This window comes from Martinezella dioscoreae (assembly GCF_009176305.1).
Lineage (GTDB): Bacteria > Pseudomonadota > Alphaproteobacteria > Rhizobiales > Rhizobiaceae > Rhizobium > Rhizobium dioscoreae.
Genome location: NZ_BLAJ01000011.1, coordinates 57,672 through 112,789 on the forward strand (window position 1 = coordinate 57,672; position 55,118 = coordinate 112,789).

The 55,118-nt window shown below is 60.6% G+C and carries 58 protein-coding genes and 1 tRNA gene (2 of these 59 cut by a window edge); 29 read left to right on the forward strand and 30 right to left on the reverse strand.

The window, feature by feature from the left end; translation table 11 throughout:
- The 4 genes from GDN47_RS27260 to GDN47_RS27275 all read left to right on the forward strand — a co-directional run.
- A protein-coding gene (locus GDN47_RS27260) for a class I SAM-dependent methyltransferase (protein WP_145636305.1) crosses the window boundary here: on the forward strand, nt 1-527 show its 3' portion. The gene continues 253 nt to the left of window position 1, outside the view; only the last 527 of its 780 coding nucleotides appear in the window; its start codon lies beyond the left edge, outside the window; its stop codon occupies nt 525-527.
- Between the two features lie 102 nt (nt 528-629).
- Nucleotides 630-1,739 carry a histidinol-phosphate transaminase gene (gene hisC, locus GDN47_RS27265; RefSeq protein ID WP_145636303.1) on the forward strand — a complete coding sequence of 370 codons (1,110 nt, stop codon included), beginning with the start codon at nt 630-632 and terminating at the stop codon, nt 1,737-1,739.
- On the forward strand, nt 1,736-2,665 hold the full coding sequence (locus tag GDN47_RS27270; RefSeq protein WP_145636301.1) for a prephenate/arogenate dehydrogenase family protein: 930 nt from the start codon (nt 1,736-1,738) through the stop codon (nt 2,663-2,665). Before hisC ends, GDN47_RS27270 begins: the two co-directional genes overlap by 4 nt.
- Nucleotides 2,666-2,692: 27 nt before the next feature.
- Complete coding sequence (locus GDN47_RS27275) at nt 2,693-3,121, forward strand: GNAT family N-acetyltransferase (protein ID WP_145636299.1); 429 nt, start codon at nt 2,693-2,695, stop codon at nt 3,119-3,121.
- A 3-nt stretch (nt 3,122-3,124) separates the two neighbouring features.
- On the opposite strand, the gene GDN47_RS27280 is transcribed toward GDN47_RS27275, so the two are convergent.
- A complete protein-coding gene (locus tag GDN47_RS27280) occupies nt 3,125-4,138 on the reverse strand; it encodes a DUF2125 domain-containing protein (protein WP_145636297.1) in 1,014 nt (337 codons plus the stop codon).
- Nucleotides 4,139-4,188: 50 nt separating this feature from the next.
- On the opposite strand from GDN47_RS27280, the gene GDN47_RS27285 reads away from it, so the two are divergent.
- The gene (locus tag GDN47_RS27285) at nt 4,189-4,722 is read left to right on the forward strand and encodes a gamma-glutamylcyclotransferase (protein ID WP_152094662.1); all 534 of its coding nucleotides are present in this window, start codon (nt 4,189-4,191) and stop codon (nt 4,720-4,722) included.
- A 27-nt stretch (nt 4,723-4,749) separates the two neighbouring features.
- Here the strand turns inward: GDN47_RS27285 and GDN47_RS27290 are convergent, their stop codons facing one another.
- From GDN47_RS27290 to ftsE, 4 genes are all read right to left on the reverse strand, one after another.
- A complete protein-coding gene (locus GDN47_RS27290) occupies nt 4,750-5,553 on the reverse strand; it encodes a lysophospholipid acyltransferase family protein (protein WP_145636295.1) in 804 nt (267 codons plus the stop codon).
- A 105-nt stretch (nt 5,554-5,658) separates the two neighbouring features.
- Nucleotides 5,659-6,381, reverse strand: coding sequence for a YdcF family protein (locus GDN47_RS27295; RefSeq protein ID WP_173002584.1), 723 nt, complete (start codon nt 6,379-6,381; stop codon nt 5,659-5,661).
- Nucleotides 6,382-6,450: 69 nt separating this feature from the next.
- Nucleotides 6,451-7,398, reverse strand: coding sequence for a cell division protein FtsX (locus tag GDN47_RS27300; RefSeq protein WP_113421393.1), 948 nt, complete (start codon nt 7,396-7,398; stop codon nt 6,451-6,453).
- An 88-nt stretch (nt 7,399-7,486) separates the two neighbouring features.
- Nucleotides 7,487-8,146 (reverse strand): cell division ATP-binding protein FtsE, encoded by a 660-nt coding sequence (gene ftsE, locus GDN47_RS27305; protein WP_015341323.1) that lies wholly within the window; start codon nt 8,144-8,146, stop codon nt 7,487-7,489.
- 210 nt (nt 8,147-8,356) lie between these two features.
- Here ftsE and GDN47_RS27310 point away from each other — a divergent pair, with 210 nt between their 5' ends.
- From GDN47_RS27310 to GDN47_RS27320, 3 genes are all read left to right on the forward strand, one after another.
- Nucleotides 8,357-9,022, forward strand: coding sequence for a hypothetical protein (locus GDN47_RS27310; RefSeq protein WP_145636292.1), 666 nt, complete (start codon nt 8,357-8,359; stop codon nt 9,020-9,022).
- A 146-nt stretch (nt 9,023-9,168) separates the two neighbouring features.
- Nucleotides 9,169-9,717 (forward strand): hypoxanthine phosphoribosyltransferase, encoded by a 549-nt coding sequence (gene hpt, locus GDN47_RS27315; RefSeq protein WP_095435999.1) that lies wholly within the window; start codon nt 9,169-9,171, stop codon nt 9,715-9,717.
- 159 nt (nt 9,718-9,876) lie between these two features.
- On the forward strand, nt 9,877-10,236 hold the full coding sequence (locus GDN47_RS27320; protein WP_113332370.1) for a response regulator: 360 nt from the start codon (nt 9,877-9,879) through the stop codon (nt 10,234-10,236).
- Nucleotides 10,237-10,310: 74 nt separating this feature from the next.
- On the opposite strand, the gene GDN47_RS27325 is transcribed toward GDN47_RS27320, so the two are convergent.
- From GDN47_RS27325 to argH, 4 genes are all read right to left on the reverse strand, one after another.
- The gene (locus GDN47_RS27325) at nt 10,311-13,058 is read right to left on the reverse strand and encodes a TIGR02302 family protein (RefSeq protein WP_152094663.1); all 2,748 of its coding nucleotides are present in this window, start codon (nt 13,056-13,058) and stop codon (nt 10,311-10,313) included.
- 348 nt (nt 13,059-13,406) lie between these two features.
- A complete protein-coding gene (gene lysA / locus GDN47_RS27330) occupies nt 13,407-14,678 on the reverse strand; it encodes a diaminopimelate decarboxylase (RefSeq protein ID WP_145636288.1) in 1,272 nt (423 codons plus the stop codon).
- Between the two features lie 13 nt (nt 14,679-14,691).
- Nucleotides 14,692-14,886 carry an LPS translocon maturation chaperone LptM gene (gene lptM / locus GDN47_RS27335; RefSeq protein WP_015341316.1) on the reverse strand — a complete coding sequence of 65 codons (195 nt, stop codon included), beginning with the start codon at nt 14,884-14,886 and terminating at the stop codon, nt 14,692-14,694.
- Between the two features lie 99 nt (nt 14,887-14,985).
- Nucleotides 14,986-16,386, reverse strand: a complete 1,401-nt coding sequence (argH, locus tag GDN47_RS27340; RefSeq protein ID WP_145636286.1) for an argininosuccinate lyase — start codon at nt 16,384-16,386, stop codon at nt 14,986-14,988.
- 23 nt (nt 16,387-16,409) lie between these two features.
- On the opposite strand from argH, the gene tlpA reads away from it, so the two are divergent.
- Nucleotides 16,410-17,075: a thiol:disulfide interchange protein TlpA gene (gene tlpA, locus GDN47_RS27345; protein ID WP_145636284.1), complete on the forward strand. Its 666-nt coding sequence runs from the start codon at nt 16,410-16,412 to the stop codon at nt 17,073-17,075.
- A gap of 156 nt (nt 17,076-17,231) precedes the next feature.
- On the opposite strand, the gene GDN47_RS27350 is transcribed toward tlpA, so the two are convergent.
- The 6 genes from GDN47_RS27350 to GDN47_RS27375 form a co-directional block, all read right to left on the reverse strand.
- Nucleotides 17,232-18,110 carry a 3-hydroxybutyryl-CoA dehydrogenase gene (locus tag GDN47_RS27350; protein ID WP_113231607.1) on the reverse strand — a complete coding sequence of 293 codons (879 nt, stop codon included), beginning with the start codon at nt 18,108-18,110 and terminating at the stop codon, nt 17,232-17,234.
- A 144-nt stretch (nt 18,111-18,254) separates the two neighbouring features.
- Nucleotides 18,255-19,184, reverse strand: coding sequence for an electron transfer flavoprotein subunit alpha/FixB family protein (locus tag GDN47_RS27355; protein WP_145636282.1), 930 nt, complete (start codon nt 19,182-19,184; stop codon nt 18,255-18,257).
- A gap of 21 nt (nt 19,185-19,205) precedes the next feature.
- On the reverse strand, nt 19,206-19,955 hold the full coding sequence (locus GDN47_RS27360; RefSeq protein ID WP_113332362.1) for an electron transfer flavoprotein subunit beta/FixA family protein: 750 nt from the start codon (nt 19,953-19,955) through the stop codon (nt 19,206-19,208).
- A gap of 197 nt (nt 19,956-20,152) precedes the next feature.
- A complete protein-coding gene (locus tag GDN47_RS27365) occupies nt 20,153-20,731 on the reverse strand; it encodes a cob(I)yrinic acid a,c-diamide adenosyltransferase (RefSeq protein WP_113354211.1) in 579 nt (192 codons plus the stop codon).
- 111 nt (nt 20,732-20,842) lie between these two features.
- On the reverse strand, nt 20,843-21,046 hold the full coding sequence (locus tag GDN47_RS27370; RefSeq protein WP_015341309.1) for a twin transmembrane helix small protein: 204 nt from the start codon (nt 21,044-21,046) through the stop codon (nt 20,843-20,845).
- A gap of 121 nt (nt 21,047-21,167) precedes the next feature.
- Nucleotides 21,168-22,001, reverse strand: coding sequence for an SDR family oxidoreductase (locus tag GDN47_RS27375; protein ID WP_145636280.1), 834 nt, complete (start codon nt 21,999-22,001; stop codon nt 21,168-21,170).
- Nucleotides 22,002-22,102: 101 nt separating this feature from the next.
- Here GDN47_RS27375 and GDN47_RS27380 point away from each other — a divergent pair, with 101 nt between their 5' ends.
- Nucleotides 22,103-23,041: a YihY/virulence factor BrkB family protein gene (locus tag GDN47_RS27380; protein ID WP_145636277.1), complete on the forward strand. Its 939-nt coding sequence runs from the start codon at nt 22,103-22,105 to the stop codon at nt 23,039-23,041.
- Here the strand turns inward: GDN47_RS27380 and gluQRS are convergent.
- Nucleotides 23,006-23,887 (reverse strand): tRNA glutamyl-Q(34) synthetase GluQRS, encoded by an 882-nt coding sequence (gluQRS, locus tag GDN47_RS27385; RefSeq protein WP_145636274.1) that lies wholly within the window; start codon nt 23,885-23,887, stop codon nt 23,006-23,008. The genes GDN47_RS27380 and gluQRS overlap by 36 nt on opposite strands.
- Between gluQRS and GDN47_RS27390 the strand changes: the two genes are divergently transcribed.
- Together GDN47_RS27390 and GDN47_RS27395 are read left to right on the forward strand one after the other, a co-directional pair.
- Nucleotides 23,886-24,575, forward strand: coding sequence for a DNA-3-methyladenine glycosylase family protein (locus tag GDN47_RS27390; protein WP_173002585.1), 690 nt, complete (start codon nt 23,886-23,888; stop codon nt 24,573-24,575). The two genes, gluQRS and GDN47_RS27390, sit on opposite strands and share 2 nt — an antisense overlap.
- A gap of 110 nt (nt 24,576-24,685) precedes the next feature.
- Nucleotides 24,686-25,243, forward strand: a complete 558-nt coding sequence (locus GDN47_RS27395; RefSeq protein WP_015341304.1) for an HNH endonuclease — start codon at nt 24,686-24,688, stop codon at nt 25,241-25,243.
- 273 nt (nt 25,244-25,516) lie between these two features.
- On the opposite strand, the gene GDN47_RS27400 is transcribed toward GDN47_RS27395, so the two are convergent.
- The 6 genes from GDN47_RS27400 to GDN47_RS27425 form a co-directional block, all read right to left on the reverse strand.
- Nucleotides 25,517-26,029: a disulfide bond formation protein B gene (locus GDN47_RS27400; RefSeq protein ID WP_145636272.1), complete on the reverse strand. Its 513-nt coding sequence runs from the start codon at nt 26,027-26,029 to the stop codon at nt 25,517-25,519.
- 15 nt (nt 26,030-26,044) lie between these two features.
- The gene (locus GDN47_RS27405) at nt 26,045-26,638 is read right to left on the reverse strand and encodes a YqaA family protein (RefSeq protein ID WP_145636271.1); all 594 of its coding nucleotides are present in this window, start codon (nt 26,636-26,638) and stop codon (nt 26,045-26,047) included.
- Nucleotides 26,639-26,866: 228 nt separating this feature from the next.
- Nucleotides 26,867-27,658, reverse strand: a complete 792-nt coding sequence (locus GDN47_RS27410; RefSeq protein WP_145636269.1) for a DUF3037 domain-containing protein — start codon at nt 27,656-27,658, stop codon at nt 26,867-26,869.
- A gap of 3 nt (nt 27,659-27,661) precedes the next feature.
- The gene (locus GDN47_RS27415; protein ID WP_152096731.1) at nt 27,662-28,471 is read right to left on the reverse strand and encodes a HipA family kinase; all 810 of its coding nucleotides are present in this window, start codon (nt 28,469-28,471) and stop codon (nt 27,662-27,664) included.
- 300 nt (nt 28,472-28,771) lie between these two features.
- Nucleotides 28,772-28,856, reverse strand: a tRNA-Leu gene (locus GDN47_RS27420).
- A gap of 143 nt (nt 28,857-28,999) precedes the next feature.
- Nucleotides 29,000-30,298, reverse strand: a complete 1,299-nt coding sequence (locus GDN47_RS27425; protein ID WP_152094664.1) for an MFS transporter — start codon at nt 30,296-30,298, stop codon at nt 29,000-29,002.
- Nucleotides 30,299-30,530: 232 nt separating this feature from the next.
- Between GDN47_RS27425 and GDN47_RS27430 the strand changes: the two genes are divergently transcribed.
- Complete coding sequence (locus GDN47_RS27430) at nt 30,531-31,118, forward strand: TetR/AcrR family transcriptional regulator (protein ID WP_145636262.1); 588 nt, start codon at nt 30,531-30,533, stop codon at nt 31,116-31,118.
- A 6-nt stretch (nt 31,119-31,124) separates the two neighbouring features.
- Here GDN47_RS27430 and GDN47_RS27435 read toward each other — a convergent pair whose 3' ends face one another.
- Together GDN47_RS27435 and GDN47_RS27440 are read right to left on the reverse strand one after the other, a co-directional pair.
- On the reverse strand, nt 31,125-31,919 hold the full coding sequence (locus GDN47_RS27435; RefSeq protein ID WP_145636260.1) for a class I SAM-dependent methyltransferase: 795 nt from the start codon (nt 31,917-31,919) through the stop codon (nt 31,125-31,127).
- A 447-nt stretch (nt 31,920-32,366) separates the two neighbouring features.
- Entirely contained in the window at nt 32,367-33,347 is a 981-nt protein-coding gene (locus GDN47_RS27440; RefSeq protein WP_145636258.1) for an aldo/keto reductase, read from the reverse strand.
- Between the two features lie 255 nt (nt 33,348-33,602).
- Between GDN47_RS27440 and GDN47_RS27445 the strand changes: the two genes are divergently transcribed.
- Nucleotides 33,603-35,243 (forward strand): AMP-binding protein, encoded by a 1,641-nt coding sequence (locus GDN47_RS27445; protein ID WP_145636256.1) that lies wholly within the window; start codon nt 33,603-33,605, stop codon nt 35,241-35,243.
- Here the strand turns inward: GDN47_RS27445 and GDN47_RS27450 are convergent.
- Both GDN47_RS27450 and GDN47_RS27455 read right to left on the reverse strand, forming a co-directional pair.
- Entirely contained in the window at nt 35,230-36,501 is a 1,272-nt protein-coding gene (locus tag GDN47_RS27450) for a GNAT family N-acetyltransferase (protein WP_152094665.1), read from the reverse strand. The genes GDN47_RS27445 and GDN47_RS27450 overlap by 14 nt on opposite strands.
- A 2-nt stretch (nt 36,502-36,503) precedes the next feature.
- A complete protein-coding gene (locus GDN47_RS27455; protein ID WP_145636254.1) occupies nt 36,504-37,919 on the reverse strand; it encodes an oligosaccharide flippase family protein in 1,416 nt (471 codons plus the stop codon).
- 251 nt (nt 37,920-38,170) lie between these two features.
- Here GDN47_RS27455 and GDN47_RS27460 point away from each other — a divergent pair, with 251 nt between their 5' ends.
- Nucleotides 38,171-38,800: a glutathione S-transferase family protein gene (locus GDN47_RS27460; protein ID WP_113332347.1), complete on the forward strand. Its 630-nt coding sequence runs from the start codon at nt 38,171-38,173 to the stop codon at nt 38,798-38,800.
- Nucleotides 38,801-38,927: 127 nt separating this feature from the next.
- Here the strand turns inward: GDN47_RS27460 and secA are convergent, their stop codons facing one another.
- Nucleotides 38,928-41,648 (reverse strand): preprotein translocase subunit SecA, encoded by a 2,721-nt coding sequence (gene secA, locus GDN47_RS27465; protein ID WP_113332346.1) that lies wholly within the window; start codon nt 41,646-41,648, stop codon nt 38,928-38,930.
- Between the two features lie 246 nt (nt 41,649-41,894).
- Between secA and GDN47_RS27470 the strand changes: the two genes are divergently transcribed.
- The 4 genes from GDN47_RS27470 (at nt 41,895) to mutT (ending at nt 45,434) form a co-directional block, all read left to right on the forward strand.
- Entirely contained in the window at nt 41,895-42,818 is a 924-nt protein-coding gene (locus GDN47_RS27470; RefSeq protein ID WP_069612949.1) for a peptidylprolyl isomerase, read from the forward strand.
- Nucleotides 42,819-42,992: 174 nt separating this feature from the next.
- On the forward strand, nt 42,993-44,234 hold the full coding sequence (argJ, locus tag GDN47_RS27475; protein ID WP_113354431.1) for a bifunctional glutamate N-acetyltransferase/amino-acid acetyltransferase ArgJ: 1,242 nt from the start codon (nt 42,993-42,995) through the stop codon (nt 44,232-44,234).
- Nucleotides 44,235-44,244: 10 nt separating this feature from the next.
- A complete protein-coding gene (locus GDN47_RS27480) occupies nt 44,245-45,024 on the forward strand; it encodes a GNAT family N-acetyltransferase (RefSeq protein WP_113354199.1) in 780 nt (259 codons plus the stop codon).
- Entirely contained in the window at nt 45,021-45,434 is a 414-nt protein-coding gene (gene mutT, locus GDN47_RS27485) for an 8-oxo-dGTP diphosphatase MutT (protein ID WP_113354198.1), read from the forward strand. The genes GDN47_RS27480 and mutT overlap by 4 nt, the downstream gene beginning before the upstream one ends.
- Nucleotides 45,435-45,492: 58 nt before the next feature.
- Here the strand turns inward: mutT and GDN47_RS27490 are convergent, their stop codons facing one another.
- A complete protein-coding gene (locus tag GDN47_RS27490) occupies nt 45,493-45,819 on the reverse strand; it encodes a hypothetical protein (protein WP_152094666.1) in 327 nt (108 codons plus the stop codon).
- A 384-nt stretch (nt 45,820-46,203) separates the two neighbouring features.
- Between GDN47_RS27490 and GDN47_RS27495 the strand changes: the two genes are divergently transcribed.
- Nucleotides 46,204-46,521: a hypothetical protein gene (locus tag GDN47_RS27495; RefSeq protein WP_069612953.1), complete on the forward strand. Its 318-nt coding sequence runs from the start codon at nt 46,204-46,206 to the stop codon at nt 46,519-46,521.
- Between the two features lie 175 nt (nt 46,522-46,696).
- Complete coding sequence (locus GDN47_RS27500) at nt 46,697-46,879, forward strand: Flp family type IVb pilin (RefSeq protein ID WP_069612954.1); 183 nt, start codon at nt 46,697-46,699, stop codon at nt 46,877-46,879.
- A 9-nt stretch (nt 46,880-46,888) separates the two neighbouring features.
- Here the strand turns inward: GDN47_RS27500 and GDN47_RS27505 are convergent, their stop codons facing one another.
- Nucleotides 46,889-47,773, reverse strand: a complete 885-nt coding sequence (locus GDN47_RS27505) for a methyltransferase domain-containing protein (protein ID WP_113354197.1) — start codon at nt 47,771-47,773, stop codon at nt 46,889-46,891.
- A 119-nt stretch (nt 47,774-47,892) separates the two neighbouring features.
- On the opposite strand from GDN47_RS27505, the gene GDN47_RS27510 reads away from it, so the two are divergent.
- Genes GDN47_RS27510 through GDN47_RS27530 form a run of 5 tightly spaced genes read left to right on the forward strand, consistent with a single transcriptional unit; the run spans nt 47,893 to nt 50,851 of the window.
- Nucleotides 47,893-48,669, forward strand: a complete 777-nt coding sequence (locus GDN47_RS27510) for a ComF family protein (protein WP_145636249.1) — start codon at nt 47,893-47,895, stop codon at nt 48,667-48,669.
- A gap of 30 nt (nt 48,670-48,699) precedes the next feature.
- Nucleotides 48,700-48,957, forward strand: coding sequence for a glutaredoxin 3 (gene grxC / locus GDN47_RS27515; RefSeq protein WP_069612956.1), 258 nt, complete (start codon nt 48,700-48,702; stop codon nt 48,955-48,957).
- A 24-nt stretch (nt 48,958-48,981) separates the two neighbouring features.
- Nucleotides 48,982-49,839 (forward strand): carbon-nitrogen hydrolase family protein, encoded by an 858-nt coding sequence (locus tag GDN47_RS27520; RefSeq protein WP_145636247.1) that lies wholly within the window; start codon nt 48,982-48,984, stop codon nt 49,837-49,839.
- On the forward strand, nt 49,836-50,264 hold the full coding sequence (locus GDN47_RS27525) for a DUF1178 family protein (RefSeq protein ID WP_113332339.1): 429 nt from the start codon (nt 49,836-49,838) through the stop codon (nt 50,262-50,264). Before GDN47_RS27520 ends, GDN47_RS27525 begins: the two co-directional genes overlap by 4 nt.
- Entirely contained in the window at nt 50,264-50,851 is a 588-nt protein-coding gene (locus GDN47_RS27530; RefSeq protein WP_113332338.1) for a DUF3291 domain-containing protein, read from the forward strand. The genes GDN47_RS27525 and GDN47_RS27530 overlap by 1 nt, the downstream gene beginning before the upstream one ends.
- 21 nt (nt 50,852-50,872) lie before the next feature.
- On the opposite strand, the gene ubiG is transcribed toward GDN47_RS27530, so the two are convergent.
- Entirely contained in the window at nt 50,873-51,625 is a 753-nt protein-coding gene (gene ubiG, locus GDN47_RS27535; RefSeq protein WP_145636243.1) for a bifunctional 2-polyprenyl-6-hydroxyphenol methylase/3-demethylubiquinol 3-O-methyltransferase UbiG, read from the reverse strand.
- 263 nt (nt 51,626-51,888) lie between these two features.
- Here ubiG and GDN47_RS27540 point away from each other — a divergent pair, with 263 nt between their 5' ends.
- The 3 genes from GDN47_RS27540 to ptsP all read left to right on the forward strand — a co-directional run.
- Nucleotides 51,889-52,515: a hypothetical protein gene (locus tag GDN47_RS27540; protein WP_113332336.1), complete on the forward strand. Its 627-nt coding sequence runs from the start codon at nt 51,889-51,891 to the stop codon at nt 52,513-52,515.
- 171 nt (nt 52,516-52,686) lie between these two features.
- Nucleotides 52,687-53,961: an aspartate kinase gene (locus GDN47_RS27545; protein WP_069612962.1), complete on the forward strand. Its 1,275-nt coding sequence runs from the start codon at nt 52,687-52,689 to the stop codon at nt 53,959-53,961.
- Between the two features lie 100 nt (nt 53,962-54,061).
- A protein-coding gene (gene ptsP, locus GDN47_RS27550; RefSeq protein ID WP_113354191.1) for a phosphoenolpyruvate--protein phosphotransferase crosses the window boundary here: on the forward strand, nt 54,062-55,118 show its 5' end (the start). It continues 1,211 nt past the right edge of the window; only the first 1,057 of its 2,268 coding nucleotides appear in the window; the start codon lies at nt 54,062-54,064; its stop codon lies beyond the right edge, outside the window.

Consider the following 55,118-nt stretch of genomic DNA (forward strand, 5'->3'; position numbering starts at 1 on the left):
GGCCTATGGGGTCGGCCTCGACGACAGCATTGATCTTCGATGAGGAATTGCCGCTGCCCGACAGTTCGATCGACCGCGTGCTGATGGTGCATTCTCTGGAGTTCGCTGAAAGCCCGCGCGAGACGCTGAAAGAGCTTTGGCGCGTTCTGGCGCCCGGCGGCCGGCTTGTTATTGTCGTGCCGAACCGAACCGGCGTGTGGGCGCGCATGGAGCATACGCCGTTCGGCTCCGGCCGGCCCTATTCGCGCGGCCAGCTGACGTCGCTGCTGCGCGAAACAAACTTCACGCCCGGCGCGACCGCCGAAGCGCTGTTCTTTCCGCCCTCGAAGCTGCGCACGGTGCTGCGGCTGCGCCGCGCATTCGAGCGGGTTGGCCGCACCCTGTGGCCGGCGTTTTCCGGCGTCATCATCGTCGAGGCGCAGAAACGGCTTTATCAGGGCCTGCCCGTTGCCGTTCGTGCCTCGCGCCGCGTCTTCGTGCCGGTGCTGGCACCGCGTGGCATACCGACGACGCGCGATGGCGCGTGACGCTTTCGTCGTAGCGCCGACACTCGACAAATTTGTCAATCCGCATTAATGCGACGGGGTGTCATAAACCGGAATTTTCCGGCGCTTCCCAAGGTCGATCCCATGAGCATGGAAATGAGCAAGCCCGTCCCGCGTCCCGGCATCCTCGATATCGCGGCCTATGTGCCGGGCAAGGAGCATGCGCCGGGCGTTGCGCGCGTGTTCAAGCTCTCCTCGAACGAGACGCCGCTTGGCGCCAGCCCCAAGGCCATCGAAGCCTTCCGGGGCGCTGCCGGCAATCTCGAGCGCTATCCGGACGGACAGGCCAAGGAATTGCGCCAGGCGATCGCCGATGTGCATGGGCTGAATGTGGCCAATATCCTCTGCGGCGCCGGCTCGGACGAGTTGCTTGGCCTGCTCTGCCACACCTATCTCGGCACCGGTGACGAAGGCATCATCACCGAACACGGCTTCCTGGTTTACAAGATCCAGATCATGGCCGCCGGCGCGACGCCGGTCACCGTTAAGGAGAAGGATTGCACCGTCGATGTCGACGCGATCCTCGCGGCAGTCACGGAGAAGACCAAGATGGTCTTCATCGCCAATCCCGGCAATCCGACTGGAACCTATGTGCCGGTCAGCGAGATCCGTCGCCTGCAGGCGAGCCTCCCGAAGCATGTCATTCTCGTGCTCGACGCGGCCTATGCCGAATATGTTCGCCGCAACGATTACGAAGCCGGCCTTGAGCTCGTTTCGGCGAACCAGAATGTCGTCATGACCCGTACCTTCTCCAAGGTCTATGGCCTGGCAGCCCTTCGTATCGGCTGGATGTACGGGCCTGTCGATATCATCGATGCGATCAACCGCGTGCGTGCTCCGTTCAATCTGAACAGCGCCGCCATTGCCGCCGGAGCGGCTGCCATTCGCGATCTGGCCTTTACGGAAAAGGCTGTGGCACACAACACGCTCTGGATCGAGAAGATGACGGCTGCGCTCGAAGCCCTGGGCCTCAGGGTGACGCCGTCGGTTGCGAATTTCGTCCTGATCCATTTCCCCGATAGCGACGGCAAGCGTGCGGCCGAGGCCGATGATTTCCTGACGAGCCGCGGCTATATCCTGCGCGCTGTGCGCGCCTACGGCTTCCCGAATTCGCTGCGCCTGAGCATCGGTACCGAAGAGGCCAATCTCGGCGTCATCGACGCTCTGACCGAGTTTATGGGACGCAAGGCATGAGCAACATCCAGTTCGATCGCATTGCGTTGATCGGCATCGGCCTGATCGGCTCCTCCATCGCCCACGACATCAAGCGCCTCGGTATCGCAAAGGAAGTGGTGATCTCGACACGCAGCGCCGAGACGCTGAAGCGTGCTGAGGAGCTGAAGCTCGGCGACCGCTATACGCCGTCGTCGGCCGAAGCAGTGAAAGGCGCCGATCTCGTTATCGTTTCCGTGCCTGTGGGCGCCTCCGAGAGCGTCGCCAAAGAAATCGCGGCGCATCTGAAGCCGGGCGCCATCGTCACGGATGTCGGTTCGACCAAGGCGTCGGTTATTGCGCAGATGCAGCCGCATATGCCGTCCAACGTGTATTTCATTCCGGGCCATCCGCTCGCAGGTACGGAGAAATCCGGTCCGGATGCCGGTTTTCCTGGGCTGTTCAAGGGGCGCTGGTGCATCTTCACGCCAGTTCCGGGCACGGACGAGACCGCGATCAAGACGCTGCGCACCTTCTGGGAAACCTTGGGCTCCCGTGTCGACGAGATGGATCCGGAGCATCACGACAAGGTGCTGGCGATCGTCTCGCATCTGCCGCATCTGATCGCCTATAACATTGTCGGGACCGCCGACGATCTGGAGACGGTGACCGAATCGGAAGTCATCAAATATTCCGCCTCCGGCTTCCGTGACTTCACGCGCCTCGCCGCGTCCGATCCGACCATGTGGCGCGACGTCTGCCTGCACAATCGCGATGCCATTCTGGAGATGCTGTCGCGCTTCTCCGAGGATCTGGCATCGCTGCAGCGTGCCATCCGCTGGGGCGACGGCGACAAGATCTTCGAACTTTTCACCCGCACCCGCGCCATCCGCCGTTCAATCGTCGAAGCCGGCCAGGACGTCGACGTGCCGGACTTCGGCCGTCATGCGCTGGATGTGAAGGAATAGGCATCCCTATACGACGGAGGGGCGCTTATGATCGTCAGGCGCGCGCGTTCCGAAGATTTGTCCTGGCTCCTTGAGCATGATGACGCCAGTGAAGACTGGATTGGGCGCTGCATTGCGTTCGGTGAATATTTTGTGGCCGAGCGGGATGGCAAACTCCTCGGCTTCCTGCGCTTCAGCCGCTTTTGGGGCAAGATACCCTATATGGATATGATCCGCGTGCTGCCGCTACACCGGCGCGAGGGTCTCGGAACTGCTCTGTTCCACGCCTGGGAAAGCGCCATGATCGACGAGGGCGCCAAGCATCTGATGACATCGAGCGAATGGGCGCAAGCCGAGCCACAGGCCTGGCACCGCCGCAACGGCTTCAAGCCAGCTGGCAGCATCGACCTCCGTATCGTCCAGCCGACCCCGGAGATATTCTTTGTGAAGGATATCTCCGACGCCCGCAGAGGATAGGCTTCAGATCGGCGGGATCTTTCCGAGCGGGATGAAGCCGCTGAGTGAGAGGCGACCTCGATCGGCGGTGAGATCGACGGAGACCTTATCCGCGCCATTGGCCAGCGCCTTCAGCATCTTCGTCGCCGTCTTGATGATGTTCTTGGCGGCGGGAAGCGTCGTGGTCAGGCTATCGCCCCAGGGCCCGATCTGATTGATCTCCAGCTTGAACTGCCCGGACAGAAAACCCTCATCGTCAAAGTTGAAAGGTCCGGAAAGCGTCATGATGCGGCCATCGCCGATATCGATGACGGCCTGATGCAGCATGCCTGCCGAGCCGCGAAGCCCCTCCCGGTCGCTGCCATCGAGCAGGCCGGCCTTGCCGGACAGCGTCACCTTGGCGCTGGTCGATGCGGTGGGCAATGTCTGCGGGAAGTCTTTGATGACGGCATTGGCATTTTCGACGCCGATCGCGAAATCCAGATCGCTGCCATTCTGATTGGCGTGCATCTCCGTGTGGGCAGCGGTGACATTAAGGCTCTGGCCGGTGACGGAGGAGACGATGCCGGCCTTCAGCCCTTCGATGACAGTCTGAGTCTGAGCGACGCCGCGGCCCTTGGCGATAAGGTTCGATTGCAGATCGGCCCATTCGGCCGATACGGTCAGGCCTTCCGTCGTGCGCAACTCCGCGGGGGATTTCAGGCTCCAGCTCACATGGTTGGGTTGGAAGACCGGTGCGGAGGCGCTGAGCCTGTCGAAATTGGTGGAGACGCCGCGCGTCGGGTTGTCGACCGTCACCGTGTCGCAGGTCAGGCCTATGGAGAAGGGGAAGCCGTTGAAGGCCATGTTCTCGCATTTGCCGGCAATGCCGGCGCTGTTCTGCTGGCCGAGCGCCTTCAGGACATTGGTCCTGACGAAACTGGTCGCATAGTACCAACCGCCAGTGTAAAGACCGGCTAGAACCACCACAAGCCCAAAAAGGATGAGCCACAGACGCTTGCCTCGACCGGTCGTTACGCTCTGGCTTGACGCTGCCATGTTGTTCTCCAATGGTTGGACTGAAGCTTCACAGTGATTTGGCGTTGGATATGGACGAATTTTGGGTGTTTGGCTACGGATCCCTCATGTGGAATCCGGGCTTTGGTTATGACGAGCGGGCCGAGGCCCTGATTTTTGGCTATCGTCGCTCACTCTGCGTCCGTTCCTGGGTCCATCGCGGCACGGAAGAAAACCCCGGCCTCGTCCTCGGGCTCGATCGTGGCGGCTCCTGCCGGGGCATGGCCTTCCGGGTTCCGGCCTCCGATTGGGATGAGGTGCTAACCTATCTGCGCGAGCGCGAACTCGTCACCAACGTCTATCTGGAAAAGAACTTGCCGATTCGGCTCGCCGACAGGCGGCGCGTGATCGCCGTCGCCTATGTCGTCGATCGCAATCACCGGCAATATGCCGGCTCGCTGGATGCAATCGAGGCCGCGCACGTGGTGGAAGCTGCCAATGGGCGTTCCGGCCCGAATGACGCCTATCTCTTCAATACGCTGACGCATCTGCGCGACATGGGCATCCGCGATCATTGGCTCGAACAGGTTGCCGGCGAAGTGGAGCGGATGCGAAAGGCATCCTGAACCTGTCGCCTGGCGTTGAGAGTTCGCTCAGACTGCGGCGGTAACGGGTTTTGCCTTGGCGATTTCCGCGAGACGTTGCGCCGCCGTCGGCGGAACCGGCAGGTTCGGGTTGTTGGCGATCGTTTCGACCAGCAGCTCGTCGCTTGCTCTTTCCGTCTCCTCGATCAGGCGCGCGAAAAAGGCATCCGGGTCCATGCCGGGCTCGATCGGCGGCAGGATGCGCACCTTGATATGGCCGGGATATTTGCGGAAGGTGCGGCGCGGCCAGAAAAAGCCCGGATGCATGGCAACGGCGACGACGGGGATGCCTAGGTCGCGATACATGCGGGCGATGCCGTATTTGTAGACCGGCTCGGCGCCCGGCGGCCGTCGCGTGCCCTCGGGGTAGATGATGAGCTGGCGACCCGTGGCGAGCTCTTCGCGCGTGCGCTTCAGGACATCGAACATGACCTTGCCGCGGGCGCCGCGATCCACCGGGATCATGCGCTGTTTCCCGGCATACCAGCCGAACAATGGGATCCACATCAGCTCGCGCTTCAGGATATAGACCGGATCGTCGAGATAGGGCAGCAGCGCAAATGTATCCCAGAAGGATTGATGCTTGGGCGCGAAGATGAAGCTGCCTTTGGGGATATTTTCCAAGCCCTCGATCTCGAAGGTGGTGCCGACGATCTTCTCCATCAGCCAGGTGCTGGATTTCGCCCATGCCTTGGGGATCGCATAGGCCGCCTTGCGCGGCATGAGGAAGTAAATCGGCGCCAGCACGATCATGCGAATGATCAGATTGGCATAGAAGGCCGTGTTGAACAGGATCGAACGCAGGATAATCATCGAGGCTTTTCCAATGCACCGGCTTGCACCGGCATCCAAAGGTTTGCCTACACGATTACGACGTCAATAAAAAGTCGGTGCGTGCGCGGTTTTGCGCGACAGGCCTTAGTCGTCGTCCTCGATCGGCTGACGCGAACGCAGGCCGGTCGGACGTCCAAGTCCCGTGATGTTGCGGGCGCCGGCAAGGAGCACCTTGGCATATTCCGCGATCATCGTGCGCAGCGCATTCGGGTCCGTGAACCAGTTCTTGGTCTTCAGATCGGAGTTGACGACCGGATAGGGAATGAAATCGGTCGAGGGATCGACGTATTTCAATTCTGCGAGGCTGCGGGGCATATGGTAGTTGTTCGTGACAACGAGAACGCTCTTGTAGCCCCTGGCGTGAATCCACTTTGCCGCTTCGCGGGCATTGCCGATCGTATCGAGCGCGTCATAGCCGATGTCGACGCAGCAGCTGAACAGGCTGGCGGAACTCTGCGTCAGTTTCCGGATCTGCGTTGGCGTGGTGGTCGGATGTGCGCCCGAGATCAGCAGGCGGTTGCCGGCACCGGTGCGCAGCAGCTCCACCGCCTGATCGATCCGCTGATAGCCGCCCGTCAGCACGACGATGGCATCGGCCTTGGGGTCGAGCGGCGGTTTCAAGGTGGTGATCGAATCGGCGAAATGCAGGAAGCCGCCGAAAACGATGGCTACCAGGAAGATGAAAGCGAAGCCGCCCCAGCGCAAGAGACGGCGGAACAGGCTGCGGCGCACGGGTCTATCACCGCGGGGTCGGGCCCGCAGCGACTGCAAACTCACGGACTTGCGAGTCGTCAGATCCATGCTCATGATTCGCTATTATACGCCAATTGCGGCAATGAACGGGCTGGCAAACGGTAAAAAAACATCGCTGAGGCGTCAATTCGGTACGCTATCCGTCCGCCCGGGATCGGAACGGACCAGATCGATCTCGTAAATCGTGCGCATGACGGTGAATCGCGCCGTCAGCGTCGTCAGCAGCGCGATGATGATCATGGTGGCGAGAATGCCGACATAGCCGAGCGCGCCGACGGAGAAAGTCCCGAACAATGCCGTTGCCTGATCGGTTTGCGGTGTCGCGATCGTATGGCTCTGCAGAAGGCCGGCTGTCGCGAAGAAGAGGGCGGCGAGCGCGCTGCCGGCTCCCGAGCCTTTGAGGCTGATCTTCAGGAAATGCTTCTGGAATTCATTGGCGACGAAGGTGCTTTCTGCGCCGACGAAATGCAGGACTTCGACGATATGGCGATTGCCCGACAATGCGCCGCGCGTGGCGAAGACCACCGTCAGCACCATGGCGGTGAAGACGAGCAGCAGCACGCCGGTGCCGATGAGAACGGTGGTGTGCGCCATCGACACGAGCCGATCGACCCAGGTGCGATGGTCGTCCAGGGTCGCCTGCGGGATCTGTGCCTTGAGCAGGCTGCGCATCGCTTCGAAATCGGGCGGATGCGTCTCGTCGATCGTGATGATGACGAGGCGCGGGACGGGCAGTTCCTTGATATCGAGGCCGGCACCGAGCCACGGCTCGAGCAGGCGCGCGGTCGCCGCCTCGTCGACGATCTGGCCTGATTTGGTGCCGACGAAGCTCAATGCGATGTCGCGGGCGCTCGCGAGCGACTTTTCCATGTCGAGATTGTCGTCCGGCTTGATCTGGATGGTGATCTCGCGGGAAATCTGGCTCTCCCAGCTTGCCGCCGTCGAACGCACCATGCTGACCGCACCGAGCGTCAGGCAGGCAAGAAAGGCCATGATGGCGATGACGACAATCAGCGCATTGCCCTGAATGTTGGAGGACGGCACGATCGGTCCCGTCGGGCGCACGCGCATTTCCGGGCGTTTGCGTTCTGCGGGTGCTGCAGGCGCCTGCCGTGCTTGCGGAGCTCCGGTGGTCGGGGCTGTCCTGCGGGGGCGGGGATCAGTCATAGATATCGAGATGCCCCCCCGATAGGATCATGCGCCTCGCCTCGATCTGGTCCATCAAAGCGAGATCGTGCGTGGCAATGACGACGGCGGTGCCGAGACGGTTGAGTTCCAGAAAGAGATTGAGCAGGCGGCGTGCCATCGGCGGGTCGACATTGCCCGTCGGTTCGTCGGCAAGCAGGATTTCCGGGCGGTCGATGAGGGCGCGGGCGATCGCGGCGCGCTGCTTTTCCCCACCGGAGAGAACCGGCGGCAGCACATTGATGCGCTCGCCGAGGCCTACCCATTTCAGCAGTTCCAGGACGTCGGTGCGGTAGGAGCTTTCGTCCTTGCCGCGCACGCGGAGCGGCAGGGCGACATTTTCATAGGTCGTCAAATGCTCGAGCAGCCGGAAATCCTGAAAGACGATGCCGACACGGCGGCGCAGCAGCGGCAGCTCATTGCGCGGGATCGAGGAAATCTCCCGGTCGAACATGCGGATCAGCCCGCGCGTCGGCTGCAGCGACATGAAGAGCAGCCGCAGCAGTGTCGTCTTGCCGGCGCCGGAAGGGCCGGTCAGGAACTGGAACGATTTCCTCGGTATGTCGAAGCTCAGGTCGCGGAGGATCTCCGGACCCATGCCGTAGCGCAAACCGACGTTCTCAAAATGAATCAACGGGCAGTCCAGTCTTCCGCAGGGTTCAATCAGGCGACTTGTTAACCAATGGCATTAACAGCCGGTAAATTTTTCTGGAAAGGCGCCCTATTCATGGCGATCTTTGCGAAGCATTAACCAAGAAAATTTACGACTGGGCAGGATTCGTTTCAATGCCCAGATTGGCAACGGGCGTCGAAACCATGTGGATCACCGCAACGGGAGGCCATCATGGGCGCTTTTCGCCACCGTCAACAACAGACGGGGCTTATTTATGACCTCATTCCGCCCGAACGCGGAGCGGGGTCGAGCCCGGTGCATTACGTCATGCCGAAACCCGATATTGTCGACGCCGAATTCGTGACCGTTTCCGCCGCACGCGGGCGGCCAGCATCGGGCGTCAATATGCGCTATGGCGGGCGTAACCAACCTAGACCTCAGCCAGTGGCGCGCAAGACTACACTTTCGCGCATCCTCACCGTTCTGCGGGTGACTGAGGAAGTCTTGCAGCAGGCATCGCGGCGCAGCTTCGTGGCGCTCATCATCTGCCTTGCAATCTTGATCTTCGGCCTTTCGGGCGGTTTTTTCGGTCTCTCCGGCGCATCGGCCGAGGCGACATCCGATCCGCTGCAGTTCTCGCATGTGACACTGACGCCGAGGGATGAGAACGGGCTACCCGTCTTGAGATTGAACGGCATCATCGAGAATGTCAGCGGTGCCACGCTTTCGGTTCCGCAGGTGCGCGCCGATCTTTTTGCCGGTGGTCAGCTGGTCAGAAGCATCGTCGTTGACACGCCGGTCGATCGCCTCGGACCGCATGAAAGCCGCGGATTCTCCACAAGATTACAGCATCCTGGTGGAAAAACGCCGGATGTCCTGCTTTCCTTCATGCCATAGGGGGTGTGTCCAAGCCGCTGAGTGTGCTACGGGCTACTGCTTTAGAGTGCTACAGCGACCTTGACGCGTCGTGTCGTATACGACGTGCGGCGCTGTAGAGCTTGATCGGCGGCCAGGGGCCGCGCAGCCATGGAGCATGCCAATCAATGCCTGTCGTACGCGGGAAGAATATCGAGCCGCTTTTCACTGCCGAGCAGATCGCGGAGCGCAATCATGCCCTGGCCAAGGAAATTGCCAGCGGGCCGACAAAGGACCTCCTTGTCATCGCCATCCTCAAGGGCTCCTTCATCTTCGCAGCCGATTTGCTGCGGGCGCTGCATGAGACCGGGCTTGCCCCGGAGGTCGAGTTCATCACGCTTTCGAGCTATGGCGCCGGCACGACATCGCAGGGCGTGCGCATCGTCAAGGACATCGACAGCGACGTTCGGGATCGCGACGTGCTGCTGATCGACGACATTCTGGAATCGGGCCGCACGCTGCGTTTCGCCAAGGAGCTGCTCTACGAGCGTGGCGCCCGCAACGTCACGCTGGCCGTCCTGCTCGACAAGAGCGTCAAGCGCCAGGAAGAGCTGGAAGCCGATTATGTCGGCTTCGAATGCCCCGATTATTTCGTTGTCGGCTACGGCATGGATGTCGCCTACGCCTTCCGCGAACTGCCCTTCGTCGGTGTCGTCACGGGCGACGCCGAGGCCTGATCTTAAGTTAATGCCGGCGGCTTGTCCGCCTGTCCCATTCTGCTCCGGCGATGACGAACCGTTAACCACGGAGCTTGATCGCCTGTCGGCCGTTTACCTATCGCAAACGGAATTCTGGTGATTTCGGTCGCGGAACATGACGGACCAGGAGCACGGACCATGGCAAAAATTCTGATCACGGAAGACGAAGATTCACTTCGCACCTTCGTCGCCCGCGCGCTGCGCTTGGACGGTCACGAGACCGAAGAGGCGGCCGACGGAGCGGAAGGCTTAGAAAAGCTGAAAGAGGGCGGCTACGATCTCCTGTTGTCGGATATCCGCATGCCCGTGATGGATGGCATCGAGCTTGCCCATCAGGCCCATTCAACCTGCCCGGGCATGAAGATCCTGCTGATGACCGGCTATGCCGAGCAGCGCGAGCGCGCCGACGACCTCATGGAAAAGATCGTCGACGTCGTTGCCAAGCCCTTCGCGCTGCCAGACATCCGCAAGGCTGTTGCCCGGGCCTTGGCTGCCTGACATTGGCCGTTGACCAGCGCGGGTAGGCCTCGTGCTGGCTCCATTTTCGTCATCGCAATAGGCTTAAAGCGGCCTTACTGACCCAGATTCAGCAAACGTTCCAGATAGCGCCGTTCTTCGCTGAGCGATGGATTGTTGCTCAGCCGCTCGCGAATGGCGTCGAGGATTTGGCGGGCGCGCTCTGCGTTGATGATGTCTGGCACCATGTTGTCGTTGGGGTTGTCAGAGAAACCGCCGTCATTGCGTGACCGGCCGAGCGGGTCGCGGCCGTTTTGACCGCCTTGGCCCATCTGTCCCGGCATCTGGCCTTGACCTTGCCCCTGACCTTGACCCTGCTGCATCTGGGCCATGAGCTGGTTCATCATCTCGCGAGTGCCCTTGCGCAGGGCATCCAGCGCGCGCCCCTGACCCTGAACGGCGCCTTCGCCATTGCCCTCGGCAAGCTGACCGGACGCGCCCTTCATTTCCTGCTGCGCCTTGCCGTAATTCTGGTTCGGCTTCATGCCGAGCGAGCCGAGGTCTTTCTGCAGTTCGCCGAGCTGCTTGCCGAGATCCTCCTGCTGCTGTCGCAGCTGCTTCAGCGCGTCGCGCAGCTGATCGGCCGTCATGCCATCAGTGGGGTCCTTGCCCTTCTGATCCTGCTGGTTCTGGCCTTGCTGCTGATCCTGCTGGCCCTGATTGCGCTGGCCCATATCCGGACGCATCGGGTCGTTGAGGCGGGGCATGGGCTGATCCATCAAGCCATCGCCGTCCTCGTTGGAATCGCCGCGCTGCATGCGGTCGCGCATGGCCTGATCGAGCTTGAAGGTCTGATCCATCAGCTTTTGCTGGTCGCGCATGATGCGGCCGAGCTTGTCCATCTGCTCGCGCATCTTGTCGTTGGCCTGGTTCTGCTGCTGCCCCGGCTGGGGCTTGCCGGCCTGCAGGCTGTTCATGAGCTGCTGCAGTTCGGAAAGCATCTGCTGTGCGGCCTGGCGATTGCCGGAGCGGGCGAGATTCTCGATCTGATCCATCATGCGCTGCAGGTCCTGCTGGCGCAGGATATTGGCGGAGCGCTGGTTCGGCTGGGCCGGCATGTTGCGCATGCGCTCGGCCAGCTCCTTCATATAGGCGTCCATCGCCTTGCGCAGCTCGTCGGTCAGCTTCTTGATCTCGGCGTCGGGGGCGTTGCGCTGCAGGGCGTCGGAAAGCTTCTGCTGGGCGTCGCGCAAGGCCTTTTCCGCATCGGTCAGCTGTGCGTCCTCCATGCCGAGCGCGATCTGCCAGAGATAATCGGCGGTATCCTTCAGGGATGCCTCGTTGCTCGCGAGCTTCATCCGAGTCAGGGCGGACTTGATGGCGAGATAATTGCCGAGATCGGGGATTGTCTCTTCGGGCCGTATGGTCAGCGATTTGTTGAGCTCGATCGCTTCCGGCATCTTCCGCGTGTCGAGCGCGAAGACCTGGCGTTCTTCGGCCACGGCTGCGGCAAGCGGCTGGCTGAAATTGCGTGACGGTAATACCATCTCGTAGGGAGAGCTGCGGCCGGTCTGGCCGGCACCGTCCTTGGCGACGAGGGTGATGCGGACGCGCTTGCCGGCAAGCGGATCCTGCGTCAGATCGTGGCTCGCCAGACCCTTGCCATTGCGGCGGTCGCGACGCGGAAGTTCCAGCTTGTATTCGGGCAAGCCGTATAGGGGTTTGGCAGCCGGATCGGATTCCACCGGCACGATCTCGGCATGGGCTTCCTCGACGCCGTAGTCATCCTTGACCTTGAAGCCGAGTTCCAATGCGCCGCTCGCCGTCGCGTGCGGAATGCCGTCGAAGGTGATCTCCGGCGGCTTGTCGACGACCACATTGAAGGACCAGGACTTGCCGTTGACGGTCAGCTCGCCGCCCTTTTCAAGCTTGAGAACATGGGTGCGGGCAACCATTCCGTCCGCGGCCGGAATATTGCCGGTGCCGTTCGCTGCCGGTGGTACGGCAGGAGGCGTTGCAGGCTTTGCGCCAGCGGGGCCTTGCTTGTCAGCGTCAGCGGCTTGCTCGGGAATTTCGACGCCCTTTTCGGCGCCAGCTGCCTGGAACAGCACTTTCTCATCCGTCGCAGCACCCGAAACACGCACAGTGAGTTCGGAGAATTGCGGCACGTTCAGGCTATTGCCGGCATTGTCGACATTGCCCGTCAGATAGACGGGCGCTTCGCCGGTGTAATAGGGCGGGGTAACCCAGGCATCGACACGGACATCCGGGTTGCCCGATGTCGAGCTTGATGCCGTGAAGGCATCACCGAGCGAGCCGCCACTATTGGACATGGAAAAGCTGAAGGCTGTTACCAGCAGCAAGGCCGGGACTGCGCGCAATGCGAAGCGGTCGTAGCGGGTGATATCCGGCCTCGGCAGGCCCGCATCCAAGGCGGCGATGCGTTCGGCCATACGCGTCTGGTGCTCGCGCCAGAGCGCGCGCGCAAAGGGGCTATCGAGCGCCGGCTCTTCTTCCTGCACCGTGACAGGCTGGTGGGCGAGACCGTTGCGCTCCTCCAGCAGCCGGTCCGCCTCGACGGTGTTCGGCCAGCGCAGGCGGCGCAGCGGATAGAGGGAGATGGCGAAGCCGACCGCGAAAACGGCAAGCAGCAGAAAGCGCAGGACATCCGGCGCAATGCGGAAAATGCCGAACCAGGCGACGGACAGGAAAAGAGCCAGAATGGATGCCGGCAACAGCAGCCGTGGCAGAAGCTGCTCGCTGGCGAGCACCAGCTGCGCAAAGAGACGCTTGACCGCAACCATGCGCGCCAGCGCCGGACGGGTGGCGAAAGCGCCCTTCTTAGGGTTGCTGGGGCTGGTCATCGGTCCGGTCTTCTCCCGATCTGACGTTGATGGCCAGAGCATGATGCCGAAAAGTGTAAGCGGTTTTCGGACGGCGTCATGCTCTACTTCCCTGATTCTAGAGCGGATTCAGAGTTTCGATCGATTCGATCCAAAATCATCCGCTCTAGTGGCCCGTTGGGATGGGGCGGCGTCCCACACACTCGCGCACGCGGCGCCCGGCGAGACGCCATTCAATCAAAGATAACATTCTTTGTGGCGAAGACGAGGGCAACGGGCGCAAAAGGCTGTTTTTTCACCGCACTTCGCCGAAACGTGATCGGGCAAAGCAGCTTTTGCGGTCCTGCCCGAAATTGCCGATGAAGCCGATTAACCTTCGAGCCAGGCCGGGATGGAATCCAGGCCGATCAAATCCTCGTAGGTTGTGCGCGGGCGGATGACGTGGAATTCATTGCCCTTGACCAGCACTTCGGGAACCAGAAGCCGGCTGTTGTAGGTGCCGGCCTGCACGGCGCCATAGGCACCGGCTGAGCCGACGGCCAGCAGATCACCGGGCTTCGGCAGCGCCATCTCGCGGTCGAGTGCCAGATAGTCGCCCGTCTCGCAGACCGGGCCGACGACATCGGCCTTGATGCGCTTGATATCGGCAGCACTCGTCACAACGGGGCGGATCTCGTGATAGGCTTCATAGAGCGTCGGACGGATGAGGTCGTTCATGGCGCCATCGACGATGACGAAGCTCTTGTCGCCGCCATCCTTCACATAGATGACTTCGGTCACGAGAATGCCCGCATTGCCGACGATCAGGCGACCGGGCTCGGTGACGATTCGGCAGTTGAGGCCGCGCAGCTGGTTCTTGACGATCTCGGCATAGGCATCCGGCAGGGGCGGAGGATTGTTGTCGTCGCGATAGGGGATGCCGAGGCCGCCGCCGATGTCGACGTGATGGATGTCGTGACCGTCACCACGCAGGGTCTCCACGAGATCGCGCAGCAGCTTGAAGGCGTCGTCGAACGGCTGCAGCTCGGTAATCTGGCTGCCGATATGCATGTCGATGCCGGTAGCCTTGATCCCGGGCAGGCTGGCGGCGCGTTCATAGACGGCGCGGGCGCGCTGCCAGGAAATGCCGAACTTGTTTTCCTTCTTGCCCGTCGAAATCTTCGCATGGGTGCGGGCATCGACATCGGGATTGATGCGGAAGGAAACGGGAGCGACCTTGCCGGCGCGGACGGCGCGCTGGTTCAGCACTTCCAGTTCCGGCTCGGATTCGACATTGAAGCAGTAGATGCCGGCTTCGAGCGCCACATCCATTTCCTGCGCGGTCTTGCCGACGCCGGAGAACATGATGCGGTTTGCCGGAATGCCTGCAGCCAGTGCGCGGCGCAGTTCGCCGACGGAGACGACATCGACGCCGGCGCCGAGGCGGCCGAGTGTCTTCAGCACCGCCTGGTTGGAATTGGCCTTCATGGCGTAGCAGACCATGGCGTCGACATCGCCGAAGGCTGCCGCGAAGACGCGATAGTGGCGCTCCAGCGTTGCCGTCGAATAGACGTAGAAGGGTGTGCCGACCGCCTTGGCGATCTCTGGAACCGGAACATCCTCGGCGTGGAGAATGCCGTCGCGATACTCAAAATGATTCACGGTCGTTGCCCAATCAGAGAAGCGGATCGAGGAAGAACTTCTTGTCCTCCGTACCCGGCTCCTTCGTCGGCTTGGAGACGTCGCCGCCTTTGGTCGCATGAGCACTCGGCGGATCGAGAGGGCCTTTGCGGCCGCATCCGACAACGGCAAGGCCGACGACCGAAAGCACGACGGTCAGGCGGATGATGTGCGGCATGTTGATCTGCATCGAAATCCTCTTGGGCGGCAAACGCGGAAGTCACTCTTCTTAGCGAAGTTTCCAGGTCTTGTGCACCCTGATTGTTGGTTGCGACTTTCGGCGATTTTCTCAGTTGCGAGCGCGCCAGAAGGCGATCTGTTTACGCACTTCCGAAGGCGCCGTGCCGCCAAAACTCTTGCGGCTGGCAACCGAGGCTTCGACCGTCAGGACATCGAAGATCTTGTCGGTGATATCCGGATGGATCGCTTGCAGGTCCGCAAGCGAGAGCTCAGCCAGCTCGCAGGATTTGCTTTCGGCAAGCGCCACGGCGCGGCCCGTCACGTGGTGGGCATCGCGGAAAGGCAGGCCTGCTTCGCGCACCAGCCAGTCGGCGAGATCGGTGGCGGTGGAATAGCCGGAGCCAGCGGCGGCCTTCATGCGGGCGGTGTTGATCGTCATGTCGCGCATCATGCCGGTCATGGCGGCAATGGCCAGTTCCAGGCTTTCGGCCGCATCGAAGACCTGTTCCTTGTCTTCCTGCATGTCCTTGGAATAGGCGAGCGGCAGGCCCTTCATGATCGTCAGCAGTGCCACCAGCGAGCCGTTGATGCGGCCGGTCTTGGCGCGCACCAGCTCGGCCGCATCCGGGTTCTTCTTCTGCGGCATGATGGAAGAGCCGGTGGAGAAGGCGTCGGAGAGGCGCACGAAGCCGAATTGCGGCGTCGACCAGATGACGATCTCTTCGGCAAGCCGCGACAGATGCATGCCGGCGATCGCTGCGATTGACAGGAATTCAAGGGCAAAGTCGCGGTCGGAGACGGTATCGATCGAATTGCGGGTTGGCTCGCGGAAGCCGAGCGCCTTGGCCGTCATGTGGCGGTCGATCGGGAATCCCGTGCCGGCAAGGGCAGCCGCGCCGATCGGCGATTCATCCATATGTTCGATGGCGTGGCGCACGCGCGAGCGGTCACGGCCGAACATTTCGACATAGGCCATGCAATGATGACCGAAAGTGACGGGCTGTGCCGTCTGCAGATGGGTGAAACCAGGCATGACGGTTTCGGCATGTTCCTCGGCGCGATCAAGGAAAGCTGCGATCAGATCGGTCAGCGCCTGTTCGCACTTCTGCAGCTCTTCCTTAACCCAGAGGCGAAAATCAAGCGCCACCTGATCGTTGCGCGAGCGGGCGGTGTGCAGGCGGCCGGCGGCCGGGCCGATCAAGGTCGCAAGCCGCGCCTCGACATTCATATGGATGTCTTCGAGGCGGCGCGAAAACTCGAAATTGCCGCTTTCAATCTCTGACAGGATCGTGTTCAACCCGTGAACGATCTTGTCTTTATCCTCGGTTGAAATGATGCCTTGATTGGCGAGCATGCTCGCATGCGCGATTGAGCCGCGGATATCCTGAGCAAACAGCTTCTTGTCGAAATCGATCGAGGCATTTATCTCCTCCATGATTGCCGCGGGGCCGGAAGCGAAACGCCCGCCCCACATCTGGTTGGAGGATTTGGTGTCCGTGCCGTCAGTCATGAGATGCCCACCTGGAGAATGAAATGACAGCAAAGAAGCCGTTCGGTCTGCCGTCCATGAAACTCGTTATGCTTGCTGCCGTCGCCGGGGTTATTGCCGGTGCGGCAGCGGTATACGTGAAGGAGGCGGGGTATGGCAATGGCATTGGTGAAACGGCTTCGGCCGATCAATGCGGGTCGGCCAGAGATCGCGCCGCTGCCCTGACGCCTTTCACCAAGGGCCAGGTCGCCGCCATGAGCGTGCCGCCGGCGCCGATCTCGCTTCAGGGTGTTTCCTTCAAGGGGGCAGAGGGACAGCCGCTGTCGATCGGCAGTTTCGCCGGCAAGACCGTGCTCTTGAATGTCTGGGCGACATGGTGCGTGCCGTGCCGCGAGGAAATGCCGGCACTGAACGCGCTCGAGAAGAGCGCCGGCAGCGACAAGTTCGAAGTGGTTGCCGTCAATATCGATACGGGCGACGACGAAAAGACCAAGGCCTTCCGCACAGAATATGCGATCGACAAGCTCGGCTATTACCGGGACAACACTATGGGCGTGTTCAACGTGCTGAAGAAGCAGGGCCTTGCCTTTGGTTTGCCGGTGACGCTGCTCATCGACGACAAGGGCTGCCTGCTGTCGGCCATGAACGGACCGGCGGCTTGGGATAGCGAGGATGCCAAGAACCTGGTGAAGGCTGCGGCGGGTATTTGATTTTCTCCTTCTCCCCTGGGGGAGAAGGTGCCCGGCAGGGCGGATGAGGGGGTGTGTCATAGCAAGCGCGTTGCTGGGTAAACAGTACCGTTTGCCGGTAACGCCCCCTCACCCCGCGCTGTCGCGCGACCCTCTCCCCAATGGGGCGAGGGTATCTTACCGCGTCGGAACCGGCGTTTCCCCGCGATAGTCGTAGAAGCCGCGGCCCGATTTGCGGCCGAGCCAGCCGGCTTCGACATATTTCACCAGCAGCGGGCAGGGACGATACTTGGAATCGGCGAGCCCGTCATGCAGCACCTGCATGATCGAGAGGCAGGTGTCGAGGCCGATGAAATCGGCAAGCTGCAGAGGCCCCATCGGGTGGTTCGCACCGAGCCGCATGGCGGTGTCGATGGCATCGACGGTGCCCACACCTTCATAGAGCGTGTAGATCGCCTCGTTGATCATCGGCAGCAGGATGCGGTTGACGATGAAGGCGGGGAAGTCTTCGGCGACGGTGATCGTCTTTTCCAGCGAGGAGACGTAGTCCTTGGCAGCGGAGAAAGTCGATTCTTCGGTCGCGATGCCGCGTACCAGCTCCACGAGCTTCATGACCGGAACCGGGTTCATGAAGTGGATGCCCATGAAGCGTTCGGGACGGTCGGTTGCGGAGGCAAGGCGGGTGATGGAGAGCGACGAGGTGTTCGTTGCGAGCAGCGCTTCGGGTTTCAGCACCGGACATACCTGCGCATAGATCTTGCGCTTGACGCTTTCGTCTTCCGTCGCCGCCTCGATGGCGAGATCGACCTGGGCGAGATCGTTGAGATCGGCCGAGCCGGTGATGCGGGAGAGCGCTGCCTTGCGCTCTTCGTCGGTTGTCTTGCCGGATGCGACCTGGCGGGCGAGATTGCCGTTGATGGTGGCAAGGCCGCTTTCGATGCGATCCTGCGAGAGATCGTAGATATGGACCTTGTAGCCGGCCATGGCGGACACATGGGCAATGCCGCAGCCCATCTGGCCCGCGCCGATAATACCGATCGTCTTCAGCGAACTCATTGCCAACTCCCCGGCGCGCTCCTGGCGATGCGCTATGCTTTTAATTCAAATTTGCCGGGCCATTTCTAGCCCGGCAAAGATTGATAGACCTATAAAAGACGATTTTCCAGTCTCTCGCAACTGCGAGAAACTCTATCGGCGCGATCAGAGCGCCTTTTGCAATTCCGGCAGCGCTTCGAAGAGGTCGGCGACGAGGCCGTAGTCGGCGATCTGGAAGATCGGGGCTTCCTCGTCCTTGTTGATGGCGACGATGACCTTCGAATCCTTCATGCCGGCCAGATGCTGGATGGCGCCGGAAATGCCGCAGGCGATATAGAGCTGCGGTGCGACCACCTTGCCCGTCTGGCCGACCTGCCAGTCGTTCGGCGCATAGCCGGCATCGACGGCCGCGCGAGAGGCGCCGACGGCGGCACCGAGCTTGTCGGCAACCGGCAGGATGACTTCCCTGAACTTCTCCGCCGAGCCGAGTGCACGGCCACCCGAGATGATGATCTTGGCAGAGGTCAGTTCCGGACGATCAGACGTCGACAAGGCATCGCCGACGAAGGTGGAAAGGCCGGGATTGGCAGCTGCAGACACCGTCTCGATCGCGGCCGAGCCGCCTTCAGAGGCGGAGGCGAACGAGGCTGTGCGCACGGTGATGACTTTCTTCGCGTCGGTCGACTGCACCGTCTGGATGGCGTTGCCGGCATAGATCGGCCGCTTGAACGTGTCGGCGGAAACCACTTCGATGATTTCCGAGACCTGGGCGACATCGAGCAGGGCGGCAACGCGCGGCAGCACGTTCTTGCCGACCGAAGTGGCCGCGCCGATGATCACGTCATAGGAGCCGGAAAGCGATACGATCAGGGCCGCCAGCGGTTCCGCCAGATTGTTGGCAAGGCTTGCATCTTCGGCAACCAGCACCTTCGAGACACCGGCAAGCTTTGCCGCCTGTTCCGCTGCAGCCTTGGCGCCTGCGCCGGCGACCAGCATATGAATGTCGCCGGCGATCTTTGTGGCAGCCGTCAACGCCTTAGCGGTCTGGTCGGAGAGGTGGGCATTGTCGTGATCAGCCAGAAGAAGAATGGCCATGGGTCTTATCCTTTCCTATCCTCAGAGCACGCCGGCTTCGGTCTTGAGCTTTTCGACCAGCTCGGCAACCGAGCCAACCTTGACGCCCGCCTTGCGGCCCGACGGCTCTTCGGTCTTCAGCACCTTCAGGCGCGGCTCGGTCGAGACGCCGAAATCGGCCGGGCTCTTCTTGTCGAGCGGCTTCTTCTTGGCCTTCATGATGTTCGGCAGCGAGGCGTAGCGCGGCTCGTTCAGGCGCAGGTCGGTGGTGACGACGGCCGGTAGCTTGACCTCGATGGTCTGCAGGCCGCCATCGACTTCGCGCGTCACCTGAGCCTTGCCATCCCCGATCTCGATCTTCGAGGCGAAGGTTGCCTGCGCCGTGCCGAGGAGCGCCGCCAGCATCTGGCCGGTCTGGTTGGAGTCGTCATCGATCGCCTGCTTGCCGACGATGATGAGGCCCGGCTGTTCGGCTTCAGCGACGCCCTTCAGGATCTTGGCGACGGCGAGCGGCTCGACGGCATCGTCGGTCTCGACGAGGATGGCACGATCCGCACCCATGGCAAGCGCCGTTCTCAGAGTTTCCTCAGCCTTGGCAGGTCCGATCGATACGACCACCACTTCCTCGGCCTTGCCGGCTTCCTTCAGACGCAGCGCCTCTTCGACCGAAATCTCGTCGAACGGGTTCATCGACATCTTCACGTTCGAAAGCTCAACGCCAGAACCATCCGGCTTCACGCGAATCTTGACGTTGTAGTCAACAACCCGCTTAACGGGGACGAGAATCTTCATGGAATCCTTCCTTCAACATGACCGCCCGAGAACATGCGCTGTTTAGCGCCATTCCATTTGTCGAATGGCGACATGGATACGCGTTTTTTTCCCAATTACAACGCTTCCAGGCCGCCGAGAGACGAATTGCTTGAAAGGCATAAATAACGTTTACGTCAACGTCAATATGTCTGCCTTCGGTGATCGAATTCGCGCCGCTATCGATTCTTGCCGGGAACCCAGAGAACATCGGCCTGGCCGCGATCATTGGCGTGCCGTGCCGCGACGAAGAGAAAATCGGAAAGGCGGTTGATATATTTCAGCGCCGCCGGGCTCACCCGTTCGCCTCGCTCCCGCGACAGCGCCACCATGAGGCGCTCGGCGCGACGCGCTATCGTGCGGGCAAGATGAAGATGGGCGGAAGCGGGGCTGCCGGCGGGCAGGACGAAGGATCGCAAAGGCTCGAGATCGGTGTTCAGCCGGTCGATATCCTGCTCGAGGCGCTCGACCTGGTGATCGATGATGCGCAATGGTTCATAGGCGGGCGGCTCGTCTGTTTCGGGGGTCGAAAGATCGGCGCCGAGATCGAACAGATCGTTCTGGATGCGCATCAGCATCGCGTCGATCTCGGGCATGTCCGACGTGTGCAGCCGGGCGACGCCGATTGCGGAATTGGTCTCGTCGACCGTGCCGTAGCTTTCGACGCGCAGGTCGTGCTTCAGCCGCCTCGGGCCGGCGGCAAGGCCCGTCGTGCCGTCGTCGCCGGTCTTCGTGTAGATCTTGTTGAGCTTGACCATCGGGTTCCTGTGGTTAGAGCCTTTCGCCTTTTTTGAATCGCGAAATGCCCTAACCCTTTATTTTAAGCAATTCCGGACGGAAAACCGCTTCGCACTTTTCCTGGAATTGCTTTAGGCCGGGCGGCCGCCGCCCGTCAGCCAGAGCGTCAGCATGATCAGGATCACTGCGACTGCCTGCAGCAGCACGCGCAGCTGCATCAGCCGGTTCGAAAGGTTCGGGTTGTCACCTTTCATCATGTTCAGCAGGCCGCGAATGAGAACGATCGCGACAAGTCCCATGACAATGATGGCGGCAACATAGGTAACGGTAGACATGGCTCCTCCACCCTTGTCTTCAGAGTGGCTCAGCGCTCCGTCGAAGCTTCAAGTCACTCAAGGTCATCATTTCAAGCAATCCCACGCGGAAAACACGCTTCGCGCCTTTCGTGGGATTGCTCTAGTCCAGCCGGCGCATCAGACGATAGAAAAGGTTAGCCGGCAATAGCCTTTTCAAGAAGGCGCCCTGCTTGGCGGGTGTCGTTACCAGATAATGCGGGCGCGGGTTTCTCACGTTCAAAGCCGATTTTAGCACATCATAGACTGCTTCCGGACCCAATTTATGTTTATTGATCGGACCTGATCCATCAAGCCGTTTCAGCTGCCTGCGATATTCCACCGCATGGGGCGAGCCTTCGAGGTCGATATGCTCGTTGATCTTGGCGAGCGCATTGGCCGTAAAACGCGTCGCGATCGGGCCGGGCTCGATGAGGCTCACATGGATGCCGCTATCCTGCAATTCCATTCTGAGCGTGATCGTCAGCCCTTCCAACGCGAATTTCGAGGCGGTATAGGCGCCGCGGAAGCGATAGGGAACCAGCCCGAGAATGGAGGAGCAGTTGATGATGCGGCCGTGTCCCTGCTTTCGCATCACCGGCAGGATTTGGCGCGTCAGCTCGTGCCAGCCGAAGAAATTGGTTTCGAACTGTTCGCGCAGCACATCGGTCGTCAGATCCTCCACGGCGCCCGGCTGCCCGTAGGCGCCATTGTTGAAGAGGGCGTCGATGCGGTCGCCCGCGCGCTCGCGCACTGTCGCTACGGTGGCGGAAATGGTCTCAGGCTTTGTGTAGTCGAGGAGCAGCGCTTCGATGCCGTCGGCTTCGAGCGAGGCGAGATCGTCTTCCTTGCGCACGGTTGCAAAGACGCGCCATCCATCGCCGCGCAACGCTCGCGCGCAATAAGCGCCGATGCCGGAGGAGCAACCAGTGACGAGGATCGTGCGTTGTTCCGTCATGGAAAGATGATTCCTGTACAAACCGGGACTCGTTTCCCATATTCAGGAACCCGATACAATCGACAACCGGCAGGTGAGCGCCGACGTCAAGCGGAGATGGGATGCCGACAGCCCTGCGGACGACTTACAAGGTGATCTACGACGCAGTGTTCCATTTCGTCGAGGATGACGGGTTCGCCATGGCAAGTCATGTGGCGCTGTCGACGCTGCTCGCGGTTTTCCCTTTCCTGATCTTCGGCACGGCACTCGCAAGCTTTCTCGGCGCCAGCCAGTTCTCGTCGACGGCTGTGCATCTGATCTTCGACACCTGGCCGGAGGCGATCGCCAAGCCGCTCGCCGATCAGGTGGTGCAGGTGCTAACCATCCCGCGCGGCGGCCTTTTGACGATCTCCGTGCTTGCGGCCGCCTATTTCGCCTCGAACGGCGTTGAGGCGCTGCGCATATCGCTGAACCGCGCCTATCGCGTGCCCGAAACCCGGCCCTGGTATTTCAACCGCCTCGCCAGCCTCGGTTACGTGCTCATTGCCGTGCTGATCTTCGCCATCCTCAGCATTCTGCTTGTCGCGGTGCCGCTCGCCCTCAATTACACCAGGCAATGGCTGCCGAAGCTTGCCGATATCCTCGACATCGTCTTCAGCTGGCGGATCTACGGCACGATTTTTCTGCTCCTGGCCGGCCTGCTGATCCTGCATCTGTGGCTGGCGGCCGGACGCAGGCGGTTGTTCGACGTCATTCCCGGCGTGATACTGACGCTGGTGTTCTGGTCGATCGGCGCGGTGCTCTTCGCCTATTATCTCTCCACCTTCGCCAATTACACCGCCACCTATGCCGGCCTGGCGTCGGTGATGATCGTGCTGATCTTCCTCTATATGCTGGCCGTGATCTTCATCATGGGGGCGGAGATCAATGCGGCGCTGATGAAATTCCGCGTGCGCCGCCTGCTGTTCGGCAAGGCGGCGAGCCGCCCTGCTGCGGAGGTGTCATCGGAAAAGGTAGCGGCGGAATCAGAGGCCGATGCGGCGGCGAAGCTCCGCCGGTGAGAGGCCCTGCCGGCGCCATTCGGCTATGCCGGTATCGCCCATGCTCTTGGAAAGCTTCTTGCCGTCCTCTCCGAGGACGAGCCGGTGGTGGTGATAAAGCGGCTCCGGCAGACTGAGCAGCGTCTGCAGCAGGCGATGGATCGAGGTGGCGTGGAAGAGATCGAGACCGCGCACGACATGGGTGATGTCCTGCGCGGCGTCGTCGACAACGACCGAAAGATGGTAGCTCGAGGGCGCATCGGAGCGCGACAGCACGACATCGCCCCAGGCGGCGGGATCGGCTGGAATAGTGCCCGTCTCGCCATCGCCGCTTTCCCGCCAGTACAATGGTTCGTCCGCTGCCGCCAGCGCTCTTTTCATATCGAGACGCCAGGAGTGTTTCATGCCCGAAACAAGCAGGCGCTGCCGCTCGGCATCGCTGCGCTCGCGGTCATCGAGCGGATAGAGCGGCGTGCCGTCAGGGTCGCGTGGCCAGGATTTGCCATCCGCTTCGAAAGCGGCGACGCGCGATTTGACCTCGCCGCGCGTCAGGAATGCGGGATAGACGAGGCCGCGCTCGACAAGCGTCTGCAGCGCTGTCTGATAGGCCGGAAAATGCTCGGACTGCCGGCGCACCGGCTGCTGCCAGCTGAGGCCGAGCCAGGAGAGGTCGGTATAGATGCCTTTTTCGAAATCGGGTGTGCAGCGCGCCTGATCTATGTCTTCGATGCGCAGCAGGAAATCGCCGCCTGCCTTTGCCGCCATGTCGTGATTGAGGATCGCCGACAAGGCATGGCCAAGATGCAGCGGGCCGTTCGGGCTCGGGGCAAAACGGAACTTCGGCTTTTGACGGGGAATCTCGATCATGCTTTCTTCTGCCACGAATTTGAACCGGGGACCACGAGGCGTCATGCAGATCATTCGCGACGAGCGCGATATCGAACAGGGACTGGCCGCGCTGCTGGAGATCGATCCGCGCCTGCGGCCCGTTGCCGCAGAGGCCGGCGCGCTGCCGCTGCGGCTGCGCGAACCGGGCTTCGAAGGGCTTGCCCATATCATCGTGTCGCAGGTCGTTTCCCGCGCCAGTGCCGACGCGATCTGGGGGAAAATGATCGCCGGCATGGGGCAGGTGACGGCTGAAGGCTATGTAGCACTGGCGCCGGAGGCTTGGCGGACCTTCGGCCTGTCGCGAATCAAGCACGAGACATTGGCGCGCGTGGCCGAAGCCGTTGCCGGAGGCAGCCTCGATCTCCATGCGCTCAGTGCCGAATCACCTGACAAGGCGCTCGCCGAGCTGACCTCCATCAAGGGAATCGGGCCCTGGACGGCCGAGGTCTACCTGATGTTCTGCGGCGGTCACGCAGATGTGTTTCCGGCCGGCGATGTCGCGCTTCAGGCGGCCGTCGGCATGGCTTTCGGCCATGAAGTCAGGCCCTTGGCCAAGGAAATCACCCGGGAAGCCGCGGTTTGGGCGCCCTGGCGCTCGGTCGCGGCCCGACTTTTCTGGGCTTATTATGCCGTGAAAACGCGCCGGGATGCGCTGCCTATCGTTTAATCGGCTATGTCCCGAAATCGCCTTTATGCACTGAATTTATTGGACTTCACAATCCTGTAACAACCGGCCTAATATACAGGTGCAGATGCCGAATCGATCAGGAGGGTTCCTTGACGATTGCAGTCTCCCCGCAGTCCTTGCCGGCGCTCGTGCTGAACGCTGACTACAGACCGCTGAGTTACTATCCCTTGTCGCTCTGGTCCTGGCAGGACGCGATCAAGGCGGTTTTTCTTGACCGTGTGAACATCATCGCAGAATACGATCAGTGCGTGTCCTCACCGAGCTTCTCGATGCGGCTGCCGAGCGTCGTATGCCTGAAGACATATGTGCAGCCGTCCCGCAATCCCGCCTTCACCCGCTTCAACGTCTTCCTGCGCGACAAGTTCGAATGCCAGTATTGCGGTTCCCATGACGACCTGACCTTCGACCACGTCATTCCGCGCGCCCACGGCGGCGAGACGACCTGGGAGAACGTCGTGGCCGCCTGTTCGCCGTGCAACCTGCGCAAGGGCAGCAAGCTGCCGAAGCAGGCCGGCATGTTCCCGGCGCAGAAGCCATACCAGCCGACCGTGCAGGACCTGCACAATAACGGCCGCCTCTTCCCGCCGAACTATCTGCACGACAGCTGGCTCGACTATCTCTACTGGGATTCGGAACTGCAGCCGTAAGGACGTGCTTCTTTAGGTCCGAGTTTGAGGTGAGTGCGGCACCCCCCTCTGTCCCTTTCGGGACATCTCCCCCACAAGGGGGGAGATCGGTAACTTGCGGTACCTTCCCGACCTAAATCGACATCGTATCTGCTGTCGTTGAGCTTACTTTGCTTTGCAGGTGCGACACATTCCCACCAATCTCCCCCCCTTGTGGGGGAGATGTCCCGAAAGGGACAGAGGGGGGTATCAGAGCCGCGGCATACGAGAGATCACGGCTACTCGCCCAATGATTCACGCAGCCTTCTTTGCCCCCACAAAAGCAATCGCAGCCAGGATCACGCTGGCGATCACATTCCAGCCAGCCATCGAAAGGCCGGCGACACGAAGGGCTGCTTCCGTGCAGGACGGCCCCTTGATGGTGTTCAGCTGGCCGAGCAGGTCGCCGGCATTCTGCGTGACGCTGCTGGCCGTTGTCGAGCAGGTGGTCGGGCCTTCCCAGAAGTGCCATTCGACGCCGGCGTGATAGACGCCGATACCGCCGCCGACTACCATCATCAGACCGGCGATGATCAGCAGCCCGCGGGTGATCCAGGAGGGCAGGCCGACGACTGCCGTCAGCACGGCGATGATGGCGACGGGGATGCCATAATAATAGGGCTGGCGCTGATCGAGGCAGAGTGCGCAGGGGATATAGCCGCCAATGTACTGGAAGCCGAGCGCCGAACCGATGACGACGATCATGCCGATCGTCAGCAGGACGCCATAGCCGAGGCCGGCGCGGGGGGAAGGCGAAGTCATGGACATGCTGAGGGCTCCTTGTCAGCTCGCCAAAGCAAAATGGAAGACGGCATAGAGGGCGATGAGAGCGGCGGCGACGGCCATGGTGATCTGGCCCAGGCGCTTTTCGATGAAGTGGCGGATGGATTCACCATAGCGGCGAAGCAGGAAGGCCAGGAGGAAGAAGCGGGCGCCGCGGGCGACGATGGCCGAGACGATGAACAGGCCGAGATTGATATGGGCGACGCCGGAGAGGATCGTCACCACCTTGATCGGCGGCAGATGGGCCAGACCCGATGTAACCAGCAGCAGGAGCACCCATTCATAGGTGATGCCGGCGCTCATCTGGTTGAAGGCGTCGAGCTTGCCGTAGAATTCGAGGATCGGCTTGGCGATGGTCTCGAAGGCGTAGTAGCCGAGCGCCCAGCCGGCAATGCCGCCCAGCACGGAGGCAACCGTCGCCGTCAGCGCATAGCGCCAGGCGCGCTCGGGCTTCGCCAGAGACATCGGCAGGAAAAGCACGTCCGCCGGAACGAGAAAGATGGAGCTCTCGACGAAGGCGATCACGGCCAACCAGATTTCCGCCGATTTGCGGCCGGCGAGCGACATGGTCCAGTCGTACAGTCTACGAAGCATAAGGCCCCCTTTTTGCTGCGTTGCAAACCTTTAGGGGGCAGGATTATGGCTGTAAATGGTCAGGGACTGATGGAAGTGGCGGAAAGGCAAAATTTTTCGTGATGGGGGGTGCGCAAACGTTAGTCGATGTGCCTTCATTGGCACGCTTCGCCCTAGCCTCCCGAGAGGAAGATGAAGAGCTTCGCAAACTCGGGAAAACTAAAATGTTCCCCAAGTGCTCAACTCCAGTCAATGATGCAGCGCGTAATTAATTCTGATATCTGAGACAAGCGGCTGCATGTCGGCCATGGTGTAGAAGCGTACCTTGTGCTGCTCCATTTGAGAACTTAGCAGCGAGATGAAGCTCTCATCATGCATCTCGGCACCATCGGCAACCACTACGAGGCGCTTCTCTTGCAGCGTTTGGCTAAAGAGCAGATTTCCCTCGATCATGGAAGGACTCGCCTTGCTTAGAGCCTTGTCTGGATCGTCACCCAGCGAGAGGCCCTGAAGCAGATTGAACGCTCCATTCTGATAGCCAAACGGCGCTTCAATTTTTATACCGCCTTCGAGGAGGACGGGATCGGGCCTCTCAAGCAAGGTGTCAACACCAAACTCTCTGAGTTTACTAGCCAGCATAGCGTTAGCTCGCTGCTTGCGAGGCTTGGCAGGTATCTCACCGACCAAATCGGAAAAGACACTATCCAAATCAGCTCTAGCATTGCTGATGAGAATGGACCTCAATGGAAACAGTCGTATTTTTCCTGATCTTTGCGAGATGAATCTATCGATATTCTCTCTCTTCCAACCGTCTCTAAATTCGGAGAGGAGCCTGTTATAGAATGAGTTCTGAAGAAGCTCAAAATGGACGCCGGGACTGACATTAAATGCTGATTTTATACGCTTCGGGCGTTCGCCGAACTTGCAGAAAACGTATGGAGCCTCAGCCGCGAACAAAACCACACCAATATTGATGTATTCTGCGCGTTCAGGGTGCTCTGAATACTGAATGATTGAGAAGTATCCCTGCCTGTCTTTCATCGCTCAAAATCCCGGAAAAGGCGGCTCGTCTATCAGCTTCGGCGCTAAGGTGTCTACAAGGTAGGTGGCGCGAGCGCAGATGAAATCTATCAACCCCACTCGAGCTAACGGTCCTAAACCCCAAGCTAATGGCACGGAGTTAACAACTTCAGTTACGAAATTACGGTCTAATGTTGTCAGCCTGTCAAGCGCTGCCGTAACACCGTCGCTAGTGATAAAGTCGTCAAATTCGGGAAATTTCCCATAAACACTCCCGTCTTCGATCCAATCGTTCGGCGCAGCGCCGTCTGGAAATACCGGGTCGCCGCCAATGAAACAATTTGAGTGATCGATTGGCACTAAATCATATTTATGCACCGACGCCTGTACGTACAGGAGGTTGTCCGAATTGGCGTCCCCTCCATAGTAACGATCCCAGTTTCTGATCCAAGTGTCGAAAACAACGAGCCTTGACACACAATCTTTATCTCGAAGACGCCGCAGGAATGCATCTGTTCCGTCACGCGGCGTGCCCTCAACCGCTGATGAGAAGAAAAGGGGCGCTATCATCGGTTGACCATTTTTGCGCATAATGATCTCGATATCGCATTGATGAATAACAGCGAACGGAGGAATGGCTAGTCCAAACCAAACAGCCAACTCAGCGGCGACCAATTCCGAAACCAGCGCCGCGCTCCCCATAGGGTTGCCCAATGATTTTATGAACCCATCACCTGCGTTTGTAGCGACCCTGGCCGGGCTGGTACTTGAAGTAAAATGCTGAATTTCTCGCGTGATCTCTGTTGGGCAGATTGAATTGCCGCAGGCTAGCACTTCGTACCCCGATGTCCGATTTTCGACAAGGTCACCTTATCGTTACACACGCGCAATGCAACCGTATGTCGAGGGTACGAGTGATTTAGTCGCCACAAAGCTCGCGCTGAAGCGCAGGCTGAACTAGCCTACGCGTCTTCAGTAAAATAGCGTAATCAGAGTAGTCACACGACCTCCGAACTTCCCCGGCTTATCCGTGTTCGGAGGTCGTCTAAGCAGTCACGTGTTCCACATTAGGCGCTGTAGCGGATGGATGCATCAACCGTTGAAGTCTTGGTAATTGACTTATCTGGAGATTTTTGGTGCCCCATGCCGGAGTCGAACCAGCACTTCTTTCGAAACTCGATTTTGAGTCGAGCGCGTCTACCAATTCCGCCAATGGGGCAACGGGGTACTGACGAGGCGGCTGTCTAGCATGTGAGCGGCGGGGCGCGCAAGCGGGGAGCGGCAGATATTGCGAGTGTTTCCGCAGGGTTGCGGCTTGGCCCATGGCGCGGGTGGACGCCATGGGCTTTTGCCGCGTGAAGCTCAGTGCGCCATGGCAGGGCTCTTGGTGGTGGAGCCGGACTTTTGCAGGGTGATCGCCAGGAGCGCGGCGAGCAGGCAGAAGGCGCCGGCGACGAAGAAGGCGGGGAGATAGGTGTTGAGCTCCGTGCGGGTGAGGCCGGCGCCATAGGCGGCGGTGGCGGCACCCAGCTGATGGCCGGCGAAGACCCAGCCGAAGACGAGGCCGGCCTTTTCGCGGCCGAAGCGGTCGGCGGCGATCTTGACGGTCGGCGGCACGGTGGCGATCCAGTCGAGGCCATAGAAGACGGCGAAGATCGACAGGCCGTAGAAGGTGAAGTCGCTGAAGGGCAGGTAAACCAGCGACAGGCCGCGCAGGCCGTAATACCAGAAGAGCAGCCAGCGATTGTCGAAGCGGTCGGAGAGCCAGCCGGAGCCGATCGTGCCGAAGAAATCGAAGATGCCCATGACCGCGAGCACGCTGGCGGCCGCGACAGGCACGATGCCGAAATCGCCGCAGAGGGTGACGAAATGCGTCTGGATCAGCCCGTTGGTCGATAGGCCGCAGATGAAGAAGGTGGCAAAGAGGATCCAGAAAGTGGATGTGGTGGAAACCTCCCGCAGAATGGCGATCGGCGAGGCAAGCGCGGCCTTCAGGTCCTTGGTGGCGGCCGGCGGCGGCGTGATGTGGATCTCGCCGACCAGCGGCAGGTTGACGTCCGAGGGGCGGTCGCGCATCAGGAGCAGCACGACGAGGGCGGCAACGACGATCATGCCGCAGACGAAGAGCACGGTGGTGCGCCAGCCATAGCGCGTCGTCAGCTCCGCCATCAGCGGCAGGAAGACGAGCTGCCCCGTGGCCGAGCTTGCCGAGAGCATGCCGATGACGAGGCCGCGATGCTTGGTGAACCAGCGGGTCGAGACGGTTGCGGCGAGCACCATGGCGGTGAGGCCGGTGCCAAAGCCGATGATGATGCCCCAGCAGAGCAGCAGCTGCCAGACTTGCGTCATGAAGAGCGAGCCGATGAAGCCGACGCCGATGGTCGCCAGCGCGAAGACGATGACCTTGCGCACGCCGAAATGGTTCATGAAGGCGGCGGCAAAGGGACCCATCAGGCCGAACAGCACGAGGCGGACGGCAAGCGCCGACGAAATGGAGGAGGTGCTCCAGCCGAACTCGTCCTCCAGCGGCTTGATGAGCACGCCGGGCGCGCCCATGGCGCCGGCCGTGACCAGCATGGTGAGGAAAGTGGCGGCGACGACGACCCATCCGTAATGGATGTTGCGCCGGGCGAGCGTCGAGGCAAGGGCAGTGGAAACCATGAGCTGCGTTCCAATCAGGTTGCGTGTCTTGGCGGCTGGACCGGGAGGCTTACGAGCGCTCGATCGCGGACGGCCTGGGGACCACATCCGCTTATAGCGTCCCGCCGTTCTCCCGGCTTGAACGTTTGTGTAAAGGCATTTACATGATTGCTATCATATTTGTTGCGTATTGATGATGGTCATCATATAAATTGTCAATACAGTTTTCTTGATGCTCTGATGGAGTTTTTTGATGAGAGTGAGCCGCGAGAAATTCGCCGAGAATCGCGAGAAGATCCTTGCCGTGGCGGGCGAGCTCTTTCGCGAGAAGGGTTTCGACGGCATCGGCGTCGCAGAGATCATGAAGGCGGCCGGGCTCACGCATGGCGGCTTCTACGGCCATTTCGATTCGAAGGACGAGCTTGCCTGCGAGGCGAGCAAGGCGCTGGTGGCCCGCTCGCTGGAGCGCTGGAAGCAGGTGGCTGCAAGCTCGCCCGAACAGCCGCTGGAAGCGCTGCTTGCCCATTATCTCTCGCATCGCAATGTCGTCGAGCACGCGACAGGCTGCGTCTTTGCGGCGCTGACGCAGGAGGTCAGCCGCCATGGCCCCAAGATGCAATCCACCTTCACCGGCGGCCTGATAGGGCTGGTCGAAGTGCTGGAAGAGATCGTTCCCGGCGAGACGCCGGAGGAGCGCCGGCGCAAGGCGTTTGCCAGCCTTTCGGCCATGGTGGGCGCCGTCATTCTGGCGCGGGCGATGGACAATTCTGAGCTATCGCAAGAGTTTCTGTCGGCGACCCGGCAGGAGCTGTCGCCGCCGCCGGGTGAAAGCAACGGCTGAGCTTGCCTAGTCGCGGAAGGCGAGCAGCCCGTTCGCCTCGACGACCTCCCTGAATTTGCCGTCGGGTGCGGCCGCCAGCAGTTCGGCGCGAAGTGCGGCTTCGAAATCGGCGGCCTTGTCGCCCAGTGCCTGCGGCGAGGTCGACGACATCGAGAAGATGCGGCCGACGATCTCTTCGATATCCCTGGTATATTCCGAGACGATGCCGATCCGTTCCAGATTGCGGAAGGGTGAGGCGAGCAGCATGGCTTCATGCGGCGCCCATTCCTTGCTCCGGCGCATCTGCCGCTCCGCGCTGCGCTCGGGCGAATAGGTTTCCATCAGCGGTTCAAGGATGCCGCGCCAGTTCGGCTCCGCCAGAATGCCTTTATCGTGGAAAAGCACGACGGCGCCGCCCGGCTCGATCAGCTTATCGAGGGCCTCAAGCGTCGCCGGCCTGTCCATCCAGTGGAAGGAGCGGCCCATGACGCAGAGATGCAGCCTGCCGATGTCAGGTCCGAGATCGTAGGAAGAGCCTTGGCGGATGGTGATATCGACACCCGCTTGCTTCGCGCCGATCTCGGCTTCGGCAAGCATTTCCGGTTCCGGATCCATGGCGGTGACGGCGGCACCCTGCAGCCGCGCGAAGGCGATGCCAAGCTGGCCGGGGCCGCAGCCGAGATCGAGCACATGATCGCCTGATTTCAGGCCGCTGCGTTCGGCGACGCGGGTAATCAGCTTGTCAGGATAGGGAATGCGATAGCGCAGGTAATAGGCCGCGGTCGATTGAAATCGCCGTGCTTCGAAGGGAACAGTGATCATTGGATATCATCCTCGGGGGGAAGGAACCTCGATCTGTTAAGCCCCAACTATGACCGGTTCGTGAAGTCACTTTTGCGCGATTTGCCGCGTGGCCAATCGGCTTCAGAGGATGTGAATGCCCCTCACCCTAACCCTCTCCCCGCGCGCGAGGAGGGCAATCGCATATGACCCGAAGTTGTTGTCGCGTCCCCTTCTCCCCTTGGGGAGAAGGTGCCGTCCGGCGGATGAGGGGGTGCCTGCTAAACGCACGAAAATCCATGAATTCAAATCGATAGCCCCCTCATCCGACCCTTCGGGCCACCTTCTCCCCGAGGGGAGAAGGAGCTTAGGATGCTCATCCGCACCATATGCGATACCCCTGCGCGCGCGGGGAGAGGGCTGGGGTGAGGGGCCAGGCAGCCAGCCGCAATATCACCAGCCCAACCTGGGCAGCTCCAAAATCCCGGTTCACTTGAACCCAGCAACCCCATGCGGGACATAGGGTGATTCCAGCGTTTCGATTTCTTCCGACGTCAATTTGACTTCCAGAGAGGCGATAGCATCCGTGATGTGGCCGGGCTTGGAAGCGCCGATGATCGGGGCAGTGACGGCGCTTTTCTGCAAGATCCAGGCGGTTGCGACCTGCGCGCGCGGGATGCCGCGTGCCTTGGCGACCGCGCCGACGGCATCGACGATCTTACGGTCGGCTTCGAGTGCCTGGGTGTAAAGCGTTTTACCGAATTCGTCAGACTCCGTGCGGGCTGTCGCCTCGTCCCAGTCGCGCGTCAGGCGGCCGCGAGCAAGTGGGCTCCAAGGAATGACGGCGATCTTTTGGTCCTCGCAGAAGGGCAGCATCTCGCGCTCTTCCTCGCGGTAGAGCAGGTTCAGGTGGTCCTGCATGCTGACGAACTCCGTCCAGCCGTTGAGACGGGAGGTGTAGATCGCCTTGGCGAACTGCCAGGCATACATGGAGGAAGCGCCGATATAGCGGGCCTTACCGGCCTTGACGACATCATGCAGCGCTTCCAGCGTTTCTTCGATCGGCGTCGTATAATCCCAGCGGTGGATCTGGTAGAGATCGACATAGTCGGTGCCGAGGCGGCGAAGGCTGTTGTCGATCTCGTCAAAGATCGCCTTGCGGGACAGACCGGCGCCGTTCGGGCCGGGGCGCATGCGATTGAAGACTTTGGTGGCGAGCACGATATCGTCGCGGCGGGCGAAATCCTTGATGGCACGGCCGACGATCTCCTCCGACGAACCGTTGGAATAGGTATTGGCCGTATCGAGGAAGTTGATGCCGGCTTCGATCGCCTGGCGCAGCAGCGGGCGGCTGTCCTCCTCCTTCAATGACCAGGCGTGCGTGCCCTTGTTGGGATCGCCATAGGTCATGCAACCCAGGCAGATGCGTGAGACTTCAAGGCCGGTCCTGCCGAGCTTTACGTATTCCATCGCTATTCTCCGTCCATTCGATCATTCGCTACAAGGAGGCCCATCGTCAGAAGGGCGATGGGATGGGTGCGCCGCGAAAAGCAAATCGACGGGCAAAGTCGCCGTCGGTCGACGCATGAATTCGTGAAGAGCTTCGAAGTATTCCTCAATAAATAAGGCGATTCGCGCCCGGGGGAAGACGGTGATTTCAAATGTTTCCTTGAACCCCAGAGGCGACAGGTGTTAGCTGCACCGCACCATTTTCTGGAACTGCGCATGAAATTGCCCCCGCGTGATACTTATGAAGCCCTCTATCGTGACTTTCGTTGGGAGATTCCGGCGAAATTCAACATGGGACATGCTGTTTGCGATGCCTGGGCCGAATGCGAGCCCGACCGGATCTGCCTTCAGCATTTCAATCCCAACGGCAATCACTTTTCCATGACCTATGGTGAGTTGCGCGATCGCTCGGCCTCTTTCGCCAATGCGCTCGTCGCGCTCGGGGTGCGGGCGGGAGATCGGGTGGCGCTGCTGCTGCCGCAGAGTTTTGAGACAGTCGTCGCGCATGTGGCGATCTACAAGATGGGCGCGATCGCGTTGCCGCTGGCCTTGCTGTTCGGCGCCGAGGCGCTGAAATACCGGCTGAGGGCAGCCGGGGCATCGGCCATCGTCACCAACCGGTTCGGCCTCGAACGGCTGCGTCCGATCCGGGACCGATTGCCGGAACTGGCGCAAGTGATCAGCATCGATGGCGGCGAAGAGGGCGTTTCCGGCTTTGCCGATCTGGTGGCGGCGCATCCGCCGCTGTTTGCGGTCGCCGATACCGGCCCGGACGATCCGGCCCTGATGATTTTCACCTCGGGCACGACCGGCCCACCCAAGGGCGCGCTGCATGGCCATCGCGTGCTGCCGGGGCATATTCCGGGCATGCAATTCGCCCATGAGGGCTTTCCCAAAGCCGGCGACCGGCTCTGGACGCCGTCGGATTGGGCCTGGGCCGGCGGTCTCCTGAATGCGCTGCTGCCGAGCCTGATGCTCGGCGTTCCCGTCGTTTCCTCCCCCGGGCAGAAGTTCGATCCACACATGGCCTTCCGCATCATGGCTGAGATGGAGGTGCGCAATGCCTTCATTCCGCCAACGGCGCTGCGTTTGCTGAAGGCCGTCGACAATCCGCGGGCGCATTATGATCTGAAGCTGCGCACGATAGGGTCTGCAGGCGAGGCGCTCGGCCGTGAAACCTTCGAATGGGCGCGGTCCGCGCTTGGTGTCAGCGTCAACGAATTCTTCGGCCAGACGGAGTGCAATTTCGTGCTCTCCTCCAGCGAGGCGTTCGGCGTCAGCCGCGGCGGGGCGACGGGCAAGCCTGCCCCCGGCCATCATGTCGCGATCGTCGATGCTGATGGCCATGAGGTTCCCGTGGGCGAGACGGGGCAGATCGCGATCAGGCGGCCCGATCCGGTGATGTTCCTGGGTTATTGGCAGAACGAGGCGGCGACGGAGGCGAAATTCGCCAATGATTGGCTGCTGACCGGCGATATCGGCCGGCAGGATGCGGATGGCTATATTTCCTTCGTCGGCCGCGATGACGATGTCATCACCTCGTCGGGCTATCGCATCGGCCCGAGCGAGATCGAGGATTGCCTCGGCGGCCATCCTGCGGTGCAGATGGCGGCGGCCGTCGGCAAGCCGGACGCGGTCAGAACGGAAATCGTCAAGGCTTATGTCGTGCTCGTGCCCGGCCGCGAACCGAGCGAGACACTTGCGGCCGAAATCCGCGAATGGGTGAAGACCCGGCTTTCCATGCACGAATATCCGCGCGAGATCGAATTTGTCGATGCTCTGCCGCTGACGACCTCGGGCAAGGTGATCCGCCGCCTGCTGCGCGAGCGGGCGATCGCCGAGGTCAGCGCTTCGTAAGCGACAGGATCTTTTCGCGCAGCAGCTTCGCCATGTTGCGGGTGCTGCGATACATATGGAGCTGCGTGGTAACCTGGCGGACGTCGCGGTCGCCGTTCGGTGTCAGGCCGATGATGAGCGTGCCCATCTCTTCACGCTCGTGCCAGAAGCGGCTCATGATTGGATGATCCGGCACGGCACAGGAATCGGAGCGGACGACGTTGGCATCGTCCAGATGCCATTCCGTCAGCTCGCCCATCAGCAGCTTGCCCGGCGAAAAGCGGGCATAGGCCTCGTCATAGGCAGTTTTCCAGGTATAGGCCTCACCGCCCATAATGAGTACGATCATCGAGGCGATAGCCTTGCCGTCGAGATCGATGGTATGGATGCGCACCGCGTCGATGGCTGCGAGGTTGGAAATTGCCTCGCGGGCGAAGGCGGCATGGTGACGATCGGTGACCAGCGCCGAGCGCTTCTTTCCCTTCCAGCCGCTTGCTTCCAGCGCCAGGAATTCTTCCATGCGCCCATGAATATCGCGGGGTTGGCGCGCGACGCTGTAGGTGACTTCGCCCAGGCTTTCCAGCAGCCGCCACTGCCGGCGCATTTCCCGCAAGTGCGCGTTGGAAATCGTCCGCTTGAGATAGGTAAGCGCGTCGTCATTGCTCTGGAGCATCGGACGCTGGAATGGGTTGGCGACGGCGATCGGCAGGTTCCGGCCGATGGCGATGACCTTGGCCATCTGGACGAAATGACCGTTGAGACGAACATCCGGCAATACGAGCGTGCTCGGCAGATGCAGTTCCGGCCGGGAGAGCGCCTCGAGGAGGTTGTCGAGCGTTTCGCCGGCATCCTCGGCGTCGAGCGAGGGTGTGCCGAGTGGGCCAAACGAGTTCGACCAGACCCGGATAATGGACGGCCCTATTGCAAAGCCCGGCTTGTCGATGGTGAAGGGCATCAGCAGACGGATGCGGCTGCGCGTGCTGCTGTTGTCGCGCATCAGTGCCAGCCGCACCTGCCGATCCTCAAGGCGGGGCATGGCGGGCGCGAGGAAGCGGCCGGAGAAGAAGACGTTCGGCTCCATGGCACGGTTGGACAGGAAGTCCAGCTCATCCTGCAGCTCGTAGCCGAGCTTGCCGGGATAGAGGCAGAATTCGCGGCCGGCCCGGCCGACCTCGACGCGAGCCTCGGCTTTCGGCGCTTCGAAATGCAGCGCTGCGAGCGTATGCGTCAGGGCGTTCACTTGGCTGTCGGTGGTTTCGGTATAGGGTGGACGTGCCATGATCAGAGGGCCCTCGTTGCCGATGGCGCTGCAGGACGCCGGATAAGGGCGAATAGGGTGATGCCGAGCGCACGGCGCACGGCGATGTGCAGGAGCAGGGCTTCGATCGCCATGGCGACCGCTCCGGCAATCGCCGCTCCTTCGATGCCGAGATGCGGGATGAGCGCAACGTTCAGGCCGACATTGGCAATGAGCGCCACAGCATAGAGATAGACGCAAAGCATCTGCTTGTCCGCCATGGTCAGGAGCACTTCAGCAGGGCCGACGAGCGCTCTTGCGAGAATGCCGGCAAGCAGGATCGCCATCACGATCTGGCCCTCGGTGAAGGCCGCGCCGAACAGTGAAAGCAGGAGTTGCCCTGCCGCCAGCACCACGAGGCCGAGGGCAAGCGCCGGAAAGAAGGACCAGCGCGTCGCCTCCGTGGCAAAGGCTGCGAGCTTGCTCCGGTCACCTTCAGCAAGAATGGCGGCAAAGCGCGGGCCAATGGCGGCCCTGACGGCGAAGGAGACGAAGAGCACCAGGGCCATCGTTTTTGCCGCCGCGAAATAGACGGCGACTTCATCCGGATCGAGGAAGATGCCGACGACGATGACGTCCGAATTGGTGAGCAGGTAGCCCACGCCTTCGACTAGGAAAATCGGCAGGGCGACGGCTGTCCAAGTGCTGAATTCAGTCGTTTTCGGGCCGCTTGGATAATGGCGGCGCAGACGGAGCGTCACCGCAAGATATTGCAGCAGGACGCTGGTGAAGGCGCCAGCAAGCGCCGCCGCCATGGCGGTAACGGCATCGCGTGGCGCGCCGGCGAGTATGGCGATTACCATGAAGAGCAGGATCAGCGTCGGGCGAATGAGGAAGGTCGGACTGAGAGCCATGATCGGCCAGTGTTTGGCGCGGGCCGTACCGTCCAGAACGTCTCCAAGCGCGATCATCGGCACGGCAATCAGACCGAGGAAAACCGGCATGACGTAATAGTGTTCGACCATGCCGCGGAAGGCGAAGAGCAGCAGCGCGCCGATCAGTGCCAGACTGCCCGAAACGGCGACCACGAACAGGCGTGCCGTGGCATTCAAGCCACGAATGGCATCATGATTGCCGTTGGCATCGTATTGGGGCAGGAAGCGGATGATGGCGGTCGGGAAGCCGAGGCAGGCGAGATTGCCGAACAGGATCATCAGCACCCAGACGAAGACGAAGATGCCGTATTCGAACCGCCCCATCAGGCGGGCCAGGATGATCTGCGAGAGAAAGGCGAGGGCGGCGCCTGCAACGCGGATCGTGAAGGCGATCAGCGCCATGCGCTGTGAAACTGCCTTTTCGTCCCGGCCGGTAAGCATAGCGGCGACTTTGCGTAGATACGGCGATAGCGCGGCCCGCAATGCGGACGGCAACATTCTTTCCGCTGTTTGAAAGACCGCCATGATCGATACGCAATACTTTAAGTATGATCCCAAACTCGCGTTAGTCTTGGCAGAGGAGAGTTAAGAATCGGTTCTTTCGATAGTTAAATGTCAGGGGTCATGCATGCGGTCGGTTGTCTGTCGGGTGAGTGCAAAAGCAACCGTTGGCTGCGAGGAGTTCATGCCCGCACCACTCAGAGAGCCGTCGCAGGAAACGGGTGGCGGAGGTTTGGTCGGCATGTAGAATCCAGGGTCTATTGGAGGAGGATTTCATGCTCACACTTCACGATTATTTGCCGTCGCAGAATGGCTGGAAGGCCAGGGTTCTGTTCGGATTGCTCGATATTCCCTATCAGACCCGCCTGGTGTCCATTTTCGAGGGGGAGGGGCGCACGGACGCCTTTTTCGATCTCAATCCGGCAGGAGGCATCCCCGTTCTCGAACTGGAGGATGGGCGAACGATTGCGGAATCGAACGCTATTCTCACCTATGTTGCTGAAGGCACGCGGTTTCTTCCGGCGGATCGCTATCGACATGCCAAGGTCATGCAATGGCTGTTTTTCGAGCAGTATCATGTCGAACCGGTCATCGGTACGCTGCGCTTCTGGACGCTCACGGGACGGCTCGAGCTCAATGCCGTTTTGGCGGAAGCCAAGCGCGCCGGCAGCCTTCGTACGCTTGCAGCGCTCGAGCGCGGGTTGAAGAACACGCCGTTCCTCGTTGGTGAGGAGTTCTCGATCGCGGATATCGCGGTTTACGCCTATGCCCATAGGGCGGCGGATTGCGGCTTGGATCTTGCCGACTACCCCGCGCTTAGGGCCTGGTTCGATCGGGTGCTTGACGTCATTGGACCGGGCTACCCGGTGCATCTCTACAATGAGGATCCGCATTCCGCTGTCTGAACGCGGTGGGCGTGCTGAAATGGTTGTCGGCGGCGCCTATCGGCGAATTGTTGTAGTCCCTGATCGTTGCAAACAAAAATGCCGCCCGAAGGCGGCATTTTTGCTCATTGCTGTCGGTTTGCGAGGCTCAGACCACTTCGCTGCTTTCGAAGGCGCCGTGGCAGTGCTTGTACTTCTTGCCGGAGCCGCAGGGGCAGGCCTCGTTGCGGCCGACGCGGCCCCAGGTTGCCGGGTTGCGCGGATCGCGATTTTCCGGTGCCACAGCGCTCTCACTTGCAAGCGTGAATGGTGAGAATTCGTCTTCGCCCGTTGTCGCGTCGATATGACGGGCCTGCATCGGCGGCGTCTCCGGCTCGGCCGGCTGCTGCACCAGTTCGACGCGCGAAAGCTGCGCGGTCACGGCCTGGCGCAGATTGTTCAACAGTGCTTGGAACAGCTCGAAAGCTTCGGCCTTGTATTCCTGCAGCGGATCGCGCTGGGCGTAGCCGCGGAAGCCGATGACCGAGCGCAGATGATCGAGGTTGACGATGTGCTCGCGCCACAGATTGTCCAGCGTCTGCAGCACGATGGAGCGCTCAACATAGGTCATGATCTCAGGGCCGAAGCGTTCAGCCTTTTCGGCCGCAGCCTTTTCAGCCGCTTCCGTCAGGCGCGCACGGATGTCGTCTTCGCCGATGCCTTCTTCCTTGACCCAGTCATGAATGGGCAGGTCGAGATCGAAGAAGTTGGCGACAGCCGTCTTCAGGCCGTCGGCATCCCACTGTTCGGCATAGGCGCGCTCTGGAATATGTCTGGCGACGAGATCTTCGATGACATCGTGGCGCATGTCGCCGACGAATTCGGAGAGGTCCTTGGATTCCATCAGCTCGACACGCTGGTCGAAGATGACCTTGCGCTGATCGTTCAATACGTCGTCGTACTTCAGAACGTTCTTGCGGATGTCGAAGTTGCGGGCCTCGACCTTCTTCTGGGCGCGTTCAACCGCCTTGTTGATCCAGGGGTGGACGATCGCTTCGCCTTCCTTGAGGCCGAGCTTCTGCAGCATGCCATCCATGCGGTCGGAACCGAAGATGCGCATCAGGTCGTCCTGGAGCGACAGGTAGAATTTCGAGCGGCCCGGGTCGCCCTGGCGGCCGGAACGGCCACGCAGCTGGTTGTCGATACGGCGGCTTTCATGGCGCTCGGAGGCGATGACGTAGAGGCCGCCGGCAGCGATCGATTTCTGCTTGAGTTCCTTGATCTCTTCGGCAATGCGGGCAATGGCCGCGTCGCGCTCCGGACCGGGTTCCATTTCGTGCAGGTCGCGCTCGACTCGCATTTCGAGGTTGCCGCCGAGCTGGATGTCGGTGCCGCGGCCGGCCATGTTGGTGGCGATCGTCACTGCGCCCGGAACGCCGGCCTGGGCGACGATGTAGGCTTCCTGCTCGTGGTAGCGCGCGTTCAGAACCTGGAAATTGGAGAAGCCGCGCTTGCGCATAAGGTCGGCGAGAAGTTCGGACTTCTCAATCGACGTCGTGCCGACCAGCACCGGCTGGCCGCGCTTGTGAGCGTCGAGGATCTCATTGATGATGGCGTTATACTTCTCGGCGTGCGTGCGATAGACCTCGTCGTCCTCGTCGATACGCTGGATCGGCAGGTTGGTCGGCACTTCGATCACGTCGAGACCGTAGATGTTGCCGAATTCCTCTGCTTCCGTCGATGCCGTACCGGTCATGCCGGCGAGCTTTTCGTACATGCGGAAGTAGTTCTGGAAGGTGATCTGCGCCAGGGTCTGGTTTTCCGGCTGGATCTGCACATGCTCCTTGGCTTCCAGCGCCTGATGCTGGCCGTCCGAATAACGGCGGCCTGGCATCATGCGGCCGGTGAATTCGTCGATGATGACGACTTCACCGTTGCGCACGATATAGTCCTTGTCGCGCTGGAACAGCTTGTGCGCCTTGAGCGCGTTGTTGATGTGGTGGACGATCGCGACATTCTCGACGTCGTAGAGCGATTCACCCTTCAAGAGGCCGGCTTCGCGCAGCATGTTTTCCAGCTTCTCGGTGCCTTCTTCGGAGAAGTTGGCCGAGCGCTGCTTTTCATCGATTTCATAGTCTTCCTTCGCCAGGCGGGGAATGAAGGCGTCGATGGTGATATAGAGATCGGAGCGGTCGTCGAGCGGACCGGAGATGATCAGCGGCGTGCGCGCTTCGTCGACCAGGATCGAGTCCACTTCGTCGACGATCGCGAAGCTATGGCCGCGCTGAACCATCTGAGCGCGCTCATATTTCATATTGTCGCGCAGATAGTCGAAGCCGAGCTCGTTGTTGGTGGCGTAGGTGATGTCGCAGGCATAGGCGTCATGGCGCTGTTCATCCGACAGGCCGTGGACGATGACGCCCGTCGTCAGGCCGAGGAAGCTGTACAGGCGGCCCATGGTGCCGCTGTCGCGCTGCGCCAGGTAATCGTTGACGGTAACGACATGGACGCCCTTGCCGGCCAGCGCGTTCAGATAGACCGGGAGGGTGGCAACCAGAGTTTTACCTTCACCGGTCTTCATCTCAGCGATGGCATTGGAATGAAGGATCATGCCGCCGATGAGCTGCACGTCAAAGGGTCGCATGCCAAGAACACGGCGCGACGCTTCACGAGCGACCGCGAAGGCCGGCACGAGGATATCGTCCAGCGTCTTGCCGTCCGCGAGCTGCTGGCGGAACTCAACCGTCTTGGCGGCCAGAGCTTCATCGGACAGCGCACGCATCTCCGGCTCGAGCGCGTTGATTGCGGCTACTTTCGGCTGGAACGATTTAACCCGACGGTCGTTGGACGAGCCGAACAACTTGCGGGCAATTCCACCTAGGCTGACCATGTGACTGGTCCTTTCTGAGATTTCATCCTGCCGTTTCCTGCTTGATCCATTCCCGAAAAAAACGGGAGTATAGCACAAAACGGCCGGAAACTGTTCTGGACGCGAGGTTGCGTGACAGATAAGAGGGGGGTCGATTGATGTCAACGGGATTTGGCCGATACAGAAAGGCCACATTCTCCTGCTGAAGGCTTTTTCACGCCGGATTCACATCTGTCGAGCCGGTCGAGATCACCGAAGGGTTATTTTATGTTGAAGTATAACAAGCTTGCTGCGGTTGCTTTCGCAACAATCGTTACCTTCCAGGCTCCGGTCTTCGCGGCCGATGCCAAGGACCCCGTTGTCGCCAAGGTCGGCGATGTCGAAATCCATCAATCCGAACTCGATCTGGCAATCGCCAATCTCGATCCGCAGCTCGGCCAGCTTCCGGATGACCAGAAGAAGGTCGCAGCACTCTCGGCTTCGGTCGATGTGAAGCTTTTGTCGCAGAAGGCCGCTGCCGAGAAGCTCGATCAGACGCCGGACTTCCAGGCTCACATGGCCTATCTGCGCGACCGCGAGCTGCACAATGCCTATTTCAAGGCTCACGTCGCCGACGCCATCAAGGATGATGAAGTCAAGGCTCGTTACGACAAGGAAGTCGCAGCCCTGCCGAAGCAGGAAGAGGTTCATGCCCGCCACATTCTCGTGAAGACCGAGGATGAAGCCAAGGCGATCATCAAGGAACTCGATGCCGGCAAGGATTTCGCCGCACTTGCCAAGGAAAAGTCGACGGATCCAAACAAGGCTGACGGCGGCGATCTCGGCTATTTCGGCCATGGCCGCATGGTCAAGGAATTCGAGGACGCGGCTTTCGCGCTTCCGGTCGGAACCTACACGAAGACCCCGGTTAAGACCGATTTCGGCTGGCACATCATCAAGGTTGAAGACAAGCGCAATGCTCCTCCTCCGCCGTTCGACCAGGTCAAGGACCAGGTTCGTCAGCTCGTCATGCGCGACAAGTATCTTGAACTCCTGAACAAGGCCAAGCAGGATACCAAGGTCGTCATCAACGATCCGGCGCTCAGCAAGGCTTATGACGACGCGCAGAAGCAGCAGGATGCAGCACCGGCCGACGATGCAGTTGCGCCTGCCGACGGTGCGGCAGCGCCCGACGCTCAGCCGCAGCAGTAATTGACAGCAGTCAAACAATCAGGGCCCGGATTTTCCGGGCCCTTCACTGGAGCCGGATGATTTTAGGTCGATACGACCTAAAATCTGAATCCGCTCCAGAATTAAAAAGCAGAGCATGATGTAATCCGAAAACCGCCTACACTTTTCGGCATCATGCTCGTCCAGGTGGGTCTCATGTCCGGTTCCGTTTCTCCGCTCGCTCCCAAAACCTTTGTATCCATGCCCGCCCTTCGCGGTGTGCGCATGACCACGGCCTCCGCCGGCATCAAGTACAAGAACCGGACCGACGTCCTGCTGATGGTCTTCGACAAGCCGGCCGCCGTAGCGGGCGTCTTCACCCGCTCGAAGTGCCCTTCGGCTCCGGTCGATTTCTGCCGGAAGAACCTGGCGCACGGCAGCGCGCGCGCCGTCGTCGTCAATTCCGGCAATGCCAATGCCTTCACCGGCCTCAAGGGACGCCAGGCGACGGAACTGACCGCCAAGTCCGCGGCGGCTGCCGTCGGTTGCGGTGAAAACGAAGTTTATCTCGCCTCCACCGGTGTCATCGGTGAGCCGCTTGACGCCAGCAAGTTCGCCGGTGTGCTCGATACGATGGCGAAGGATGCGACAAGCGATTTCTGGTTCGAGGCCGCCAAGGCGATCATGACCACGGATACCTATCCGAAGGTCGCGACCCGCACCGCCGAGATCGGCGGCGTCAAGGTCACGATCAACGGTATTGCCAAGGGCGCCGGCATGATCGCACCCGATATGGCGACGATGCTCTCTTTCGTCGTCACCGATGCCGATATTTCTTCTGCCGTGCTGCAGACGCTGCTGTCCGAAGGCGTCGGCCCGAGCTTCAATTCGATGACGGTCGATAGCGATACCTCGACCTCCGATACTTTGATGCTGTTCGCCACCGGCACTGCCGCGGCTGATGGTCAGGCGCATATCGATCGCGCCGACGATCCGAAGCTTATCGGTTTCCGGGCGGCACTTAACGAGCTGCTGAAGGATCTTGCCATCCAGGTCGTTCGCGACGGCGAAGGCGCGACCAAGATGCTCGAAATTACGGTGACGGGCGCCGAAAACGACGCGGCTGCCAAGCGCATCGCGCTTTCGATCGCCAATTCGCCGTTGGTCAAGACCGCCGCCGCCGGCGAAGACGCCAATTGGGGCCGCGTCGTCATGGCTGTCGGCAAGGCGGGCGAAATGGCGGATCGCGACAAGCTCGCCATCTGGTTCGGCGATGTCCGCGTCGCAGTCAACGGTGAGCGTGACGCTTCCTATTCGGAAGAAGCCGCCTCTAATGTCATGAAGCAGCAGGATATTCCCGTGAAGGTCGATCTTGGCCTCGGCAATGGCCGCGCAACGGTCTGGACCTGCGACCTTACCAAGGAATATGTTGCCATCAATGGCGACTACCGGAGCTGATACCTAGCTGATGCATGCGCAGTCCACGATAAACAAGCTGCCCTTGGTGCGCAGGCTGGAAGCCGTCGGTTTCCGGGCCTGGCCCGCCTCGTCGGTGCAATATGATGGCAGCTGGCAAATCCGGCTGACGGCGGGTCATCCGTCGAAGCGGCTGAATTCTGTCGTGCCGCTCGATCCCTCCGATCATCGCGATCTCGAGATCCGGCTGGCAAAAGCGCAGCGCAAGTTCGAAGCCTATGGCAGGCCTATGGTCGTGCGCGAGACGCCGCTCGCCTCGCCGAAGCTCATCGATCTCCTACGGGAGCGCGGCTGGACGTGTTTCGACGAGACGATCGTCATGACCGCCAATCTCGTCGATCTCGAATTGCCTGATATGCTGGATCATCTGCCGAGCCACGATGTCGGCCGCTTTGTCGATGCGAGCCTCATCGTTGATGAGGCTGATCCGGCTCTGAAGCCGGCATTGGCCGAGGTGGTGAGCGGCATCAAGCCGCCATCGGGCCTCTTTGTCATCGAAAATGATGATGCCGGACCGGTGGCGACAACGCTTTGCGTGCAGGACAACGATCTTGCCGGCGTCATGTCGGTTGCCGTCTCGCAGCAGCATCGGCGCAAGGGCCTCGGAGCCGAGATCCTGACTTCGGCGCTTCGCTGGGCCCGGATGCGCAGCGCCAAGACCGCCTGGTTGCAGGTCAGCGCCGACAATGCTCCGGCTTTGGCGCTCTACGTTCGTTTCGGTTTCCGCGAAGCCTATCGTTATTGCTATTGGCGACCGCCGGAGGCTGCATGAACGAGGCTGGCCGAAAGATCGTTCTCGTGGCCGCCTGCGCGCTCATCGACGCTGACGGCCGTATCCTTCTGGCGCAGCGCCCCGAGGGAAAATCGCTCGCCGGCCTCTGGGAGTTTCCCGGCGGCAAGGTCGAGTCTGGCGAGACGCCGGAGGAGACCTTGGTGCGCGAGCTTCAGGAAGAGCTTGGCATCCAGACGAAAATCGCCTGTCTCGCGCCGCTGACCTTCGCCAGCCATACTTACGAAACCTTCCATCTGCTGATGCCGCTTTATATCTGCCGGCGTTACGAAGGAATCCCGCATGGCCGGGAAGGGCAGGCGATCAAATGGGTACGGCCGCAGGCCCTGCGCGACTATCCGATGCCGCCGGCCGATGAGCCGCTGATCCCGTTCCTGCAGGATCTGCTTTAGCTTTTTACGGCAAGGGCTGAGGCAGCGCCGGTATCGGGCGGTGTCGCGCCCCCCGTGTCTAGATATCTCTGGATTTGAAACTTGATTTTGCAAGCTGATCAAGTTGGGAGACGCCGGGCTCTCGAGGGGACGCATCCGTCTTCGGCATTTTGCGGAGCAAATCCGTCAGCATGTCAGATTGCCTGTCACATTCGCGGCGAATTGCCTCCAAATGTTCGAGCATCAGTCCAAGGGCAAAAATCACGGCGCCGTTAAAAGCGTAGGAAAGGGCGCCTATCAGCCCCGCCGCTACGCCCGCTGCACTTCCACTAAACAACGTCGCAATCCCGAACAGGATCGCAATACCAATCACCAAACCGCCAACCGCCTTGAGCAAACCTGCCATGTGTAAATTCACGCAACCCAGGATAACAAAATGTAGCTTGGCGATATATCATGGCGCGCAAGTGTCAATCTCTATTATTTGATGTATCGATGAAATTTTCGTCCAGTGCGTGCCTCTCCGGACCGAATTTGATGTCCCGTCGTGGGGCGGATCTTTTTTAGGTTCACGCAGTGACGGTTTGAAATGCGTCAAGGTAATACGTCGCAAATATGGTTAACGAGAATTAGCCATTTAATATCAGCCTGATAATGCGAATCATGCACTGTCCCGGAATTTTACGTCTCATTAATTTGCATGTGGATATTAAGGGATCGTTTATGACCTTCTGGCATTCAATTCTCTCAATCAAGCGGTTGTTGGGTGCGTTAGAGAAGGCTTGACACAATGGACGACGATTTCTGGAAAGCTGTTCAGGAAAAAGAGCAGTCCTATTCCACGTCGCGCAGAACGGGCGCGTTGAATATCGCTTTGCTGTTCGGTACGGCGGCGGTCGCGCTTTCGCTTATTCTGACCCCGATGCTATCAGACAAATCCAAGTCACGCGTGCTTGCAAGCGCGCCGGATATTGACAATATTACCACGGGTTCGATCCCGCAGACGGAAAACGGCAAGCGGTATACGATCCGCCGTAGTGTTCTGCAGCAGGAGCCGGGTTCGGTTTGTATCGTCCAGGGTTATGGTGCCGACAGCGGCTGCCAATAGAGCAATTCCAGGAAAAGTGCGTAGCGGTTTCCCATCGGAATTGCGTAGAAACAAAAAGATAGAGCGTTTTTGCGACTTAAAGAAGCACAAACGCTCTGGCGCGTGAGCATAGCCTGCCGGATGCCATGACGAGCATCGGATTCATCAGTTGTCCAATGCTGGGAGCTTCGAGCTTATGCGTTCCGTTCGGCGTATTTTCACCGATAAGACCGGTGCCACGGTCATTGAATATGGTCTCATCGCAGCCTTGATGTCGGCTGCGATCATCAGCGGTGTCGGCGCCTTCGGAGGCAGCCTCTCAAGCACATTCAACCTCCTGTCCAATACGATACAGAATTCGGCGGCGTCCCAGAACTGACGCGACCGCCTATTGCTTGAGCTTGTGTTCCTCGACCTTGAGCGCATCGGCCAACCGCGCCTTGGCCGAACCAGGCCGCAGCGGCTTCTGCTGGCTTTCGTGCGGCGTCCAGCCTGAGACGTAGATGATGGAGAATGTCGCCCTGATCCGCCCGTCCGGATCGGAATAGCGTTCGGCGTAAAGCTCGGCCGCACGCAGGAAGAAGGCACGCGTCAGCGGTTTGCGGCTGCGGTCGACCAGCGGATTGGTCATGCCCATGGCGCGCAGGTCGCGCATCAGGGCAAAGAGATTGTCGTAGCGCACCGTATAGGTTTCGGCGTCGATGACGGGCAAGGTAAAGCCGGCACGCTGCAGGAGGCCACCGACATCGCGGACATCGGCAAAGGGGATGACGCGCGGGCTTGCGCCCCCCGTCAGTTCGATTTCGGTCGCGAGCAGCACGTCGCGCAATTCCTGCAGGGTTCCAGAGCCGGGGATCGCCGCCAGGAAAAGACCATCCGCCTTCAGCGCGCGGCGGATCTGGATGAAGACGCCGGGCGTGTCGTTTGTGACATGCAGGCTAAGCGGCGAAAGCACGAGATTGACCGATTCCGGCTCCAGCGGCAGTTCTTCCGGCGGCGCTTCGATAAGGGTCTCGCCGGGAGCGGCAAAACCCATTTCGCTTTCGATCCTTTTCAAATGGCTGATCTTGCCGGTTGCCAGAGCCAGATGCGCAGCTACGCCGGTCGTGCCATGCAGCTCGACGGCTTCGTCGAAATGGCGTTCGGTGACGCCAAGCCGCTCCGCCAGTTCGCCGGCGGCAATGTCGAGCAGGAATGCCGCTTTCGGGTCGCCTTGTCTCAAGGCCCGGCGCTTGCGGGCTGCAAGCAGCGATTGGTCGAACACGATTTCCATGGTGGTTTCCTGCACTATCATCAATTCGGCGGCGCGTGCCGGGCACGCGCGTTTTCTCTTGCGCAATTCCGGACGGAAAACCGCTATACACTTTTCCCGGAATTGCTAGTGTCAATCATATGGGGATGATGGGACGCGAAATCACCTTGTCTATGCTGGGCGCCGGGCTGAAAAGACCCTGGATGGCTCTTGCCGATCTGGTCTATCCGCCGGCCTGCCCGGGTTGTGGCGTTTCCCTCGGCGCGCATCGCGGTCTTTGCGCGGCATGCTGGTCGGGCATTCGCTTTATCGAGCGGCCCTATTGCGAGGTGCTCGGCAGTCCGTTCTCCCATGATCTTGGCGCTGGCATCCTCAGCGCAGAGGCGATTGCCGATCCGCCCGTCTTCGACCGCCTGCGCTCCGCCGCCGTTCACGACGGCATCGTCCGGGATCTCGTTCTGAGCCTGAAGTATCGCGATCGCACCGATCTCGCGCCGATGATGGCCGGCTGGATGCTGCGTGCCAGCGACGGCACGATTGCGGATTGCGATGCGATCATTCCGGTGCCGCTGCACCGGGCGCGGCTGTTTGCGCGCAAATACAATCAGGCTGCCGAGCTTGCTCGCCACATTGCCCGTCTTTCAGGCAAGCCGCTGCTCGCCGCAACGCTCCTGCGCGTCAAACGCACGAGCCAGCAGGTGGGTCTCGGGGCGAAGGCGCGACAGGACAATGTGCGCGGTGCTTTCGCCGTCTCCGAGCATCGGGCGGCCGATATATTCGGGCGGCGCGTCGTTCTGGTCGATGATGTCTATACCACGGGCGCCACGGTTGCCGCGGCCACGCGCGCACTGAAGAAAGCAGGTGCGGCCGATGTCACGGTTTTGACCTTTGCAAGGGTCGTCGGCCATCTTATATGACAATCAATCTAGGCTTTTCCGGAGTGGATCATGGCATCCGTCGTCATCTATACGCGTGAATTCTGCGGCTATTGCGCCCGTGCGAAATCTCTGCTCGAATCCAAAGGCGTCGATTATGTCGAGCACAACGCCACCTATTCGCCCGAACTGCGGCAGGAGATGATCGCGAAGTCGAACGGCGCCGCGACCTTCCCGCAGATCTTCATCAATGGTGAGCATGTCGGCGGCTGCGACGACATCCATGCGCTCGACCGGGCCGGCAAGCTCGATCCGATGCTGGCTGCCTGACCTGTCTTTACGAGGGAGAAACCGATGAGCTTCAAGGCTGCCGCCGTCCAGATGTGTTCCGGTGTCGATCCGGTGAAGAACGCGGCTGATATGGCGCGCCTGGTGCGCGACGCCGCTTCGCAGGGTGCTGTCTATGTGCAAACGCCGGAGATGACCGGCGCGGTGCAGAAGGATCGTCCGGGCCTGCGCGCTGTGCTGCGTGACGAGCCGAACGATATCATCGTCAAGACGGCGTCCGGACTGGCAGAAGAGCTCGGCATATACCTGCATATCGGTTCGACTGCCATTGCGCTCGATGACGGCAAGATCGCCAATCGTGGCTTCCTCTTCGGTCCCGACGGCAAGCTCATCAATCGCTACGACAAGATCCATATGTTCGACGTCGATCTTGACAATGGCGAGAGCTGGCGCGAAAGCGCCGTCTATCGGCCGGGGTCGGAGGCGCGCATCGCATCGCTGCCGTTCGCCGAACTCGGCTTTTCCATCTGCTACGATGTGCGCTTTCCGCAGCTCTTCCGCGCCCAGGCCGTTGCTGGCGCCGAGGTGATGACGGTACCTGCCGCCTTCACAAAGCAGACCGGTGAAGCGCATTGGGAAATTCTGCTGCGCGCCCGCGCCATCGAAAACGGCATGTTCGTCATTGCCGCCGCGCAGGCCGGCAAGCATGAGGACGGCCGTGAGACTTTCGGCCATTCGATGATCATCGATCCCTGGGGCAAGGTGCTGGCATCCGCCGGTGGCACGGGCGAGGCCGTGGTCATCGCCGAGATCGATATCGCTGCCGTCAAATCAGCCCATGACAAGATACCGAACCTGAAGAATGCGCGCGAATTTTCGCTGGAGAAGATCGCGACGCCGGCGGCTGGAGGCGTCGCTGCTTGATCCGTTATTCGCTTACCTGTGACAATGCCCATGAGTTCGAGGGCTGGTTTTCCGAAAGTGCCGATTTCGACCGCCAGGTCGCAAGCGGTTTTCTCACCTGTCCGGTCTGTAATTCGGCTGCGATCTCCAAGCAGCTGATGGCGCCTTCGGTTTCGACCGCGCGCAAGAAGGACGAGATGCAGACGCTTGCCATGGATGCCGCCCGCAAGGAGGCGATGGCCAAGCTCAAGGAAGCGGTCGACGCCATCAAGGCCAATGCCGAGGATGTCGGCGCCAAATTCCCGGAAGAGGCCCGCAAGATCCATTACGGCGAAGCAGATGCGCGTGGGATCATCGGCAAGGCGACGCCTGATGAGGCGCAGGCCCTTGTCGAGGAGGGTATCGAGATCGCAGCCATTCCCGTGTTGCCAGACGATATCAACTGATGCCGGCGACCGGCAGCAAACATCTCGCCATGTATAATTTCGGGCTGCATGTCGCGGCCTACGAGAGTCCTGAGGTCGAGGGATTTCGGCTGCGCGAGGCGGCGAATTTCGAGGCTGCTGCCCGGGCTGATGGCTTTATCGGTCGATCCGGTTATTCCGGCGAACCGGGCGTTCCCTGTTGGGGTCAACAGGTCTTTCCGCGTTTCATCGAGGGCAGCGGCTTTCAGACGGCGCCATCGTCACTGTCGCTCTGGGCCGATATCGAATCGCTGATGGCATTCACCTATAGCGGCGTGCATGCCGACGCCCTGAAAGGCGCGCGACACTGGAACCTCAGGCAGAGCTGGCCGCCGCTTGTCCTTTGGTGGGTGGATCACGGGACCATTCCGGAATGGAGGGATGGCGTCGAGCGCCTGGAACATTTGCACGATCATGGTGCCGGCCCGGCTGCCTTCTCGTTCAAGCAGCCCTATGGGCCTGCTGGCCGGCCTCAGGAGATCGATCGCCTTCGCATTAAAGAGATCGTTGCTCGCAACGCCGTGGGCCAGAGCGAGTTGCTGGCACACGTGCTGACATTGAAGGTCTGAGGCGGATTCGCAGATGCACGATCAGCCCAAGTTCGCTCGCTTCGCCAGAAGCATGTAGTTGACGTCCATATCCTTCGAGAGGTTCCAGCGGTCCTGCAGCGGCGAATAGAAGACGCCTGTGCGGGCAATGATATCGAGGCCGCTTGCGGCAAGCGGCTTTTCGATTTCCTCCGGGCGGACCAGCTTTTCATACTGGTGCGTACCGCGGGGCAGCCAGCGAAGCACGTTTTCGGCGGCGAAGATGGCAAGGGCTGCCGCCTTCATGGTGCGGTTGATGGTCGCAACGAACATCAAGCCGCCGGGACGCACCATTTTTGCGCAGGTCGACAGGAAGAATTCGACGTCGGCGACATGCTCGACCACTTCCATGTTCAGCACGATATCGAAGGTTTCGCCGGCTTCGGCCAGCTGCTCGGCGGTGACGGCTCGGTAGTCGACGGGAACGCCGGAGGCTTTCGCGTGCGTCGAGGCGATGCCGATGTTCTTTTCCGAGGGATCGGCGCCGATGACGGTGGCGCCCATGCGCGCTACCGGTTCCGACAGCAGACCGCCGCCGCAGCCGATGTCGAGCACGCGAAGGCCCTCAAGCGGTCGGCTGCTCTTCGGATCGCGGTCGAAATTCTCGCAGGCGCGGTCGCGGATATATGCCAGACGGACCGGATTGAACTTGTGAAGCGGTTTGAACTTGCCGGTCGGGCTCCACCACTCAGCCGCCATGGCGGAAAAACGGTCCACTTCGCTCTGGTCGATCGTGCTCTTTGCCGTTTCGCTCATGGCTCACTCCATCATTTGCGTCGTTCTGCGGTTCGCACGACTGCAAGCAATAATTCTACCTGAAGGGTGAAGTCGGACGATCGATGCGCGATGTCAAGGGCCTGCGGCCTTCGATCAGCTGTGGGGTATCTCGATTGCGCGATGCGAATTGCGGTGCGGAGGTTGACATGGCGGTATCTTATGGCCGATCAATCGCCGGGTTGTGAAATGGACTTTCGGAACCGGGATCGATTGCGATCGACTGGCCTGTAGAGGAGCTCCTCATGAGACCACTCCGTCTCGCGACGGTCGTCGCCATGTGCTGGTTTGCGGCCAGCCATGCATGCGCCGGGGACGGCAAGGGGTTTCGCCTGACGATCGACGGAGTCAGCGTCGGCATCAATCCCGGCGATACGCTCGAAGTCACCATGAAGGATGGCCGCAAGGTCCCGGTGGAGCTGCAGCGCAGCGAGACGGTGACCTTCACCGGCGGCAAATTCTCCTTCGATCATGATGGCAAGTTCACGGTTGCAAAGACGGATCTCGGCGACGGCGTGCAGCAATATGCGCTGATGACGCCGATCGGCACGGGCATCATCGTGCAGGTCTATAAGGGTCTTAACCCTTCCAGCTATACCGATGTCGTACTCCAGCAGATGGTGCAGGAGAGCATCAATGGCGGCGCGAAAATCAGCAAGCGAGCGACCCAGCGCACATTGCCGAGCGGTACCGTGCTGAAGGGCGTGAAGGCCGAGACGACCACGGACGACGACGTCATGGAATATGAGATCGTCGCGACCGGCCGGCCGGAAGGCGGCGTGCTTGTCGCCACCTTCCTCAACAAAGAAAATATCCCCAAGGAAGGGGGCATTCTCGACAAGCTCTGGTCGACCTTAAAAGTGGATTTTTAGAGTAAACTTTTCGTCGCCTCTGGCGTCCGATGCTATTGCGCCTGCCCGACAAACTCGCTAAGAGACGGCCCCATTGAGATCACGCTTTTCCGGCTACCGAACCGGAAGGGCGATTTTGCATGTCGGGCTTTCCGCATTCGGCCGCCCGGCGCAGGGTACTGGTAGAGGCACATGGCACGCATCGTGATGAAATTCGGCGGGACCTCCGTCGCGGATCTGGACCGTATCAAGAACGTTGCACGCCATGTGAAACGCGAGGTCGATGCCGGTCACGAAGTGGCAGTCGTCGTTTCCGCCATGTCCGGCAAGACCAACGAACTGGTCGGCTGGGTCCAGAACATGCCGAAAGTCTCCGGCGCCAATCACTCGATCTACGATGCACGCGAATATGACGCCGTCGTGGCTTCGGGCGAGCAGGTCACCTCCGGCCTGCTGGCGATTGCGCTGCAGGCCATGGGCATCAACGCCCGTTCGTGGCAGGGTTGGCAGATCCCCATCCGCACCGACAATGCGCATGGTGCGGCCCGCATTCTCGACATCGACGGCGAAGACATGATCCGCCGCATGAAGGAAGGGCAGGTCGCCGTCGTCGCCGGGTTCCAGGGTCTCGGTCCCGACAATCGCGTCGCGACGCTCGGCCGCGGCGGTTCCGACACGTCGGCCGTTGCGATCGCCGCCGCCGTGAAGGCCGATCGCTGCGATATCTACACGGATGTCGATGGCGTCTACACGACCGACCCGCGCATCGAGCCGAAGGCGCGCCGCCTCAAGAAGATCGCCTTCGAGGAAATGCTCGAAATGGCGTCTCTCGGTGCGAAGGTGCTGCAGGTGCGCTCGGTTGAGCTCGCCATGGTGTTCAAGGTCCGCACTTTCGTGCGCTCTTCTTTCGAGGATCCCGATGCTCCGGGCATGGGCGATCTGCTTAACCCGCCCGGAACGCTGATTTGTGACGAGGAAGAAATCGTGGAACAGGAAGTAGTCACCGGCATTGCCTATGCCAAGGATGAGGCTCAGATCTCGCTGCGTCGTCTTGCCGACCGGCCGGGTGTTTCCGCTGCGATCTTCGGGCCGCTGGCCGAAAACCACATCAATGTCGACATGATCGTTCAGAACATTTCCGAAGACGGCTCCAAGACCGATATGACCTTCACGGTGCCCTCGGGCGACGTCGAGAAGGCGCTGCGCGTTCTTGGCGAAAACAAGGAAAAGATCGGCTACGACGTCGTCCAGAGCGAATCAGGTCTGGTCAAGGTTTCCGTCATCGGCATCGGTATGCGCTCGCATGCAGGCGTAGCTGCGACCGCTTTCAGGGCACTTGCCGAAAAAGGCATCAACATCAAGGCCATTACGACGTCAGAAATCAAGATTTCCATCCTGATCGACGGTCCTTATGCAGAACTCGCAGTCAGGACTTTGCATTCCTGCTACGGTCTGGATAAGAGTTGAGTCACGACTGCTGACGACGGACCGTGACGGAGGCGAGTTTCGGCCGGCCCTGACGTGGGCAAGACGGGCATGACATCTTGATTCGGGAGCTAGTGGCGCAATGAGAGACCTATCCGGCGGTCCACGCGTTCTGCTCAAGCGGCTACGCGAATTGATGGCGGAGCCGCTGGAGCCGCAGGAGCGCCTTGACCGGATCGTCCGCCAGATTGCCAGCAATATGGTTGCCGAGGTTTGCTCGGTCTATGTGCTGCGCGCCGACGGTGTCCTTGAGCTTTATGCCACCGAGGGTCTGAATAAAGAGGCCGTCCACCTTTCGCAATTGAAGATGGGGCAAGGCCTGGTCGGCACGATTGCCGCATCCGCCCAGCCGCTCAATCTTTCCGATGCACAATCGCATCCGGCCTTCCGCTACCTTCCGGAAACCGGCGAAGAGATCTATCACTCCTTCCTCGGCGTGCCGATCCTGCGCACCGGCCGTTCGCTCGGCGTTCTCGTCGTCCAGAACAAGGCGAGCCGCAATTATCGCGAGGAAGAGCTGGAGGCGCTCGAAACGACGGCCATGGTGCTGGCCGAGATGATCGCGACCGGCGAGCTGAAGAAGATCACCAAGCCTGGCCTGGAACTCGATCTCACTCGCTCCGTTACGATCGATGGCGACAGCTACAATGAAGGCATCGGCCTCGGCTATGTCGTGCTGCACGAGCCGCGCATCGTCGTCACCAATCTCTTGAACGAGGATGCCGACAAGGAAATCGGCCGCCTCGCCGAGGCACTCGGTTCGCTGCGCATTTCGATCGACGACATGCTGTCGCGCCGTGACGTGTCCATGGAAGGTGAGCATCGCGAGGTGCTTGAGACCTACCGCATGTTCGCGCACGACCAGGGCTGGGTGCGCAAGCTTGAGGAAGCCGTCCGCAACGGCCTGACCGCTGAAGCCGCCGTCGAAAAGGTGCAGAGTGACACAAAGGCGCGCATGATGCGCCTGACCGATCCCTATCTGCGCGAACGCATGCACGATTTCGAAGATCTGGCGAACCGGCTTTTGCGGCAGCTCATTGGACATTCAGGCCGTACCAGCGCGGAAGGCTTCCCGAACGATGCGGTCATTTTCGCGCGTGCGATGGGCGCGGCTGAACTGCTCGATTATCCCCGCGCCA

Coding starts and splice junctions, on each gene's coding strand:
- hisC (WP_145636303.1), top strand. CDS start 630: ATGAGCATGGAAATGAGCAAGCCCGTCCCGCGTCCCGGCATCCTCGAT.
- GDN47_RS27270 (WP_145636301.1), top strand. CDS start 1,736: ATGAGCAACATCCAGTTCGATCGCATTGCGTTGATCGGCATCGGCCTG.
- GDN47_RS27275 (WP_145636299.1), top strand. CDS start 2,693: ATGATCGTCAGGCGCGCGCGTTCCGAAGATTTGTCCTGGCTCCTTGAG.
- GDN47_RS27280 (WP_145636297.1), bottom strand. CDS start 4,138: ATGGCAGCGTCAAGCCAGAGCGTAACGACCGGTCGAGGCAAGCGTCTG.
- GDN47_RS27285 (WP_152094662.1), top strand. CDS start 4,189: ATGGACGAATTTTGGGTGTTTGGCTACGGATCCCTCATGTGGAATCCG.
- GDN47_RS27290 (WP_145636295.1), bottom strand. CDS start 5,553: ATGATTATCCTGCGTTCGATCCTGTTCAACACGGCCTTCTATGCCAAT.
- GDN47_RS27295 (WP_173002584.1), bottom strand. CDS start 6,381: ATGAGCATGGATCTGACGACTCGCAAGTCCGTGAGTTTGCAGTCGCTG.
- GDN47_RS27300 (WP_113421393.1), bottom strand. CDS start 7,398: ATGCGCGTGCGCCCGACGGGACCGATCGTGCCGTCCTCCAACATTCAG.
- GDN47_RS27310 (WP_145636292.1), top strand. CDS start 8,357: ATGGGCGCTTTTCGCCACCGTCAACAACAGACGGGGCTTATTTATGAC.
- hpt (WP_095435999.1), top strand. CDS start 9,169: ATGCCTGTCGTACGCGGGAAGAATATCGAGCCGCTTTTCACTGCCGAG.
- GDN47_RS27320 (WP_113332370.1), top strand. CDS start 9,877: ATGGCAAAAATTCTGATCACGGAAGACGAAGATTCACTTCGCACCTTC.
- GDN47_RS27325 (WP_152094663.1), bottom strand. CDS start 13,058: ATGACCAGCCCCAGCAACCCTAAGAAGGGCGCTTTCGCCACCCGTCCG.
- lptM (WP_015341316.1), bottom strand. CDS start 14,886: ATGCAGATCAACATGCCGCACATCATCCGCCTGACCGTCGTGCTTTCG.
- argH (WP_145636286.1), bottom strand. CDS start 16,386: ATGACTGACGGCACGGACACCAAATCCTCCAACCAGATGTGGGGCGGG.
- tlpA (WP_145636284.1), top strand. CDS start 16,410: ATGACAGCAAAGAAGCCGTTCGGTCTGCCGTCCATGAAACTCGTTATG.
- GDN47_RS27350 (WP_113231607.1), bottom strand. CDS start 18,110: ATGAGTTCGCTGAAGACGATCGGTATTATCGGCGCGGGCCAGATGGGC.
- GDN47_RS27355 (WP_145636282.1), bottom strand. CDS start 19,184: ATGGCCATTCTTCTTCTGGCTGATCACGACAATGCCCACCTCTCCGAC.
- GDN47_RS27360 (WP_113332362.1), bottom strand. CDS start 19,955: ATGAAGATTCTCGTCCCCGTTAAGCGGGTTGTTGACTACAACGTCAAG.
- GDN47_RS27365 (WP_113354211.1), bottom strand. CDS start 20,731: ATGGTCAAGCTCAACAAGATCTACACGAAGACCGGCGACGACGGCACG.
- GDN47_RS27370 (WP_015341309.1), bottom strand. CDS start 21,046: ATGTCTACCGTTACCTATGTTGCCGCCATCATTGTCATGGGACTTGTC.
- GDN47_RS27375 (WP_145636280.1), bottom strand. CDS start 22,001: ATGACGGAACAACGCACGATCCTCGTCACTGGTTGCTCCTCCGGCATC.
- GDN47_RS27380 (WP_145636277.1), top strand. CDS start 22,103: ATGCCGACAGCCCTGCGGACGACTTACAAGGTGATCTACGACGCAGTG.
- GDN47_RS27390 (WP_173002585.1), top strand. CDS start 23,886: ATGCTTTCTTCTGCCACGAATTTGAACCGGGGACCACGAGGCGTCATG.
- gluQRS (WP_145636274.1), bottom strand. CDS start 23,887: ATGATCGAGATTCCCCGTCAAAAGCCGAAGTTCCGTTTTGCCCCGAGC.
- GDN47_RS27400 (WP_145636272.1), bottom strand. CDS start 26,029: ATGTCCATGACTTCGCCTTCCCCCCGCGCCGGCCTCGGCTATGGCGTC.
- GDN47_RS27405 (WP_145636271.1), bottom strand. CDS start 26,638: ATGCTTCGTAGACTGTACGACTGGACCATGTCGCTCGCCGGCCGCAAA.
- GDN47_RS27410 (WP_145636269.1), bottom strand. CDS start 27,658: ATGAAAGACAGGCAGGGATACTTCTCAATCATTCAGTATTCAGAGCAC.
- GDN47_RS27425 (WP_152094664.1), bottom strand. CDS start 30,298: ATGGTTTCCACTGCCCTTGCCTCGACGCTCGCCCGGCGCAACATCCAT.
- GDN47_RS27430 (WP_145636262.1), top strand. CDS start 30,531: ATGAGAGTGAGCCGCGAGAAATTCGCCGAGAATCGCGAGAAGATCCTT.
- GDN47_RS27435 (WP_145636260.1), bottom strand. CDS start 31,919: ATGATCACTGTTCCCTTCGAAGCACGGCGATTTCAATCGACCGCGGCC.
- GDN47_RS27440 (WP_145636258.1), bottom strand. CDS start 33,347: ATGGAATACGTAAAGCTCGGCAGGACCGGCCTTGAAGTCTCACGCATC.
- GDN47_RS27445 (WP_145636256.1), top strand. CDS start 33,603: ATGAAATTGCCCCCGCGTGATACTTATGAAGCCCTCTATCGTGACTTT.
- GDN47_RS27450 (WP_152094665.1), bottom strand. CDS start 36,501: ATGGCACGTCCACCCTATACCGAAACCACCGACAGCCAAGTGAACGCC.
- GDN47_RS27455 (WP_145636254.1), bottom strand. CDS start 37,919: ATGGCGGTCTTTCAAACAGCGGAAAGAATGTTGCCGTCCGCATTGCGG.
- GDN47_RS27460 (WP_113332347.1), top strand. CDS start 38,171: ATGCTCACACTTCACGATTATTTGCCGTCGCAGAATGGCTGGAAGGCC.
- secA (WP_113332346.1), bottom strand. CDS start 41,648: ATGGTCAGCCTAGGTGGAATTGCCCGCAAGTTGTTCGGCTCGTCCAAC.
- GDN47_RS27470 (WP_069612949.1), top strand. CDS start 41,895: ATGTTGAAGTATAACAAGCTTGCTGCGGTTGCTTTCGCAACAATCGTT.
- argJ (WP_113354431.1), top strand. CDS start 42,993: ATGTCCGGTTCCGTTTCTCCGCTCGCTCCCAAAACCTTTGTATCCATG.
- GDN47_RS27480 (WP_113354199.1), top strand. CDS start 44,245: ATGCATGCGCAGTCCACGATAAACAAGCTGCCCTTGGTGCGCAGGCTG.
- mutT (WP_113354198.1), top strand. CDS start 45,021: ATGAACGAGGCTGGCCGAAAGATCGTTCTCGTGGCCGCCTGCGCGCTC.
- GDN47_RS27490 (WP_152094666.1), bottom strand. CDS start 45,819: ATGGCAGGTTTGCTCAAGGCGGTTGGCGGTTTGGTGATTGGTATTGCG.
- GDN47_RS27495 (WP_069612953.1), top strand. CDS start 46,204: ATGGACGACGATTTCTGGAAAGCTGTTCAGGAAAAAGAGCAGTCCTAT.
- GDN47_RS27500 (WP_069612954.1), top strand. CDS start 46,697: ATGCGTTCCGTTCGGCGTATTTTCACCGATAAGACCGGTGCCACGGTC.
- GDN47_RS27505 (WP_113354197.1), bottom strand. CDS start 47,773: ATGGAAATCGTGTTCGACCAATCGCTGCTTGCAGCCCGCAAGCGCCGG.
- GDN47_RS27510 (WP_145636249.1), top strand. CDS start 47,893: ATGGGGATGATGGGACGCGAAATCACCTTGTCTATGCTGGGCGCCGGG.
- grxC (WP_069612956.1), top strand. CDS start 48,700: ATGGCATCCGTCGTCATCTATACGCGTGAATTCTGCGGCTATTGCGCC.
- GDN47_RS27520 (WP_145636247.1), top strand. CDS start 48,982: ATGAGCTTCAAGGCTGCCGCCGTCCAGATGTGTTCCGGTGTCGATCCG.
- GDN47_RS27530 (WP_113332338.1), top strand. CDS start 50,264: ATGCCGGCGACCGGCAGCAAACATCTCGCCATGTATAATTTCGGGCTG.
- ubiG (WP_145636243.1), bottom strand. CDS start 51,625: ATGAGCGAAACGGCAAAGAGCACGATCGACCAGAGCGAAGTGGACCGT.
- GDN47_RS27540 (WP_113332336.1), top strand. CDS start 51,889: ATGAGACCACTCCGTCTCGCGACGGTCGTCGCCATGTGCTGGTTTGCG.
- GDN47_RS27545 (WP_069612962.1), top strand. CDS start 52,687: ATGGCACGCATCGTGATGAAATTCGGCGGGACCTCCGTCGCGGATCTG.